The organism is Xylella taiwanensis, assembly GCF_013177435.1.
In the GTDB taxonomy this organism is placed as follows: Bacteria; Pseudomonadota; Gammaproteobacteria; order Xanthomonadales; family Xanthomonadaceae; genus Xylella; species Xylella taiwanensis.
The window spans coordinates 2,154,371-2,212,041 of the sequence record NZ_CP053627.1 but is presented as its reverse complement, the minus strand read 5'-3'; the positions used below and the strand labels follow the sequence as shown (position 1 = coordinate 2,212,041).

Genomic DNA, 57,671 nt, shown 5'->3' with positions numbered 1-57,671 from the left:
CGATCGCGGATGGTGCCGATTTTGTCCAACCTGATCTTGTTTCGAGTAAGGATGGTGTGCTGGTGGTACGTGACGAGAATGAGATAGGCGATACCACGGATGTTGCTGCGCATCTAGAGTTTGCTGCACGCGAGAAGGTGAAGACGATTGACGGTAAGCGTGGGCACGGTTGGTTTACTGAGGACTTTACCTTGGCCGAGCTGAGGACACTGCGCGCGTGTGAACCTCTGCTGCAGTGACGCGGCACGCACTGGGATGGTCAATTCCAGATCGTCATGCTGTATGAGATCATTGATGTTGTTGCCGCACAGGCAGCTATGCTCGGACGCACGATCGGTATCATCTCGGAAATCAAACATTCGAGCTATTTCCGAAGCTTGGGACTGGCGATGGAAGACCAAGGTGTTGGCTGCACTCCGATCGCACGCATACACCCGTACCGTGCCGGTGGTGATTCAGTCATTTGAGAGCAGTCATTTGCGCTATCTACGCGGGCGGATTGGACACAATAGCAACATCCTTTTGCTGCAGTTGCTTGACAAGCTGGATATGGCGCTACCTGACCTGGCAGAGCCGGACAAAGGGCGTCGTTACCGCGATTTGCTCACCCCAGCCGGGTTCCGTGAGGTGGCCCATTATGCGGACGTCATTGGCCCTGAAGTGCGGATGGTTGTGGCACGTGATGCGAATAACCGGTTGGCCCAGCCGACGGGACTTGTGCAGGCTGCGCATGCAGCCGGGTTACAAGTGCATGTAGATACGTTCCGTCCGGAGAATAGCTTTCTCCCATCCGATCTGAGCGATGGTGGTGCTTTAAATCAGCGTAATGAGGCTGAGGCGATTGCCGAGATACGACGCTATCTCGACCGCAGGTGTCTATGCCTGCTTCACGGACGATCCGGCATTGGGGCGGCGTGCGGTGGATGGACGGTAGCAGCAATGCGCTGCGTGCGTGAGGCGGATTTATGTTGAACGGGAGTGGCTTGCGAGTGTGTGCGCCATCTGATCGGATGACCGACATGAGATACCAGTTCAACGACTATTCTGGAGAGTGGCAGTGTGATCTCTTCCTCCAGTGGAGGAGATGAAGTTGTAGCGCAGGCCGCGATCGAACGTGCTTAGTATGAAAGCAGCAACCATGTCACCTGGACAGTGTCACACTGTGTTCCAGTACGCTCCAATAGCGATCATTCTATTGACCGTTCAGTCAATACCAGTGTCATGCAGTCACCCATCATCATCATGCCGTAAGCGATCGATTGGGCAACGAAGTCGCAGTGCGCTTGTGCAGTAGTCCGAGGATGAACCTCAAAGTCGTGAGAATATCCCTTGTGTTGTGGGAATGATGGCTGGGTGCATCAAGTCACCACGCAGCCAAGCTAGTCGTCCAGGGATTGCAGCGTGGCAAGCACCGCCGTGTGTGGATGTCTGCTACAGCCAAGTAGGCTGAGGGTCAGTAACACCGCTGTATTGGTGCCCAGATGTTGCAATGCACGGTGTGGCAACGATGTAGTGGGTGGTTTGCTCCGGTTGGTGTTTTCCAGCGGTGATATTCGTTAGTTCATGTGTTTGTATTGCAGGCGTACTGACTGAAGAAGATGGCTTGCTATCTGTTTACGTCCCCGGTTGTTTAGAGACTGCTTGTTGTGCGAACAAGTCAGAAGGGTGAGTACGTTGCTGAGTGATGCAGTACGGAAGCATGTCAAAGGAGGCGTGTTTGCCCAGATAGACGACTTGTGTCCAATGATCGTCAGTTACCGCTGCTGCTTTCGGGCGATGTGATCGATGGTCCGCGCAGAGCTTCGATGGTACGACGTGCCGATGGAATTCGGTTCCTGGCACATCGTGTACAGGCGTTTTCCCAGATGACATGCAACAATGTTGGGCCGCGTTTCGCCTTTAGGATGGTTGGCCAGAGAGAAGTCCAACATATGCTGATCAATTGAACGATCGTGCGTGCGCATCAGCGCATATAGCGTGTGCCTCAAAAACAGCAGGCCACAAGCATTCAGACGTTTCCGATGTGGTTGCAGTCCAAGGCTGTCTCTTGGTGGTGAATGTTTTGGACAAATCCTTGCTGTGGATTGTTACTTCAGGACTAGTCCAGGACATCTGCTCATACAAAGGAAAATGCGGTATCAGTGCTGCTTCAGTCGTATCAAGGATGTTCGTCCAGCTTTCACGCGAGACGAAAAATGCGTCAAGGCGATTTTGGGTGTGTCTCACTTGCGTGTGCGTTTGGAGCATGGGTGAAAATGCAAACACAGCCTAGTAGCACAACACCGCGTTTCGTTCGAAGTTGCATGTCTCCAGCACGTGTGACTGATGATGATGTTTGCTTTGTTGGGGGCAGACTGGAGAGAGCAGTATCGATCATGCCTAAGATTGTCCGATCGAAACATTGGCTTGGTTGCCAAGGGGGGTGGCCATACGGCTGAAACGCCCCGTTGACCGGAGCTGAGATCAGCGTTGTGTCGGCTTAGGCGGGTGTATCAAGCTCAGTGCGATAGTCATGGCTAGGATCGCTATGACTATCCCAAGCGAGCCCAGCACTGGAATCTTGTACAGGTCGATGATCACCATCTTGATACCGATAAACATTAGGATCACTGCTAACCCGTACGGTAATAGGTGGAAGCGATCGGCCATCCCAGCTAACAGGAAGAACATGGCACGCAGGCCCAACACGGCGAACACATTGGAGGTGAGCACAATGAATGGATCGGTGGTGATCGCGAAGATGGCCGGAATGCTGTCCACGGCGAAGATCACGTCGATCACTGCGATCAGCATCATGACTACGAACAATGGCGTGAACCAGCGTTTGCCGTCACGCATCACGCTCAGCGCATTGCCCGCATATTCCGGATGCAGGCGCAGGTGGCTGCGCATCCAGCGCAGTGCAGGATTGGTTTCCAGGTCCGGTTCTTTGCCGGCGGAAAACCACATTTTTATCCCGGTCAGCAGCAGAAATAGGCCGAACATGTACAACAGCCAGTGAAACTGAGTCAGCAGCAGCGAGCCTGCAAAAATCATCAGTGCACGCAGCACGATTGCGCCGAGCACACCGATGATCAGCACACGTTGGCGTTGTTCCTCCGGGACAGCGAAATAGGTCATTACCATCAAAAACACGAAAATATTGTCGACCGCTAGTGACTTCTCGACCAAATAGCCGGTGAGGAACTCAAGGCCAATTCGGTTGGCGATGGTTGGACCGGCAGTGCCTTGCAAGTACCACCACAGTCCGACATTGAACAGCAGTGCGAGCAACACCCAGCCGATGCTCCACCAAGTGGCTTCCTTGAAAGTGACTTTGTGTGCTCCGCCGTGGCGCATCAGAATCAGATCGACCAACAGAGCGGCGATCACAATGACTGCGAATCCGCTCCACAACCAGAGGTTGCCAATGGTTTGCATATAAGTGTCCGGTGAAATGAAAAAGGTCTTGAAGTCGCTAGGGCGCAGGACTTATATACAGGAGCTCGTTGTACTCCGGGTGCAGAGCTTCGCCTGCGCGGCGAAGCTCTTGCTCGCAGCTGGCTCGGCCAACTGCCGCTGCACTGGGGCCGTCGCTGATGGCAGGGGCCCGTACTGACGGTGACAACGTGTAGGAGCTACTCCCCTTCTAACCGCGATTCTGCGGGTCGAGCACAAGCACGTCAACCGAGCGGAATAACTACAATACGCCAATGTCTACTGATCTCCCTGTTATCCGTCTCAAGAATGCCTGGCGTTCCAGCCATCCGTGGCTCTTCCAAAAGCTGCTGGAAAAGCCTTCCGTCCGTCTGAAACCCGGCAGTATCGTCGACGTGGTCGGTGTTGATGGGGAATGGATTGGGCGTGGTTTCTACAATGGCCATTCGCGCATTGCGGTACGTATTTTGGAAACCCGTCAGGATGTGGTGGTAGATGAAGCCTGGTTCGTGCATAGGATTGCCGAGGCCGTTGGGCTACGCCGCGAGGTGCTGCAGCTAGAAGCGGTGTCCGATGCTTGGCGTGTGGTACACAGCGAGGGTGACGGTCTGTCCGGTTTAGTCGTGGACCGTTATGGTGACTTGTTGGTCGTGCAATTCTTCGCGGCTGGTATGTTCCGTCATCGGGAGTGGATCTACACAGCGTTACGCCAGCAGTTCCCAGGGGCCCACTTCCACAGCTTCGCTGACGAACACGTCCAGAAGCAGGAGAGCTTCGATCTTCACCACACTATTGATACTGAATCGGTGGTCATCACCGAGCATGGCGTGAAGTTCCGTGTTGACCCGATTGGTGCACATAAGACCGGCTTTTTTGCGGACCAGCGTGAAAACCGTCAGTGGTTGAGCCAGCATGTTGCAGGAAAGACGGTCTTGGACCTGTGCTGCAATACCGGAGGATTTGCGGTCTATGCTGCTTTACGCGGTGCTGCGGATGTAGTGGCGGTGGACATCGACCAGGACGTGATTCAGATCGCCAAGGGCAATGCTAGGCTCAACGGGGTCTGCCCGAAATTTTTGCAGGCCGACATCTTTCCGTACCTGCGTGATGCGGCGGTACGTGGAGACCAATACGACGTGGTGATCCTCGATCCAGCCAAGATGACTCGCGACCGTGATCAGATCATCAACGCACTGAAGAAATATCTGGACATGAATAAGTTGGCGCTGGGCGTGGTCAAAACGGGCGGCCTGTTTGCCACGTTTTCCTGCACTGGCTTGATTAGCGAAGAGCAGTTCTTGGACATGCTGCGCCGCGCGGCATTCTATTCCGGCCGTACCATCCAAATTCTCAAAGTGGCTGGCGCTGGTCCGGATCACCCGTTCATGGCGCATGTACAGGAATCGCGTTACCTCAAGGCGGTGTTCTGCCGCGTTCTGGATTGAAGAGCAACTCGAAAGGTTTTTCTGTGAAGATATTTCCTCCGGAAGCAGCACCAGCCAAGCCAGTATCATCCACAGCGCTTGCAGCTTCCTTCTTGCTTAGCGTCATGACGTCCACCATGAAGGAATCTAGGCGATTCGGCAGTACGCCCATACCCACCAACATCTTCAACCCTCGTGTGAGCGGCAGTGCTTGCATCCAGAAGGTGATGTGCTCATCCTGGTGAATGTTTGGTCACTGAGGCGTGTCGGCGCTTGCAGCTTTCGATAGGCGGCTGGCGTGGCGGCCATAGACCAGGTACAGGCACAGTCCCAGCACGTTCCAGAGCAGAAAAAGCGACCGGGTCATGTTCGGCAGACTCCAGAACAGGTACAAACAGCCAGCGATTGCGACGGGCCCGACGACCCAAGCCAGCGGTGTACGGAATGTGCGGGTGCGCTGTGGTTCACGTACCCGCAGCACAAGCATGCATGAAGCCACTGCGATGAACGCGGCCAGCGTGCCCGCGTTAGCCAGCGCGGCGATTTCGTCCAGACGCACCAGCCCTGCCAGCGTTGCCACGAGTGATGCGGTGAACAGCGTCGTTGCTATCGGCGTTCCTGTACGTGCATTCACTGTGGACAGTCCGTGTGGGAGCAACCCGTCGCGAGACATCACGAACAAGATGCGGCTTTGCCCGTATAAAAAGGCCAGCAGCACCGTTGGTAAGGCGATGATCGCAGCCGCTCCGATGAACTTGGCGGTGTTGCCCTGGTCAAGTTGCCGCAGGATCAGCGCCAATGGTTCAGGACTGGGGCCAAACACGGTGTAGTGCATTGCGCCGACTGCAGCCAGTGCGACTAATACGTAAATCAAAGTACAGCCGATCATCGAGCCGACGATGCCGATTGACAGGTCGCGGCTTGGGTTCTTGGTTTCCTCGGCTGCCGTGGAGATCGCGTCGAAACCATAGAAGGCAAAAAAAATGATGGCTGCAGCGGCCATGACCCCGCGTTCTACCCCTCCGGCGTCGCTTGACTTGGAAAAGCCATAGGGCATGAACGGTTGCAGATTGGCCGTATCGAAATGGGGTAGCGCGATCACGACGAACACAGCGAGCGCAATAATCTTCACCACCACCAGAACCGCGTTGAGTGTGGTGCTTTCTTTTGTGCCGACGATGAGCAGTCCAGCCACAATACAGGTGATCATCACCGCTGGAAGATTGATGATGCCGCCGGCATATGGTCCGGCGGTGAGCGCGAGTGGCATGTCGATGCCTATGCCCTTGAGGAAGCCAGTCAGGTAACCGGACCATCCCACGGCCACCGTGCTGACCACCAGTGAGTATTCCAATATGAGGCTCCACCCCACTACCCAGGCGATTCCTTCCCCGAGAGCCACATAGCTGTAGGTATAGGTGCTCCCTGCGGCTGGCATCATGGTTGCCATCTCGGCATATGCCAGTGCTGCGCAGGCGCAGATGATGCCAGCGATGACGAACGAGAGAAGTACGGCTGGCCCGGCTTTTTCGGCGCCTACCCCGATCAAGGTGTAGATGCCAGTGCCAACGATCGCACCAATGCCCAGTGCGATCAGATGTGGCCAGCTCAGTGTAGGGATCAGTCGCCGCCCTGCTTCATGCACGGTGATCAGATCGATGGGCTTGCGCTGTAGAAACGATGGCAACAATGACATGACGCGCCTCAGTGACTCTGTGAGTGAAGAGAAGCACACGCATCTGACGCATGTGGTGTCATCAAGTGTCTCATTAAATAAGGGTGAATCAGTTCAGCCTCAGCCTGTGAGTCCTGTTGCAAGCGTGGATGGTCACGATTCAATGCCCTTCTTGTCTCAGAACTTTGAATGAGTGGTTGTCCGCCCATCACGTTCTGATATCAACCCCTGAGTTGGGTCAGGGACAACGTGATTGTGTGAGGGTGAAGCGTGGATGCAATGACAGTCAACACGTTTCTTGTTTGCATGGAGGAGGGTGTGACTGCCCGTATGGAGTGCTTCAACATTGCTTGCCACATGGGCGATTGGGGGAGGGATGGACTCTTTGCATCAATCCTCTTGACGTACTTTGCGTGTTGGGCCTATTGTGCGCGGCATTTAAAATTCTCCGACGGCACTACTTCTAGTCTAGTCGATCTCGGTGCAGTGCCTGAGCCGACGGACTGCTTGATTCCACGTTGATGACGTCTGTTCCGGACCGAGGCTCCACGGACGGCGCAAGCAGCGGTTTCTCTTTTTCATTTTGCCTGTACTGATCGCTGGATCTCCTAAAGAAGCAAAGGTCTTGCCGATGTTGTTTTCGTCCTCGAAGATCGCGGATGTCACTCAAACTTCATACGCTATTGCGGCTGCTTTGAGGTGTTGTATCGGTTGCCGTACTTTGGGTTGAGGCTGCCTGCGTGCCGTTCTTCCCGTCCATGGAAATCAGGAGGTTCCGCATGGTGTTTGTTTCTCGAGACCGCCCTGTTCATCCTGCCGTAGCTTCGTTGCTGCGTGCGCAGTTGCTACCCAACGTCTATGACCTGGTGGCGCTGGCGTTGATGTTGGCCCTGGGGATTGCTCTAGTCCAGGGTGCCGAAGGCGCGCGCGCGCCGCTGAGCGCGTTGCCCATGGAAGCGGTGTCGTTGGATCCAGCACACCTGCCTGAGTATGGTTTGCGCACCACATTGCGCATGTTTGCAGCGATGGCGGCCTCACTGGTGTTTACCTTTGTGGTTGCAACGTTGGCCGCCAAGAGTCAGCGTGCTGAACGGATGATTGTGCCAGCCTTGGATGTGTTGCAGTCGGTGCCGGTGTTGGGGTTTCTGACATTTACCGTGACGTTCTTTCTCGGGCTATTTCCGGGCAGCCAACTGGGTGCCGAGTGTGCCTCGGTATTCGCGTTGTTTACCAGTCAGGCATGGAATATGGCGTTCTCGTTCTACCAGTCACTGCGCACCGTGCCACGCGATTTGCAGGAGGTCAGTCTTGGCTTTGGCTTCTCTGCCTGGTTGCGTTTCTGGAGGTTGGAGGTGCCGTTCGCGATGCCTGGGCTCATTTGGAACATGATGATGTCGATGTCGGGTGGTTGGTTCTTCGTGGTGGCGTCCGAAGCGATCACGGTGGGCGACACCACGGTGACGCTTCCAGGCATCGGTTCCTATTTAGCATTGGCGATCGCACACCAGCACTTTGGTGCAGTCGCTTGGGCGGTGGCGGCGATGGCGTTGCTCATCTTGCTTTACGACCAATTGCTATTTCGCCCGATTGTGGTTTGGGCCGATAAGTTTCGGGTTGAGCTGACGGCCGGTCGTCAGGTGCCAAGATCCTGGGTTTATGATCTGATTTGCCGTACCAGGCTGTTGAAGTGCCTGGCTGCACCCCTCACTCGGCTTTGGCAGCGTGTGCTGATGCTACGTTGGACGAAGCGCAATGGGGTGCCAGTGGTGTATGCGTCACCTCGGGTCGGTGGCGTGCGTACTGATCGATTGTGGTGTGTGGTCGTATTTGCTGTGGCCGCCGCTTGCATCTTTTTTGTATTCGATGAGATACGGCGTACCCTGGGTTGGGCTGATCTTGCGGCGGCATTGGGTGGCGGTTTAGCAACCTTGTTGAGAGTGGTCGTGTTGATCGCGTTGGCCTCGCTGATTTGGGTGCCGATTGGGGTGTGGATTGGATTGCGTCCGGTGCTCGCACAGCGGGTCCAGCCGCTGGTACAGTTTCTGGCGGCCTTTCCGGCCAACGTACTGTTCCCATTTGCGGTGGTCGCGATTGTGACCATGGGAGCGAATCCGAACATTTGGCTGTCGCCGCTGATGGTACTGGGCACCCAGTGGTACATCTTGTTCAACGTGATTGCTGGAGCGAGCGCGTTCCCGACCGACCTGCGTGAGGCTGCTCAGGTGTACCGGCTGCGTTCGTGGACTTGGTGGCGCCGGGTGATGTTGCCTGGGATCTTTCCTTATTACTTGACCGGGGCGCTGACGGCCTCAGGTGGGTCTTGGAACGCCAGTATCGTCGCCGAACTGGTTAGTTGGGGAGACCAGCATGTGAAAGCCTATGGTCTGGGTGCTTACATCGCAAGTGCAACGGCGGCTGGCGACTACCCACGCGTGCTCCTCGGCGTTGTGGTGATGTCGTTGTTCGTCACCGTTTTCAACCGCGTGTTGTGGCGTCGTTTGTTTGTCTTTGCGGAGCGCCGCCTGCGCTTGGATTGACTCTTTTTCTGCTTTCGACTGGAGTTCATCAATGAACTTGTCTGACACCCCTCAGAACAGCCCCCTGGTTAGCGTGCGCGGGGTTTGTAAGACTTACGACAAAGGCGCCGCCGCGTCGTTAGTGGTGTTAGAGAATGTCGACCTGAGCTTGCATTCGGGTGAAATTGTGGGTTTGCTTGGACGATCCGGTTCAGGTAAATCCACCTTGTTGCGAGCGATTGCTGGGCTGTTGCAGCCTACGACGGGTGAGATCGTCTACCGCGACGGTGGGCTGGATGGATTGGCGATGGTATTTCAGAGTTTTGCGTTGTTTCCATGGCTGACGGTACAGCAGAACGTGGAAGTGGGTCTTGAGGCACGCGGTGTGTTGCCGGAGGAGCGGCGCCGGCGTGCGTTGGCGGCGATTGACTTGATTGGCATGGACGGCTACGAAAACGCCTATCCGAAGGAGTTATCCGGTGGCATGCGTCAGCGTGTGGGCTTGGCGCGTGCATTGGTCGTGCATCCTAAAGTGTTGCTGATGGACGAGCCGTTCTCGGCGTTGGACGTACTGACTGCCGAGACGTTGCGTACTGATTTGCTCGACTTGTGGAGCGAGGGACGGATGCCGATTGAGTCGATCCTGATGGTGACCCATAACATCGAGGAGGCGGTGTTGATGTGTGACCGCATTATGATCTTCGGTTCCAATCCGGGGCGGGTGATTGGCGAGATTGCAGTGACTCTGCCACAGCCGCGTAACCGTCTGGATCCAGCGTTCCGTGTCCTGGTGGAGGACATCTATGCGCGTATGACAGTGCGTTCGTCCGCGCCCGCGCGTGAAGGCCATTTCCCAGGGACTGGTATCGGCATGGTGTTGCCGCAGGTGTCGTCGAACTTGTTAGCCGGTCTACTCGAAACAGTGGCAGCCGAGCCCTATCACGGTCAAGCCGACTTGCCGCCATTGGCGGCCAGTTTGCAATTGGAAATCGATGATTTGTTTCCGATCGCTGAGACTTTGCAGTTGCTGCGCTTCGCCGAGTTTGAGTCCGGTGATCTACGTCTGACTGTGGCTGGGCAACGTTTTGTTGACGGTACCACCGATGAGCGCAAGCGGTTGTTCTGTCAGCAGTTGGCGACTTATGTGCCACTTGCGGCTCACATTCGCCGTGTCCTTGATGACCGTGTCAGTCATCGAGCACCGTTGAGCCGTTTTACCGATGAGCTGGAGGATTACATGTCTGAAGGCAGTGCTACGCAGACGCTGAAGGCCGTGATCAGTTGGTCGCGTTATGCCGAATACTTTGCTTACGATGAGCAAGCAGGGTTGCTCACCCTGGAAAATCCGAGTTGAACCGAGAGAAGGTGCGGTAGTTGTAGGCGCACGTTCACCGCAATCTGTGCGTTGAGTGAGCCCGGCATCATGTGATGCATGATGTTCTGCTTGCTGTCAGAGAGTCGCCGCTAGCGTACACGCCATGTGATCTTGATGTGGCGCTACATATTGAGTGTATTGGATGCCGGTCGTTGATTGTGTCGCAGCAGATTCTGGTTACACCATGTCTTGGCTTGGATCGCTGTGATTGGTCCAGAAACCATCTGTTGAACCGGAGGAGGATGGTGCAGTCACGAGTACTTCACAGATGGAGCACTTGCTAGCTGATCGCTCCGGGACGCTGCGCTCTGTCGTCTTATGGTGAAACGACGCAGAGGTATACCGTTACACTGCCCACATGCAACCCGATTTTCTGATTCTTGGATGCCTTCTTTGTATTGTCCTGGTGCTGCAGATCTTTGTTTTGCTGCGGAGAACCGACCATGCTGCGCTCGATCATGTGTTGCGGGAGGAACAGCGCGTTGGTCGTGCTGAACTGCGTGAGCAGCTTGAGGCCCTGGATCGGCAACAGGAGGTGCGGCTGGCGAGTTTCGCACGTTCTCTCACGGACCTGTCCGCCCGTATCGATCAACGCCTGGATCAGTTGTGTGCCGCACTTGGTGACGACGCCCGTAAGGCGCGTCAAGAGGTTGGTGAGGGTCAGCAACGTTTTGCGGATGCGCTTGGCCAGCGCCTGACGGAGCTGACACAGCGCAACGCGCAGTCTATCAATGAGATGCGTACCACTTTAGAGCAGCAACTGGGTGTGCTGCGAGCTGACAATGCGCAGCAGCTCGAGCAGATACGCGTCATGGTTGATGAGAAGCTCCAGACGACTCTGAATACCCGCCTGGATTCATCGTTCAAGTTGGTTTCTGAGCGCCTGGAACAGGTGCAGCGTGGTCTTGGCGAGATGCAGCAATTGGCGACGGGTGTGGGTGATCTCAAGCGTGTGTTGACGAGCGTTAAGAGCCGTGGCACCTGGGGTGAGGTTCAGCTGGACAACATCCTCGAACAAACGCTCACTCAGGAGCAATACGCGCGTGGTGTGCGTGTGTGTCCGGATGCCAAAGAAATCGTCGATTTTGCAGTGCGCTTGCCCGGGCGTGGTCAATACGAAGCCCCGGTATGGTTGCCGGTCGATGTTAAATTCCCGCGCGAAGATTACGAACGTTTGCTCGATGCTCAGGAGCAGGGGGATCAGGAATTGGTGCGTACGATGGGGATGCAATTGGAGCGTGCGATTAAGATCCAGGCGAAGTCGATTCGTGAAAAGTACATCGTTCCACCGCACACCACCGATTTCGCGGTGATGTTCCTGCCCACCGAGGGGTTGTACGCTGAAACGATCCGCCGTCCTGGTTTGACCGATCTGTTACAACGTGAGCATCGTGTCGTGGTGGCTGGTCCGACCACGGTGACAGCGCTTCTCAACAGCTTGCAAATGGGGTTTCGCACGCTGGCGATTGAGCAGCGCTCTAGTGAGGTGTGGCGCTTACTGGGGGCGGTGAAAAGCGAGTTCGGAAAATTTGCTGGAATCCTTGAGAAAGCCGAAAAGCAAATCAGCACGGTTGGCAAGAGTCTGGGCGAGGCTGGTCGTAAGACCCGTACCATCGAGCGCCGCCTGCAGGGTGTGGAGTCGTTGTCACATGAGCAGACCCAGGTGCTGTTCGATGGCTTGGATGTGGACGAGGGTGAAAGCGACGCTGGCTCGGATGCTCCGTTCTGAATTTGTTTTCCAGTGTGGGCTGTCATGCTGCGCTTGGCGATGGTTTCGCGTGATGCTGTTGCCGGTCCTATCCATACGACATCTCATCTGACTTATTGCCATGCAACTGGCGGTCAGCTTGCGGTTCTTGGTGACGACACTGGCAAACGGTGATTGGTCTGCAACGTTGCTTCGAAGTGCGGTTTGATCTCGGAATACGGAGGTCCGTAAGCCTTGTATGGTGAAATGCGTGCGGTTGGCTTGAAGGTGCTCGGTTTCCGATTTAATGACTTTTATGAGCCGAGCAGCGAAGAAAATGAAATAGTTTTTCCGCTTGAATGACGATGTCACCTTTGCGATGTGCGAGAAAATGACTGTGGCTGGTAAGAAAACACATGCGTTGTGCAGTGTCACGATCCTGCTCTAGCCAGCCACTGGTGGAGGGAGCCGATACGCCAACATCTGGTTGCTTTGGGTGTCGCACGGCATCTGGCTGCCAAGGGTGTTGTGAAACTTAGAGAAATTCCCGATCAGTAAGGACGTTCAGGTGATCGGTCGCTATGCTCCGGATGTTTTGCCGATTCAGCTGCGTTTGCAAAGCGTAATCGACGTTGTGCTTTGCTGATGATCAGCAGGTTGACGGTGGACTCACCGCTTTTTGCTCGCAGTGGCTACCCTGCTTGATCAAGCTTGATCAGTCGCTGTGTTACAACCAGCATCTTGAGTTGTTAGGGTGTTGGGTGCGGTGCTCAGTGGCTCAAGCGTGGGATTGGCATCGCATCTGCCGGTACCGTGGAGTTGTATTCGTCGCGTAGGTAGTCGGGTAGTTCATGATTGTCTTGATGGTGCCTGCGCAGGGCACGTTGGATCTGGTAATTGCGGCGTTGCAACCAGGCATCGCGTGTTAGCGCGTACTCGTCTACGGCGTCGTCACGTATGCTGTCAAACGATAACAGCCGAGCACGGGTGTCCACGAGTTGCAAGCCTTGTAGGCCGTAGTGCCACGTGTTGTTATCGATCCGCCGCAATAGCGACAGTGGAAGGTCACCCGCCAAGCCGAAGGTGTCACGCACTGTGCGCGGTCCAAACAGCGGTAGTTCGAAGTAACGTGAGTTGTGCCAGCCCCACACTGCCAAAGTTTGCCCAAAGTTCTCGTTGCGGCGCGGAATTTTAGCGGCGCTGGCTGGATCAAGGACGCCACCCAGCCCTAGAGTGGAGTTCAGCAGAAACCGGCCCAGTGTCTGTAATGCGTAGACCGGGTGGTTTTGCAGCACTTGGTTGACCATGGTCAGTGGTGAGCTAAGGTTGTCGAAAAAGTTGGTCACACCCCGTTGCGCGTTGTTCGGCACTACACGTACGTAGGCGTTAGCTAGTGGCCGCGCGATATCACGGTCTACGACCATGTTGAATTGGTGCATGGCGCGGTTGTAGCGTTCCCAAGGATCGTAGGTAGCGTAAGTGTCGGTTGGGTTGCTCACGCTTGCATTGGAATGACCGACAGACGGTGAAACGGCTCCGTAAAGTGCGGCGTAGTCTTCTTCAGCTTGGGTCGGTGTATTTTCTGGGTTGTTGTCTGTTGCTGCTGCCGGAGTCACAGGGTTGGGGGCGCCCGGTGTGGCTGCCGTCGTTTGCGGCTTGGCAGGAGGGTAGGGCGTTACGGTCATGGTGGGCATTGATGTGTCCAAGGCAGTCACTGTTGGCGTGACGGACTTCGTTGCCTTGCTGGCACAGGCCGCCAGTAGCAATGAGGAGGCAATGAGGGTCAGGGCTTGGGGGTGATGCATGGCACGTCTTCGGGTCAGGACTGGAATTGCAGGTCGGAGGACATTCTGTAGGCGGCGAGAAGCTCGTCGAGACCGGGTGGGTGGCCCACTATGACCGGCAGGTTGCCTTGGACACGGATCTCCTCCAACAGTTCGGCAAGCAGCGCCACACCGGTGCTGTCCAAGCATTCGACGCCGGTCAGATCGAGTTGGCACACACCATTGCTTTTACTTTGTGCTTGGATCTTAGGCCATAACGTGATGGCCGCATCGCGGTTGAGGGGGCCGCTTAGCACAAGCGCTTTGCCGTCGCGATGTAGGGTAGTTTCACTTACCACTGGTCTTCCCGATCTGTAGGGCGCCATTACGCAGGTCTGCGGCAACTTGCGTAATCCCCTTTTGGCGCAGCGGCGCGTCGAACTGATTTCTGAAGGTTTGCACGTAAGAAATGCCTTCGATCATGACGTCGAAGATCTTCCATTGGCCGTTAACATTGCGTAGCAGGTAGTCGACTGCAATTGGGTCAGCTCCGGAACGGATCAGTTCTGTGGAGACTCTGACATTACGATTGCCTGGTAGGAGGGTCTCGGACTTGGCGCGGAAATTCGGTTTACCCTCGAAGGTAAGCAGAGTGTTACCGTAACGCTGTATGAGATTGTCGGCAATTGCGTCGGTAAACAGCTTTACGTCGGCGTCGGATGCGCCGCGGGCGTATTTCCCTAGAACCAAACGTGCGGCGTAATCACGATCGAGAATAGTGTTGAATTCAGTCTCCATGAACTGACGCAGCGCTGTTGGGTCCTGGCGAAATTGGGCACGCTGCTGTTCCAGTGTGGACAAGATGCGCATGCTGGAGTCAATCACCGTCTTGGTGGCTTGGCCTTGATTGGCGGTGGCGGTCGGTGATGCCTGTGCCAGCATCATGGCTGGAAATGCGATTGGTAGAGCATAGGCGAGCATGATGGAGAACAGTGTGGTCTTCATTTATGTGTTTCTTGAGTGTCTGTATGGGAGGAGGCAGTGTGATCAGTTTTGCTGGTGGTGCTGTTGGATGCGGATGTATCACCGCCACCGCTGAACATGTATTTGCCGACCAACTGGATCAAATCCACTGCTGGCTGGGTGAAGGCGATCTGGTCGCCGGGTTTGAGCACTTCCGGGTCACCGCCAGGCAGCAAGTTGATGTAGCTCTCGCCGAGGAGGCCACTAGTCAGAATGCTCGCTGAGGTGTCGGCCGGCAGATCTTTGTATTGGTTGTCTAGTGACAGCGTGACCACCGATTCAAAGGTCTTCGGATCCAGGGTGATGTTACTCACTTGGCCGATGTTGACTCCGCTGATACGTACTGGTGCCTGCTTGCGCAGTTGTCCAATTTGGGTGAAGTGAGCGGTTAGCGTGTATTGGCCGCTGCCCACACTCCAGCGTTGGTTGGTGGAAGCGACTGCCAGCACCAGTAGCGAGACGAGGGTCAGTAGCAGAAAGGCACCGACGGCGAATTCGAGTCTTGGTCCACGCATCACTAGGGTGATCTCACTGTTGATCCAACAAATGCTCCGACATGGATGGATTGGAGCAATTTTTCACTTGTATTTCTTACGTAGGAAAATACTGATTCTTGCATGTAGGGAAGCCGGATTAGGATTATCGGAATAACAGTGCCGATAGCACGAAGTTAAACATCAATACCAGCAGTGAGGCGTTGACGACTGCACGCGTGGTTGCTATCGAGGTGCCTTCGATGGTCGGTTCAGCATGAAAACCCACATAAGCTGCCACGAGTGCCGATGTGCCACCAAAGATCGCTGATTTGAGCATGGCTACGCCGAAATCATCCAAAAAGTCCACGCTGTTGCGCAGTCCTGACCAGAACAGACCATTGTCGATGCCTAACACATGCACCGCTTGGAAGTAGCCACCGCAGATGGCCAGTGAGCAGAAGACTCCTGTGAGTAGCGGCACGGTGAATACTGCCGCCCAAAAGCGCGGGGCCACTGCTTTGGCTACCGGGTCGATGGCCATCAGTTCCAGTGCCTTGATCTGATCAGTGGCGCGCATCAGGCTCAGTTCGGCGGCGACTGAGCTGCCAGCACGTCCGATGAAAAGCAGTGCGGTCAGTACCGGGGCTAGTTCGCGATACAGCGATAGGCCCAGGAGCGTGGACAGCGCGTCTGAGGCGCCGTAGAGGGTGAGTGTGCGGTAGCCTTGCAGTGTCAGTACCAAGCCGACGAATGCGCCTCCCACAGCGATGATCGGTAGTGAGCGCGCACCGACCTTATAGATCTCACGGGTCAGTTCGGCAAAGAAGTCGCGTGTGGGGAGCGAGCTGCGCAGTACAGTCAGCGCGAACAGACCAGAGCGGCCAAGCGCATGGATTGAGGACACCAGTGGCATCAGGCGGAACTCCCGTTGGATGTGCGTGGTGCTGCATCGAAGGGGATTGGTCCGTCCGGTTGCCCATGTAAAAACTGGCGCACCAGCGCATCGTTGCTCGTTTCCAGTTGCGCAGGTGTCCCGGTGAAGATGATGGTGTTATTAGCGATCACCACCGCTTGGTCGCAGATTGGCAGGGTCTCGTGTACGTGATGGCTGACGATGATCGTGGTCAAGCCGAGACTGTCGTTGAGGCGTTTGATCAGACTCACGATGACACCACTGGCAATTGGGTCCAAACCTGTCAGTGGCTCGTCGTAGATCATCAGGGGCGGATCCAGCGCCAGCGCGCGTGCGAGCGCCACACGCCGCGCCATGCCACCGGATAACTCGCGCGGCATGGCTTCGGCGGCGGCGCGCAGGCCAACGGCGTGTAGTTTCATCAGGACGAGCCGTTGCAGCAGTAGTTCTGGCATTCGGGTATGAGTGCGCAGTGGCAACGCGACGTTTTCAGCCACGTTCAGATCGGTCAACAAGCCGTTGCCCTGGAGTAATACACCCAAGTTGCGCCGCATTTCTAACAGTGCCCGGTTCCCCTGTGGGATATCACGCCCGAACAGCTGGATTTTCCCGGTGATCGGGCGAAGCTCGCCGGTCAGTGCGGCGAGCATGGTTGACTTGCCACTCCCGGATGGGCCTAACATCGTGGTAATGCTGCCGTGCGGCACCTGTAACGCAACATCGCGCAGAATCGTACGCCCGCCGCGGTCGATACGGACACCGGACAATTGAACGGCAGGAGTGGGAAGCATCATCGCTTGCAGATTAACATAAAAAATATGTTAATATCTCCTTCAATTAACTGAATACGATAGCCTTCGATCCGTTCAGGCATGAACGCCATCGCAGGCGGAAAATCGTTTGTGTCATTTGGGGGGGCATAATGTTAGGCCGCATTGCCTAATTGTGACGTTATAGCAATTTTCTTTAAAATGACGGAACGCCCCAAACGATTCAGCTTGCATGACGCGTTGCGCTGTGAGCCTGCTGCGGCAAGATGTTTCCGATGATGGTCACCACCGACTTTCGCCTATACCACTCTAATGCACTCGAAGTTCTGGCGGGACTGCTGGCCGAAACGTTGCAGACCCCGGTGCCAGGTCAGTCGCTGTTAGTCCCAGATACCGTATTGATTCCACAGGCGGCCGTGCGGCGTTGGTTGCAAGCCACGCTGGCTACCACGCATGGAGTGGTGGCTAATCTGGAATTTCTCACCCCGGGCGAGTTCGTTGCCCGTGCTTTGGAAGCCAACCTAGGTGCGTTGCCGAACACTTTGGATGCAGCCGCGTTACGTTGGCGGCTGTATGCGGCGTTGTGTGATCCAGCATTGCTGGCGCAGCCGGCACTGGCTGAATTACGCGCTTACCTGGCTGATGGCGACGCCTTCAAACCTTGGACATTGGCTGAAGAATTGAGTGGGGTATTCGAAAAATACCAGGCTTGGCGTTGTGACTGGCTGCTGCGCTGGGAGGCGGGCGCAGATCCCGACGATCCGCAGGCCATCCTATGGAGGCACATAGTGAGCGGTACGACATACCGGGCACACCGCATCCAGGAGTACCTGAATCGTTATGGCCCAGGTACAGCGCAAAGGCCACAAGGATTGCCTGCGCGACTGTTTATTTTCGCCACGATCAACATCTCCCCGGATGTATTACGCGTCCTGGCGACCCAGGCACAGGTTGGCACACTTCACTTTTACCTACCGACGCCGACGCAAGAATATTGTGGTGATGTGCAGACGTGGGGCCAACGCTTGCACCAGACTGCCCCCTTCCTCAGCCAGACCGGAGAGAACCGCCTGCTACATGCCTGGGGTGCCGCAGGGCGTGATTTCATGGCCATGTTGGGGAGCTACGAAGTCGTCCATCCCTCCGGTGAAATCACGGCATACGACGATCCGGAACAACGTCCAGGTGCCACATTGGACGAGGGCGGCCTGCGCGATAGCCTGCTGCAGCGTCTGCACGCGGATCTATTCCACAACCGTTCGGTCCCTGTTCCCGCCCCCTTGCCAGCACCGCGTCTGGAGGACCCCAGTCTGCAGTTTCACGCCTGCCATACCCGGCTCCGCGAACTCCAAGTACTGCACGACCGGCTTCGCGCCTTACTGGAGCCAACCTCGCCGGAAGGACAGCGTTGCCACCCGCCCTTGCAACCGCGTGACATTGCCGTGTTGGCGCCGGATATCGATCTCTACATCCCCTATCTGGAAGCGGTATTCGGTGGTCATGGCCATCCCGACCCACTGCCATATGCACTGGCCGATGCCAGCCCACTCATTGAAGAACCGCTGGCCGAGGTGTTCCTGCGTCTGCTTGATTTGCCAGTCTCACGCTTCGGTCTGCACGAAGTGCTGGATCTGTTCGCCAGCCTGCCTGCCGGCTTTGACACGTATACCTTGGAGCGCCTGCGAAGTTGGCTGACTGCCGCCGGCGCGCGCTGGGCGCTGGATGCCGCCCACCGCGCCCAGCATCAGGCCCCGGCTGACGACGCCTACACCTGGCGCTTTGCACTGGACCGCCTGTTGCTGGGTCACGCCAGCGGCGAGGATGCCGACATCGTCGGCGTTGCCACCTGGCCGGATCTGGAAGGTGGCATGCTGACCGCATTGGACACACTGATCCGATTGCTGCGCGTCCTGGCGCAGACCCGGCAACGCCTGGGTGAGGCCCTCTTACCGGCGCAATGGCGGGAGCGCTTGCTCGGCCTGCTTGATGCATTGCTGCCGGACATGCCGATTGCACCCGACAAGCAGCGTATCTTAGAGCGCCTACGCAGGCTGATCGACACCTTTGCCAGTGATGCTGCACGTGCCGGAGTGGCGTTGCCTGTGCCTGCCGAAGTAGTGCGTATGCACTTCACCGCGCTACTGGCCGCAGTCGATACCCGTGCGCCCTTACTCACCGGTGGCATCAGCATTGGCCGGATGGTTCCCATGCGACTACTTCCGTTCCGGGTGATTTGCCTGTTAGGCATGAACGATGGCGACTTCCCGCGTCGTGATCCGGCAGCGGGGCTCAATCGTCTGACTGCCGAACTTGGCACGTCGCAGCGTCGCCCCGGTGATCGTTCCCGGCGTGACGACGACTGCTTTCTGTTTCTTCAATTGTTCACCGCGGCGCAGGACGTGTTCTACGTGAGCTACCTCGGCGCCGATCCCCGTGACGGCAACGTACGCGAGCCTTCCCCATTAGTTACAGAGTTGCTCGGCACCGCAGCGGCGTACCATGCCGACCCGAGTGCGGCGGCCAAAACACTCCTACTGCGACATTCACTACAGCCATTCGCCCCCATTGCGTTTGGCGCCGGCGGCGATCCCCGCCGCTTCAGCTACCACCCCTTGTGGCACGCTGCCGCGGCGAGTATCGGGGGACACCGACAGCCTTTAGAACCATGGAGTCACACCCGACTGCCGGCGCTTCCAGAGCCGGAATCCTCCCTGCCACTAGACATGTTGCGGCGCTTCTTCAGCGCACCTACAGAACAGTTCCTGCAGCAGCGCCTGGGGCTGCGCTTGCCCGAACCGCCTCAAGCGACCGAGGAGTGCGAACCCTTATGGCTGCCCAGCCACGGACTGGACCGCCATCGACTCGACACCCTGGTGTTTGCCTACCTGCTTGATGGTGCGGAGAGCACCTTGTACCTACGGTTGCGCGCGCGCGCGCTGCTGCCCTCTGGTCCCTTGGGCGAACGGCAACTGCGGGAGCGCATCGAATCCGTGCGCCCTTATGCCCAAGCATTCGCACAGTGGCGTGGTACAGCACCGTCGCAGTCACAGTGGCTGGAGGTGACGATCGACGGCGTGCGTCTGCACGGACGGATTCAGGACGTCTACCCGCAGGGAATGGCACGGCTGCGCCTGGGCACCCGCAACGGTCCGGCGGCATTGCGTCAGGGATTGGATTGGCTGTTGGCCAGCGCCGCCGGCCAAACGGGGTCGCTGGTCCGCTTCGAGGATGCCGGTGTTGCTGGCTTGGGCCCGCATATACAACCGCTCCTGCCGAGTTCGCAGGCCCATGCGGCACTGACGCTTCTGCTCCGCCTGCGGGCCGTTGGCCTACGCCAACCGCTGGCCTTCGGCCCGCATAGTGGCTGGGAGTACTACACACTTCGCCAGACGCCCGAGCGGGCATGGACGGCCGCGCGTGAACGCTGGCGTGGTAACGAACATCAATGGGGCGAAGGGAGCACTGCGGCGGTGCAATTAGCACTGCGCGGGCGCGATCCGTTCGCCACCCCGGAAGATGCGGCACGCTTTGCACAGTTGGCAACCGTAGTGTTTGACGCACTCACGACCGGTCATGCCGATCCGGATACGTTGACTTGGCTGGATCTACAGCCATGAGCGCCGCGCCTGACCCCTATCTGACCTTGCCGTTGCAAGGCGTGCGTCTCATCGAAGCCTCCGCGGGGACCGGCAAAACCTTCACGATGGCGACCCTGGTGACCCGGCTGATTGTCGAGCGTGGCTTACGCATCGGCCACATTCTGGCGGTGACCTTCACGGATGCGGCGACCCAGGAGTTACGCACCCGGATCCGCGAACGCCTGGTCCTGGCCGCCCGCCTGGTGCCGCACGCCGCTGCGGGGCTGGTGACCGTTGCGTCCCAACAGCCGCAGGTGCCGGATGGCAGAGTGGATGCCCCAGCGCAGCATGTGACCCGCGTGACTCCTGTGGTCGCTGGTCTCGCGTCACCTGAAGCGCCGGATGTGGCGTTGAGCCTGCATATCCTGCGTACCTACCTGGCGGCCAGTGATGAGACGCCAGAGACCTTACGCTGGCGTTTGCAACAGGCGGCCGACGAAATCGACCTGGCTGCGATTTTCACCATTCATGGCTTTTGCGCACGGGTGCTGTGTGAGCATGCGCTGGAGGCCGGGCAAAGCTTCACCCCACCCACGTTGTTGGCCAGTGACCGTGATCTACTGCACGAGCTGGCCACCGATCTGTGGCGTCAAGGGATGGCTGATGCGGAGGCCGTCGATGACCTGATACACCTGTGGCCCGGTGGGGCGGAGATGCTGGCTCAGGACCTAGGTGACCTGCTGTACCAGCCGCGCTTGTACCCGGTGCCATCACAGGAGAATGCGGTGGGGATGGGCGATGCTGCGCTTGCCACCGCTGAAGCCACGTTGCGCCATGTCTGGCAGGCACATGGCGCGGCGTTACGCATCGCACTGCACACGGCTTTGGAAGATGGCGTCCTCAGCAAGACCAGCTACAAACCTGATGCGCTGAACGAGCTGTCCGACTGGCTGGAGCGCTGGACCGTGGCACCAGAGACGTGTCCTGTGCCACATCCGAAGCTGGAGACATTGACGGCGGCAGCATTGCAGGCCGGCACCCGTAAGCATAGCGCCGGACGTCTGCCCATCTCCCCGGTGAGCGGGGCGGTGGAGCGTTACCTGGATGCTTTGGTGTCTGTCGACGTGGCTCGCGCACAGCGTCGCTTACGTCGTCTGCATCTGTTGCGTGCAGAGGCCCGGGTGCGCCTGACGGCGCTCAAACGCCAACGTCGCGTCCAGACCTATGACGATTTGATCGAAGGTGTAGCCCAGGCGCTGGACGGCGTGTATGGCCTGACCCTGGTGCGGCGCCTGCGCGAACAGTACCGGATCGCACTTGTCGATGAGTTTCAAGATACCGACATCACCCAATGGCGCATCTTTCATCACGTGTTTGGTGATGCGGCGCTGGTGCATACCGCCGGACTGACCCCGGCATTGTTTCTGATTGGAGATCCCAAGCAGGCCATCTATGGCTTTCGCGGCGGGGATGTACATACCTATCTTGCCGCGGCGGCCCGTGCTGAGCGCGCCCCGCCGTTGGAGCGTAATTTCCGCTCGCGTCCGGTATTACTGCGTGCCATCCAGGCGCTGTATGCACAAGGGGGTGAAGATGCGTTCCTGACCCCAGGTATCGCCTTCCATCCGGTGCAGCCGGGAACACAATGTAGCGCTGCCGACCTGAGTCACGCCGGTGTTGATGCGCCAGCCCTGGTGGTGTGGCAGGCCCCGCCGCCGCTGGACAGCACCGCCCGGGGCAAGCCGAAACCCTGGAGTGCGGAGGCCGCGCGCACCCTGTGTACCGATGCATGCGTGCATGCGATTTACCGATGGCTTGCCGACGCCCAGACGGGACGTGCCATGTTGGAGGGCCGCCCCGTGTGCGCCGGCGACATCGCCGTGCTGGTGCGCAATCACCGTGAGGCAGCGTTACTGCAGCAGGCGCTGGCGCGTGCCGGGATTCCTGCCGTCGCTGCCGGGAAACACAGCCTGTTTACCACGGACGAAGCCAATGAAACGCTGGCCGTATTGCTGGCCGTCCTGCACAGTGCTGACGAAGGCCGGCTGCGTGCGGCGCTCTCCACCGTGCTGCTTGGGCTGACCGCCACGACAATCGCGGCATTCGATCATGACAGCGTTGCCTACCGCCACTGGCAACTTCAGGCGTTGCGCTGGCGTGAACGTGTGCAGAGCGCTGGCCCGCTGGGGCTGCTGAGTGACTTGTGTGCAGCGCATGCCGAACGCCTACTTGGTCTGTTCGATGGCGAGCGCCGTCTAAGCAACTATCTGCAACTGGGCGAACTGCTACAGCAAGCCCACCGGCGCGCCCTGGGCTTGCACGGCTTGGTCGATTGGCTGCGGCGGCGGATCGCTGCGGCCAAGGACGATGATGAAGCACAGTTACTGCGTCTGGAGTCAGATGCGCGGCGGGTGCAGATTGTCACCCTGCATAAGAGCAAGGGCTTGGAGTACCCATTGGTGTTTCTGCCTTACGTTGGCATTGGTCGTTCCCATGCTGGCCCAGGCCGTTACTGCGTCGTGCACGATGCCGAGCAAGGGCGCGGCCTGTATTGGTGTATTGATAAGCAGGCCCCAGATTGGGAGCAGGCCGAGGCCGCTTGGAAACATGAACAGCGCGCTGAAGAGGCACGCTTACTGTACGTGGGGCTGACCCGTGCCAAGCATGCCCTCTGGATCGCGACCGGCAGCTTTTATCACACTGAACGCACCGCGTTATGGCCGCTGCTGCGTGACCCGCAGGCGTTGACGGCGCACCCTGGCATCGTGTTTGACGCTGCGGTGCCACCGTCCACGGTGCCCCGGTTGACGCCTGAACACGCTCACAGTGTGCCGCCCGCGCGGCCGGCGCAACGTGTACTGGTCTCGGAGTGGTGGGTGTACAGCTTTACCCAGTTGGCGCATGCCAACGCGGGGACTGATTCCGAGGCCAGCCGCCGTGTCACTGAGCTCCCCAGTGGCGGTCAGGACGAACCCGCACTGGCGCTGGATGTGATCGAGCAGGGCGTCTCCGGGACCGAGGTCCTAGCCGACTCACGTTTTATCGGCACCCGCTTTGGTGTCGCACTGCACGAGGTGTTTGAGCGCACCGACTTTGTGGCGTGGTGTGCGTGGCGTGCCGATGCCCCCGTGCCTGTTACTGAACGTGCTGTGTTGGTTGAGGCGCTACGCGGCAGTGGCTACGTGGCCGAGGACGTGGACGCCGGAGTGGCGCTGCTGACTCCATTGGTCGGCCATACCTTGACCAGCGTCCTCCCCGAGGGGGTACGTCTATGCGACGTGCCGGTCACGGAGCGGCGCCCGGAGATCGAGTTTCAATTTGTCATGCGTCCGACGGTGGTTGATGCGTTACTTACATTGCTGCATGAGCACGGCTTGGTACGGCAGCGTCAGGGCTTCGGGATGCGGCGTCGGTTGGAAGGACTGATGACCGGCATGATCGACCTGATTTATCGCCACGCCGGACGTTGGTACGTGCTTGATTACAAGAGCAATCGCTTGCCTGGCTACACGCCAGCGCATCTAGCCGCGGCGATGGCTGACAGTGAGTACGACTTGCAGGCGCTTATCTACACAGTGGCATTGCACCGCTGGCTGCGCTTCCGTTTGGGGGATGGCTACAACTATGCGCGTGATATGGGCGGCATCCGTTATCTGTTCTGCCGTGGTGTGGACGCAGCGCGTACCGATGCAGTCGGCGTGCATGCGCAGTCCTTTGCTCCTGCGTTGATTGCTGCGGTCGACGCGATGTTCAGCGGAGCGTGTCCATGAGCTTGCTCGCTGCGCTATACCAGGCTGGCGTGCTGCGTACGGTGGACGATGCGTTGGCACAGAGCCTGTGTCGCCTCGATCCGGAGACCCCGGATATGGTGGCTGCCGCCGCTGCTCTGGCCTCGCTGGCGGTGGCGCATGGTCATGCGGGCGTGGAGCTGGCACACCCGGGGGGGCTTGCTGGAGAGAGGTGCGCCTGGCCCTCCGGAGCGGACTGGGCACAGATGCTGCGCGCCAGCCCCTGGGTGGCCGAGCCGTCCGGGGGGCATGTGCCGACGCTGCCAGATTGTCCGTTAGTGCTTGAACACGGTGTGCTGTATCTGCGCCGCTATCGGGAGTATGAGCGGCGCCTCGCCAGCGGGGTGCTCCGGGTGGCTGCCGCACGCTTGCTGCCGATCGAACCCGCAGCACTGGCGCCCGTGTTTGCTGTGCTGTTTCCACAGGGACACGCTGGGCAGGATCGGCAGGCGCGCGCCGCGGCGTTAGCTTTGCAGCGTGCGTTATTACTGATCACGGGTGGGCCTGGGACCGGCAAGACCACGACGATTGCGCGCTTGCTCGTGCTGCGCATCGCTCAAGCGCGGCAACAAGGTGTGCCGCCGCCACGTATTGCGCTGGCCGCACCGACGGGCCGCGCGGCGGAGCGCATGGCTGAAAGTCTGCGTGCAGCGGCGGCGCGGGTGCGTGCCGCGGGCCTGGATGCGGCGTTGCTGGCGGCGTTGCCGTCGGGAGCGAGCACGGTGCATCGTTTGCTCGGTGTTGTTCCCGATACGCCGCGCTTCCGCCACCATGCCGACAATCCCTTGCCGTATGACCTGATCGTGATTGATGAGGCATCCATGGTGGATTTACCGTTGATGTGTAAGCTGGTCGATGCTGTGGCGGACGGCACGCAGTTGATTTTGCTGGGTGATCCGGATCAGTTGCCGTCCGTGGAGGCGGGCGATGTGCTGGCGGCGATTCTGGCCGCTGCTGGTGCCGGTGACGTGTTGGACGCGGCTGATGCGCAGGCATTGGTGCCCTTGTTAGGCAAGCCGTCTCCAGCGGTGGCTTCAGAACGTTCCTGTGTTCGCGGCAGTCTGCATGGGCATCGTGTGCATCTGCAAAACAGTCACCGCCAGGGTGCGGATTTCGATTTGGCACCGCTGGCCGCGGCGGTGCGCCTGGGGGATGCCGGGGCCGTGCTGGGGTTGCTGCGCGGCGGCACACTCCGTGGGGTGCAATTTCATGCAGGGGTGTTGGATCCGTGTGGCGATGCTGGTCAGATGTTGCTGGCGCATTGGCGTGCATTGGCTGCGCTGTCTGATCCGGTACAGGCATTGGCCGCGGCGGCGCGGGTGCGCCTGCTGACTGCGCTGCGTGACGGGCCACAGGGGGCTTCTGGGCTCAATGCGCGGATCGAGCATCTGCTTGGTGGGCGTCGCGGCGGTGCGGATGAGTATTTTCATGGCCGGCTGGTGTTAATCACTGAGAACAGCAGCCGTCACCGCCTGTTCAATGGTGATATCGGCGTCTGTCTGCGCGAGCCCGATGGGACGGTGTGGGCTTGGTTTTCCGGTGAAGGGGCCGCGGGTGTCCGCGCATTCGCACCGGCGGCATTGCCGGCGCATGAGAGTGCGTTTGCGATGACGGTGCATAAGGCGCAGGGGTCGGAATGCGACACCGTTTGGCTGCAATTGCCGCGTCAAGACAGCCGGGTGCTGTCGCGCGAGCTGATCTACACGGGATTGACCCGGGCGCGTCATACGCTCCATCTGGCCGGTGGTGAAGCGGTGCTGTGCGCGGCGTTGGCACGGCATGCGGTGCGGGTGTCCGGGCTAGCTTGGCGGCTCGGTGCCGATCCCACTGGCTGGAATGCGGTGCCCACAGCGGCGCTTGGGGGGCACGCTGATACATCCGGGATGTTGGTGCAAGGTGAGTTGTTCTGAACGTGCAGGGTTCAGACCCATTGAGCAGGTGTCGATACGGATGCGGACCTATGTTTCCAGACAGATATTCCGTCAGTGACTTTTAGTGGAATTGACTGTGCCAAGTGGGGCTGTGGGTCACCGCTGCGGTGTAGATATCCAGCAGGTGTGACAAGTCCAGGGTGCTGTCTGGTACTTCGTTGTTGCATTTATTGCAGAGGATGGGTTCACGTTGGTATGGATGCTGATGCGCGGGATTGATCAGCGATCGCTTGGCGAGGTAGCAAAAAGCCCGCAGACGCTTTGGATGTGGTGACCAGTGTGGCATCGGGTCAGGTGTGGGGCATGAGCGAGCATCGATCTTTGCGTGGATGTTTGTCTTGCTTCTGGGGTTTCATGGTTGGCGTGATGTCATCGAGCGGTTTGGCGAGCGCGCTTCATCGGGTGTTTTACGTCATGTCTGGGGTCTGATGGATCGATGCATTTCTACACGATGCAAAGCTTGGTAACGCTTGTGTTGTTCCCATATTTGACCTTTCCGACATCAGCCATTGAATGTTGACCATTTGATCCTCGTCTTCGATGTTGACTGCATTGGGGACAAGATGGGTGTATTCGGGCGTTGAGAGTGGGTGCGTTGTGAGGCTGGACACGGGGAAGTCGGAGTTCTGGTATTGCCTGGTTCTGGGAAGCGGTTGTTTCCGGTGGTGCTCTGCATAGCGCGCGTTAGACTTTGGAGCCGTATTTCCGATTGGGCATTCCATGAGTATCCGTGTTCTGACTGGTATCACCACTTCCGGGACGCCCCATTTGGGGAATTATGTTGGTGCGATTCGCCCGGCGATCCGTGCGGCTGGTGCGCCTGGAACTGAAAGTTTTTATTTCTTGGCCGATCTGCACAGCTTGATCAAAGCGCAGGATCCAGAGCGTACGCAGCGTTCGACGCTGGAAATTGCAGCGAGTTGGCTGGCGTGTGGTCTGGATCCGGAGAAAGTGTGGCTGTATCGGCAGAGTGATGTGCCGGAAACTACAGAGTTGCTGTGGTTGCTGACGTGTGTTGCAGCCAAGGGCATTCTCAACCGTGCGCATGCCTATAAGGCGGTGGTGGATAAGAACCGTAGTGAGGGTGAGGATGATGATGCTGGGGTCACTGCCGGTCTGTTTATGTATCCGGTGTTGATGGCGGCGGACATCCTTCTGTTCAATGCGCATCAGGTCCCGGTGGGGCGCGATCAGATTCAGCATATTGAGATGGCGCGTGATTTCGCGCAGCGTTTTAACCATGTGTACGCGGGGGAGTATTTTGTGCTCCCAGAGGCGGTGATCGATATGCAGGTGGCGACCTTGCCGGGTTTGGATGGGCGCAAGATGAGTAAAAGCTATGGCAATACAATCCCGCTTTTCTCCACGCGTGAAGGTTTGCAGAAGCAGGTGTTCTCGATCGTCACCGATTCCCGTGCGCCAGGGGAGCCCAAGGAGGCGGCTGGTGCGGCTGTGTTTCAGTTGTATCAGGCGTTTGCTGGTGTTGCAGAGAGTGCGGGGTTCGCGCAGGCATTGGCTGATGGTATGGGGTGGGGGGAGGCGAAGCAGTGTTTGTTCGAGCGTATCGATGCCGAGATTGCGCCGCTGCGGGAACGTTATGCAGATTTCATGAGGCGTCCGGCGGATATCGAAGCGATGTTGCGTGACAGCGCGGTGCGTTTGCGGGAGCGCGATGCGATACCGCTGGTGGCGCGCTTGCGTGAGGCGGTGGGCTTGCGCACGTTGTCGCATCACACTGCCGCGGCCGCGCCGGTGCCGCGAGAGAAAGCAGCGTTGCCGGCATTTAAGCAATACCGCGCGCAGGATGGGCGTTTCTACTTCAAGTTGATCGATGGACAGGGGGGGGTGCTGGTGCAGAGCACGGGATTTTCTTCACCGCAAGAGGCCGGTCAGTGGATGTCGATGCTGAAGCAGGCGGTGTTGGTCGAGACGCTGGTCTCTCCGATGTTGGAACCGGTGGCTGATCCTGTTGCTGTGCTCGCTGCGCTGCGCACGCTGCGTGAGGTTGGTTGAATGGGAGAGAGGTCTGTGTAGACGTCTGTGGATGGTGGTATGGGATTGCTGAGCGTGTGTCCAGATTCGGTGTGAGCGTAGCAGTGGAGCAGGTGTTTGGTGTTCCAGGATGGATCGCTGATTTCCAGGAGAAGAGCCGGCGTTTCTGATCCCATTGTCGAAGTGGAAAAGGTGCCTGCGGTGCGGTGTTTTTGATGGGTGTATTGCTGAGCGGCGGCACGCTTAGGTGCGTTATGACGGTACGTCATGGTCAAGTGGCGTGCAAGGTGCGCGATGTCATGCACCTGGTAGCCGTCTGAATGGTTGGTCGTTCTATGATCCAGGGGTTGGTAGCAATGCGGCGAGGGTGGAGAGGGTATTGCAAAGGGTGAATGGATGCGGTGCATGTCTCTGCTGAGCGCCTCACCGCATGGTGTGGCATTGGGATGGTGGACGCTGGGGTGTTTTCAATGCGGCCACGGTGGTGTGATGTTGGTGGCGGAGCGGCTGTTCGAGTGGCTTCGATCAGGCGTTGTAGAGATCGAGATGATGGGTTGAGATCGGGAGGTTGCTTTTCCTGATTGGTGATGAGGGTGGTTCTATCACATGGGTTTGGCAATCGGTTTAGTGTTGTTGCACGCGGATGCAATACGGTTGTGGGGTGTTTCACCGCAGCGTGGCGCGCGCTTTCAGAAGTTCACGCAGTTCGTACTTATCAGTTTCGTCCAGGCGCTGGGTGCGTTGTTTGGCTTGTAGCTCGTCCAGGCGTTGCTGAAGGAGTTGTTTCTCCATTTGTGTGATCGCGCCGTGTAACTCCTGGGTCCAGGTGCTGGCGTCGCCTGGTATGGCTTGTGTGGCCAGGGTGCGCAGTAGGACGTGTTCTTCGCGTTCTGTGAAGTGTTCCAGTAGTGTGCCTGTGGTGATTTCCGGGCGTTGCCGCACTAGGTCGAGTAATTCCAGGAGTAGGTCGATGCCCGGCTGCCGCAGGCCGGTAATGGCAAGCGGGGATTGGTTGTCCAGGGTCATCACTAGCGAGGGTTGCTGTAGAACGATTGCGATTGTTGCGTGGACCAGGTTGCGTTTCTGTGTGGGGATGTGTGCCGGTGGCCGTGATGTGGCGGTTGGTGCTGATACGGGGTGTGCGACATTGACACCGGTGAGGTGTGCCAGGTGTTGTCGCATCAGATCGTTGAATGCGCCGTCGGGGATCTGCATTAATAGTGGGCGGGCGCGTTCGGCCAGGCGTGCTTTGCCGTCCAGAGTGCTGAGAGTGATGTCGCGGGACAGGGCGTCGAAGAAGAATTGCGACAGTGGTATGGCCTGTTTCAGCCGTTCGTTGAACGCATCTTTGCCTTCTTTACGTACGATTGTGTCTGGATCCTCGCCATCGGGCAGGAACAGGAAGAAGGCTTGTCGTCCTTCCTTCATGCGTGGCAGCACCGATTCGAGTGCACGCCAACCGGCTTTCCGCCCGGCGTTGTCGCCGTCGAAGCAGAAGTACACGTCCGGGGCGTTGCGAAAGAGCAGTTCCGCGTGTTCCACAGTGGTTGCCGTGCCGAGTGTGGCGACGGCTTGGGTGACGCCAAACTGGAACAGTGAGATCACGTCCATGTAGCCTTCGACAACGATTAACCGCTCGATGTTCTGGTGTGCCTGACGGACCTGCCACAGGCCGTACAGTTCGCGGCCTTTGTGAAACAAGGCAGTTTCCGGCGAGTTGAGGTATTTCGGACTTTTGTCCTTGTCGAGCACCCGGCCGCCAAAGGCAATGACCCGGCCGCGCCGGTCAAAGATCGGGAACATCACCCGGTCGCGGAATTTGTCGTAGACGTGGTCACGGTCGTTTTTGGAGAACATGCCTGCGCGGTCTAATAGTGCGATGCGCCGCTGGTCGGTCCCCAAGGTGTCTTTGAGTGCGCTATAACCGTCTGGTGCGTAACCAATCTGGAAGCGCGTGCGGGTGCTGCTATCGACGCCGCGTTCGTTTAGGTATGCCTGGACTTTGGGGCTGCTTTCCAGGTGTTTTTGGAAGAAGTGCGATGCGGCTTCCAGTGCGGCGTACAGGGCGCGGCTGTCGTCTTGCTGTGCTTGGTTCGGCTGGGTTTCGCGCGGGACTTCCATCCCGGCGTGTTTGGCGAGTTCGTCGACGGCGTCGAGGAATTCGAGGCGGTCGTAGTTCATTAAAAAACTGATTGCGGTGCCATGTGCGCCACAACCGAAGCAGTGGTAGAACTGTTTGGCCGGGGAGACATAGAACGAGGCGGAGCGCTCGTCGTGGAATGGGCAGCGCGATGCATATTCCTTGCCTTGACGTTTAAGCGGTAAGCGGCTGCCTACCACCTCGACGATATCGGTGCGAGCGAGCAGTTCATCAATGAATGCATCAGGGATGCGGGCCATTTCAGTAGTGTAGGCCGTCTGTCAAGTACTGGGGTTGTATTGGGATCGCCATGAGGCGTGCAAGGTGGGTGATGTGACTGAGAGGCATTTGTTAGACGAAGCGACGGATGTGCTTCTGGTATTTCTTCAGTCTGATGTTTGGTTCAGGAACGCGGTCCGTGATGTTTGTTGGCATCGCAGGTGCGGGGGCTGTGCAAAGAGTGTGATACGGGGTGATTTAGGTGTCCGATGAGGTCCGGCGGCGAGTGTGACGCTTGGAGGTGCGTATGCTGTGGTGGTCGCGCAATCGCTCGTCGATGACGGCAGTCAGCAGTGCGCCGATGAAGAACACGACGGATGTGTAGTACATCCATACCAGCATAATGACCAATGCACCCATTGAGCCGTAGGCGCTTCCCGGTGCGGCGGTGCTAATGTACAGTCCGATGGCATAGCGGCCCAGAGTAAATAAGCAAGCGGTGATCGCACCGCCAATGCAGGCTTGGCGCCAGTTGACGACCCGGTCGGGTAGATAGCGGTACAAAAACGCAAAGGCCAACGTGTATAACACCAACGTGGTCAGGTAGCCTATCGTTGGCAGCATGGAAGGCAAGTGTGCAAACACGACTTGCAGTGCGGTTGTGGCGATCATGGAGATGATCAGCAGGAAGCCCAGTGCCAACACAACACCGAACGAAAATACCCGCTTTTTCAGCCATGCTTGCATCCCGTCCATGCGTTGTTGATCGGTGTGGAAGATGAGGTTCAGCGCGTTTTGTAATTGTGCGAATACCGCTGTCGCCCCGATGAGTAATAGCAAGGTGCTCCACAGTCCTGCCAGCGTGCCGAAAGTAGGTTGTGCGGTGGCGTTCTGTAAGATCGTTTTGGCAACGGTGGCTGCACTGTTGCCGGCTAACTGGTCAATCTGTGTGATCAGCGCTTCTTGTGCGGTTGGATACAGCGAGGCGGTCAGCCACAGTAGCAGTACCAGTAGTGGTGCCAGCGATAACAGTGCGTAGAACGACAGTGAGGCGGCTTGAGTCAGTACGTCGATCTCGGTGAAACGGTTGACCAGCGCCATCGGTAGGCTCTGTTGCAAGCGTTGCAGGTGTTTATTTAGTCGTTTGGGTGAAAGGAGATGCTCCGCCATAGTGTTGTTCGCTTTCATTACATACTGTGCTGCCAGCGTCGTTCGCACGATGGGGTTGGGTATGGGGGGTGCTGTGCGTGCGCCATCGGTGGCGTTGCGTTTCTAGCAGATGGGATGGCAAAGGCAGGTGAATGGCGGCATGATGGATGCCTGATGGGCGGATGATTTGGAATGGATGCTGGGCTAGATAATGGCTGGCAACGTGATCCACCCAGCAGCATAGAAGCGACCGTTTGTGGGCTTGAAGCGTGTTTGCCAGCAGCTTGTAGGGCTTAGTGAGACAGGTGTTTTTTCACCAGTGCAGAGATTTGTCCCATGTCGGCTTGGCCGGCCAACTTAGATTTGAGCGCTCCCATCAGTTTTCCCATATCGGCTGAACTTGAGGCGCCAGTTTCTGCAATCGTTGTTTGGATTGCAGTAACAATCTCTGCTTCGCTGAGTCTGGCTGGTAGGTAGCGTTCGATCACTATGATTTCGTCGCGTTCTATCTGAGCAAGGTCCTCGCGGCCGGCATCGCTGTATTGTTTTAGTGAATCCCTGCGTTGCTTGACCATTTTGTGCAACACCGTGAGTACACTTTCATCATCCAACGTGATGCGTTCGTCGATTTCTTTCTGCTTGATAGCGGCGTTGATGAGTCGGATCACCCCTAGGCTGTGTTTGTCGCCGCTCTTCATGGCGACCTTCATGTCATCGGTGATGTGTTGTTTGAGGCTCATGTGTGTCTCCGTGAATGAGGAAACTGGCCGGGAGTAGGGAAGTCTGCTGGATTTAAATGAGGTGTGAGGAGGGGGCAACACAAAAAAACCGGTCACGATTGCGCGTGCCGGCTATCGCGGAACGCCCCGAGATGGTCGCGCTGCTTGCGCGGACCAAAACACAGACCGAGAGGCGTGTCGTACGTGTACCAGAATTCAGTACAGGCGTTTGCGCTTGGTGACGTCCCGCGAGGTACGGCGCATCTGGCGCTTCACAGCAGCAGCAGCCTTCCGCTTACGTTCTTGGGTTGGCTTTTCGTAGAACTCGCGCTTTCGGGTCTCGGCTAAGATGCCCGCTTTCTCGCAAGTGCGCTTAAAACGACGCAGCGCAAATTCGAAAGGCTCGTTTTCGCGGACTTTAACGCTTGGCATGCATTCTCCATAGATGGACTGACGGCTAGGGGCGTGGGTTTTGCGAGCAGGCTCGCACAAACGTGGATCTGCGGCCCCAGAAAACAGGGCATTATAAAGGCTTAGAATGCGTGTGCAAGCCTTATGCGAATTGGCGTGTAGGCCGATGCAAGCGAAAATAACAGGTTATGTGTGAAAATCCTCGGTATTGAATCGTCCTGCGACGAGACTGGCGTTGCAGTGTATGACACGGCGTTAAGTGGTGCTGCTGCCTTGCGTGCTCATCATGTGTATAGCCAGGTTGCTTTGCATGCTGAGTACGGTGGTGTGGTCCCGGAATTGGCAAGCCGTGATCATGTGCGCAAGTTGCTGCCGTTGCTGCGCCAGACGCTGGCTGAGGCCAGGCTTTCGGTTGAGGACTTGGATGGAGTGGCCTACACGGCCGGGCCTGGTCTCGTCGGTGCGCTGCTGGTGGGTGCTGGGGTAGCGCGTGCGTTGGCTTGGGCACTTGAGGTGCCGGCGATTGGGGTGCATCACATGGAAGGCCATCTGTTGTCACCGTTGATGGAGGATGATCCCCCTGAGGTGCCGTTTTTAGCGCTGCTGGTCTCTGGGGGGCATACCCAGTTGGTTGCAGTCGAGGCGATCGGCCATTACCGGTTGCTTGGTGAAACGCTGGACGATGCTGCTGGCGAGGCTTTTGACAAGGTTGCCAAGCTAATGGGCCTGTCGTACCCGGGAGGGCCGCAGTTGGCTGCGTTGGCCGAACAGGGGATTCCTGGTCGATTCTGTTTCGCTCGTCCAATGGTTGATCGTCCAGGGTTGGATTTTAGCTTTTCCGGATTAAAGACTCAGGTATTGCTGGCTTGGCGCAACAGTGATCAGTCCGAAGCAACCCGTGTTGACGTCGCACGTGGTTTTGAGGATGCGGTGGTGGATACCTTGGCGATCAAGTGCGAGCGTGCCTTGGATACGGTTGCTTGCCAGACGCTGGTGGTGGCTGGGGGGGTTGGTGCCAACAAGCGCCTGCGTGCACGATTACAAGCAATGTGCCTACAGCGCGGCGGGCGTGCTTGTTTCCCGCGTCCAGCATTGTGTACTGACAATGGTGCGATGATTGCTTTTGCTGGGGCGTTGCGTTTGCAAGCAGGTCAGCAGAGCGATGCTGCTGTGCGTGTAACGCCGCGTTGGGATATGGCGACATTGCCGCCATTGACATCTGTCGTTGTGCCGCCGATGAGTGCGTAATTCCATCTTGCGGTGTCCGCGTGAAACCGTTTTCTGCACTCTGAGTGTTTTATTTTTCCTAACAAAACTTCCTATGGACAAAGTGTTTATCGAAGGTCTCGAGGTCGACGCATTGATCGGTATTTACGACTGGGAGCGGCGGGTTCGTCAGATGCTGTGTTTTGATCTTGAAATGGGGTTCGACAATCGCCCTCCGGCAGCCAGCGACGATATCGTTGACGCATTAGACTATAAGGCGATCAGCAAGCGTTTGATCGAAGTGGTGCAGCAGTCTGACTACGGTTTGGTCGAGACGTTGGCCGAGCATTGTGCCGCGGTATTGCTTACTGAATTCGACATGCAGTGGCTGCGTCTGAAACTGAGCAAACCGGGCGCGGTGCATGGTGCGCAGGCAGTGGGCGTGATCATTGAGCGCCACCGTACCAAGGCCGCTTAAGTGTGGTGAGCATCTTGGATGCTGACGTTGCTGCAATCCAGTGCAGTGGTCCGTCGTGAAATATGAGAGGCGATATCCTCGTCTTCGCAGGCGTGCCCCAGTCTGGATAGTGTGTGGTGGTAAGACAAGTGGATGCCGCCATTGAGGGTTTTCGTGTCTTGGCTCACTTCAAAAGCCGGGATGCACGGGTGGGCCATGCTGTACATTGATGATGCTGTGATTTTGGAGTGACGATGTTCAATGCCACCATTACTGTTGCCTGGGTCCATTTGCAGGATGCTTTGGCACCGTATCCCTGGATCTACCGTGTATTGGTGACAATCATATTGTTGCTGGCTGCTTGGTTTGCTAATTGGGTGACGAAGCGGGTCTTGCTGCGTGGCCTGCGGCGTGTGCTGCGCAGTAGTGTGCTTGCTGGTGAGGAGGGTGGTTACGGCATGCGTTTGGGTGTCATCCCGCGCTTGGCTAATGTGGTCCCGGCGTTGGTGCTGGCTCTGGGTGTGGCTGCGGTGCCGGATGTGCCACAGGTGGCGGTTGCAGTGGTGCGTAACATTTGTACGGCCTTTATTGTTTTGACCGTGGCACTGGCACTGGCTCGCCTGCTGGATTTGGCGAATCAAGTGTATGAGCGCGGTCCCGATGCGCAGCACAAGCCGATCAAGGGTTATGTACAGTTGCTGAAAATTGTACTTGGTCTGTTTACAGCCGTGCTGATGATTTCAGTATTGGTTGACAAGTCACCGTTGATCCTTCTTTCTGGTCTGGGTGCGATGATGGCCGTGCTGATTTTGGTATTTCAGGACACTCTGTTGTCGTTGGTCGCCAGTGTGACGATTAATTCCAACGATATGGTGCGGGTGGGCGATTGGATCGAAATGCCGCAGCAGGGCACCGATGGGACTGTGGTCGATATTGCCTTGCATACGGTCAAAATCCAGAACTGGGACAAGACCATCAGTGCGATTCCGATCAAGCGATTGATCAGCGATTCGTTCAAGAACTGGCGTGGAATGGAGGAGAGTGGTGGGCGCCGCATCAAGCGCTCGTTGTTGTTGGATCAGCACAGTGTGCGCTTTCTTAACGAGCCAGAGATTGCACGGATGCGCGAGTTCAACGTATTGCGTGATTACATTGATGCGAAGTGCGTCACTTTGGCTGAGTGGAACATAGCGCTGTCACGCCAGGGTGTGCCTGCAGTCAATGCGCGTCGTATTACCAACCTCGGGACATTTCGCGCCTATGTGGAGCATTACTTGCGTGCTAGTCCGCATGTGCATCAGGACATGACGCTGTTGGTACGGCAATTGCAGCCCACTGCCCTTGGATTGCCTTTGGAGATCTACTGTTTTGCAAACGACACGGGTTGGGCGGCGTACGAGCAAATTCAGTCGGACATATTTGATCATCTGTTGGCGTTGTTGCCGCACTTTGGATTGAGGGTTTTTCAGAGTTCCAGCGACACGATGCTGCTGGAAACTGCTCAACGTGGCAGTGTTATATCCTCTGTGTTAGTGGAGTCTGAGGTTTGACGCCTGCTGTTGCGTTCGTTTGTATGTGCACGACATGCAGTAAGGAGCATGTCACGATGGATGACAGAGCGGCTCGATGATCGTGATCTATAACGCGCCGATGTAGTGCAACGGTGTGTCGAAGTCTCCCTGTCCAATCCAGGGATGACCTGACGTTGGGATGTGATCGGCATACATGTCCGCCCGATTTAATTTTCTTACTTATCGATATTCAGCAAGGCGATCCTTGCCGAGCCCAGAGTGCAGCGAGACATACAGGTGTTTGATCTGTTTATCTTTGTTAGTGATGTGTGTAATGCACATTACATTGTTATCTAGGAAGCTCTATTCATTGTGTGGGTCATCGACGGTGTGTCGTGTGTTGGTCTTATCATCTTGTTGGAGCACTGTGTGTAGGCAGTTGATCTTCATGATTTTTCTGCGGTGTGGTTGGTTATAAGTATGTAGATGAGCACTTTTTTCTATGTCTGTGGCAGGCAGTGTGTTTTCAGGTACACGTGTCAAGTGGCCCCGATGACTAAATTCCACGGCTAAATAAACGTTTTATCAAGGACTTCATGATTGCTTCCGATCGCATCGAATCCCTGCTTGCCTGTATGACCGTAGAGGAAAAAGTGGGTCAGTTAGGTGTTTTTGCTGACATGGTGCGGCCATTCGCGCCGGATGTGAATCCTGAGGCCAATGTGCGTAACGCTGAAGAGCTGTTGGCTCAGGTGCGTGCGGGCCGGGTTGGCTCGTTGTTCAATGGCGTTGGGGTTGAACTGGGTCTTAGGATTCAACAGGTTGCGGTAGAGGAGAGTCGCCTCGGAATTCCGGTGATTTTGGCTGCGGATGTGATTCATGGGATGCGTACTGTGTTCCCGATTCCGTTGGGTGAAGCGGCCACCTTCGAGCCCGAGCTCGCCGAACGTACCGCGCGGGCGACTGCAATTGAGGCCACGGCGACGGGTATTCATTGGACTTACGCGCCGGCAGTGGATATTGCTCGCGACCAGCGCTGGGGCCGTGTTGCTGAGGGGGCGGGTGAGGATACAGTGCTGGGTTGTGCGTTTGCAGCAGCCCGTGTGCGTGGTTTTCAGGGTCCTGACTTGAAGGCGCCCGATGCATTGATGGCCACACCAAAGCACTTTGCTGCTTACGGTGCGGTGGCTGCTGGGATGGATTATGGGAATGTGGAGATTGCGTTGCAGACGCTGCGGGATGTGCATTTACCACCGTTTCAAGCGGCGTTTGCTGGCGGTGCATTGACGGTGATGACGGCATTCAACGACATCAATGGGGTACCGGCCAGCGCAAATCGCGAGCTGCTCACCGATATTCTGCGTGGTGAATGGTGTTTCCCTGGTCTGGTGATTTCCGATTACACCGCTGATATGGAGTTGATCGCACATGGCTATGCTGCTGATGCACGTGACGCGACTAAGAAAGCGTTCCTGGCTGGGATGGATTTGAGTATGCAGAGCGGTTTTTATGCCGAGCATTTGCCTGCGTTAGTGGCGAGTGGCGAGGTGCCGATGGCGATGCTTGATGCGAGTGTGCGGCGTATGTTGCAGATCAAGGAAGTCATTGGTTTGTTCGACAACCCGTACCGGTCTTTGGATCCAGTGCGCGAAGCCGATGTCTCGTACATTCCGGTGCATGATGCGCTGTCGCGTGATGCGGCCCGGCGTTCTATCGTATTACTGAAAAACGAGGGGCCGTTATTGCCGTTGTGCAAGCAAGGGCAACGTATCGCGCTGATTGGTCCGTTTGTGCGGGATCGTGACAACATTGAGGGATGCTGGACTCTGTTCGGTGATAGGCACCGTTATGTGAGTTTGGAGCAGGGCGTGCGTGCAGTGGTCGACACGCAGATGCTTACGGTGGTCCCAGGTTGCACTATGGAGGAACCGATTTCTGGTGGTATCTCCGATGCGGTGCAGGCCGCACAAGCGGCGGACGTGGTGGTGCTGGCGTTGGGTGAGCCGCAGCGTTACAGCGGTGAAGCGCAGTCGCGTACCGACATCGTGTTGCCTGCGGTGCAGCAGGCACTGGCTGAGGCAGTGGCTGCGACGGGTAAGCCAATTGTGGTGTTGTTACGTAACGGTCGCGCGCTGGCGCTCAGGGGAGCGGTGCGTGACGCGCAGGCAATCCTGGTCACTTGGTTTCTTGGGACGCAGACGGGCACGGCTGTGGCTGACGTGCTGTTTGGGGACTACAACCCGTCTGGGCGCTTGCCGGTGAGTTTCCCTTATATGACGGGACAGCAGCCGTATTTTTATAATCATCCACGTACTGGCCGCCCTGAGTTGCCGACCATGTCTGAGTTCAAGGCGCGCTGGCGTGAGGTTCCGAATGCGCCGCTGTATGCGTTCGGTCATGGGTTGAGCTATACCTGTTTCGCCTATTCTGCGCCGCGATTAAGTACGGTGTGTCTGGCATGGGATCAGACGTTGCTGGTGACTACCTGTGTCACTAACACTGGCATGGTTGCTGGTGAGGAGGTGGTGCAGTTGTACGTGCATGATCGTGTTGCCAGTCGCGTGCGACCGATACGTGAGCTGAAGGCTTTTCGTAAGGTCTACATCGCACCAGGGGAAAGTGTGGAGGTGTGTTTTACTTTGGACCGCCATGCGTTGGCTTTTACCAATCCGCAAGGTGTGTATGGTACTGAGCCTGGTTGCTTCGATCTATGGGTGTGTGCAAACGCGCAAAGCGGCGAGGCGATGCAGTTTGAATTGCTTGCACCTGCTTGATCGGCAATGCAACCAAACGGTTGAAGTTACGAGCACGCTATGTTGGATTGATGCCTAGGTTCTAGGGGAGGGCCTGATTTACTGTATGGCTAAATAACATTTCAATAAATTGCTGCCCCTTGTATTTTGCGGGATTTTGAAATACCGAGACGATTTTGGCCATGAAGTAATTGGGTGGGGGAGAGCGTTGTAAAGTGCACACTTTAGCGCGAGTTTTTCAATCCGAGGATGCGCTTGGCACTGTGCCCGCTCTGGTGGTGTTTCTGTTTGAGGATGACGTAGTGTTATCTGCCATGCACATCATGGAAGATGCTGTGCATCCATTGTGTATGGCAGTGGTTCAAGTTGATGTCGGCTGCGGCGAGTTGCCTGTTCATACGTGTGGTGTGGTGGTCGATATCACACTGATCGCTGTGCTGAGTGAGGAGAATAATGCCAGCAGACAGGGTGATTTTTAGATATACCACGGAATAAAAGTGCAGTCGTGGTCTTTCGGCATGAAAGTGCCTGCCGGTGTGGGCGCTTGCTCCGGACGGTTACATATTCTGTTTTGTACAAACGCCGACGTGGTCGAGGCAGGGAATCTGCAGCATGCTCAGGAAATTCAAGTGTGGAGTGGTATTGGCTCATCACGGGAATGATGAGCGATTCGATGTCAATGCTGGTTCTATATTTGTAGTATTGCGATATCAACTGGAAAACGTAACAAGCGGGGCAAGATCAGGGTGCCCTGATGACTTTCGATTCACCAGGATGCATCAAGACTAGTATTTTGGCTTAGGCCGAGGCGCATTCGGGAATGACTGAGCGCTAGTTTGGGTATCTCAAGGTGTGCAAGCTGAGTTCGTTAAAGCACGCCATATGTCTGTACAGGTTGTTCCTGTCCGTGAAGTCGTGGCTGGTACAAGGCAACGTGCTGGAGACCAGGTATGGGTGTGTCTGAGATCGGTTTAGTCCTGTGGAAATGACGCTGAAAAATGGCCTATCTCATATCCAATGCAGTCGCTTTTACCATTGAGGGATCGTATGTGGTGTGTAGCCATCCAATCCCATTGGCCGAAGTCACGATTCTATTTGGTAGTAACAACGTAATGATAGGGATGCTGTCCGGGTGGTGGTCGCAGATGTATGTCGTAGGTGAATTGAGGAGTGCCGACACGAAGATTGCAGCCAAGAATGGATGGCAGAGGGTACTGGCTTGGTTTCCCATCCGTGTATCGATCGGAACGTCTATGCTGGCCAGCGGAGGGGGGGGGCTGTGCTGTGCCGATGACGACAAGGCTACAGGTGCCGTCTATGTGGTCGTTGTGGCCAACGACAGTACCCGTACAGGGAGTGCGACCTGTCAGCATCGGTCGAGTTGGGTGATTGCTTGAGAGACGGCGAGATTAATAGGGCGTCCTGATCATGATCTCTGAGTCCCATTTTTGTTTGAGACATAGGAAGAACGATGCGGTGTAGACTTTTTCTGGGCAAGCGATAGGAGACGTAATGCTTGAGTTCCGATGGCTGTTACATCTGTCGAACAGTTCATTTGACAGGATTCTCGAACATTTTATGTGTGTCATCTTGGGTGGTTTGGAGTGTCAGTGCCGCGTAGTTCCATGTGTTTATTGCGGATAACACAGGTTGAAGTGTGCCGCACGTTTTGTCCTTAGTACTGTTTTGCAGGCTGAGTTGTGCTGTGCTTATTCGTATTTAGTTTGATAGTGCGGTAGCAATGGAAATAGCAACCATTTGGCCTGACAGGTTATGTGATGCGATATGAATCGGATTATTTTGAATGACAGGCCGTTGCGCTGAATCGAGCAGTCACTCAATAACCATTAATGTGGCTAGGGTCTTTCGGTGTTTGCATGATGGTGTCTGATGGTGTCTGATGGTGTCTGATGGTGTCTGATGGTGTCTGATGGTGTCTGATGGTGTCTGATGGTGTTCGCGGTGTTTAGGGAATTTTGAGCGGAATATTCAATGCTACATAGCAGGCTTGCGTTCATTTCAGTGATGGTGATGTAGGTGGGGTAGTGCAATGTGTTGAAAATGAACCAGTTGATGACTGCTTAAGTATGATTGCTGGTGCCTAGTGCTGCACGTTGTGCAACTGGCGTGGAGATGGTCTATGCAGGGTTTCTCACCGTATTATTTTTTTCGCACAGTGGCGGGACATGCATGTCGTAGTATGTGGTCCTAGTTGTTGCTTTAAACCTGCCTGCTTGCAGTGGACCTTGAACGTTGGTTGTAGAAGCATGTGCGCAGGCTGGATATTTGCATGGCAATATGAGTGTTATTGCAATATTGGGGTTAGACGCGGATCCCTGGTGAATGTATGCAATGATGGCTGTCCCGTATCTCGGGATATCGGTATTTGCTGTTCGCCCGTGCGTTTGGTATTCGGTTAGCCAGTGGTGGTCATTTGGAGTTCTATCGGATAGCAGGCGCGAGTTTTTGTGCCTTTTCGACGCAGAGCATCCCGGTAGTCTCACTTGGGGTGGTGGAGCCTAAGGTGGGAAGCTGTCATCGGGATTAGATCCTCTCCAGTGCGGCATTAAACACAGCGTTGCAATGAATGTGGCTTTCAGAAATTCGACGTGATGCGATTCATGGGAATTCCATGCCCATGACTAAAGCGTCTTCGTGTCCGTTGTGTGCGGGGTAGTAGTGTGGATGGCGGTCAATCTCATTGAACCCTTCGGAGTGGTATAGCGCAATTGCTGCGGTGTTAGACGGGCGCACTTCGAGAAACATGCGTTGTGCACCGCGGTTGCGTGATAGTTTCACTAATGTGCGTAGCAGGGTGCGCCCGAGGCCGTGTGATTGTTGTTCCGGAGCGATACAGACGTTGAGTAGGTGTGCCTCTTTTCCAGTGATGCTTACTATGCCGTACCCGACCATGTTGCGGCCTTGCTTCATCAGTAGAGAAAGATACCCGGATTGCAGGCAGTTGCAAAAGATGGTGCGTGTCCATGGGAATCGGTAGACACGGTGTTCGATGTCCATCACTTTGTCCAAGTTCGATTCGCGCAGTGTGCAGAACCGTACCGGTAATGGTGAGGTCTTTAGCGTGTTCATTTACTTGCTTGCCCGACGGCGTATGGCGCGCAGTTGCGGCCACAGTGCGCGCTTAGCATCCGGGTCGGCGCGTAGCTGTGCCAGCGGCCAGGTTGCCATTATTTGTTGTACCTGTGGATCTGATGGGTTGCCGGTACAGGCGCGTAGCAGTGCGATTTGGAGTCTGTCGGGTATACCGATATGCCCCCGGCGTTGTGGTACAGGTATGGCGTCTGTCCTACTGTGTGCCATAGTCAATGTTTCCAGCGGATGCGTAGTGTCTTGTCGTTCATGCATTGAGCCGTTTTCAGGCATGGTGCATGGCGTTTTGTCCGTGCTCGCTGGCTTGGGAAACGTTTTACGATCCAGATAGACGGTATAACCCATCGCTTGCAACCAGGATAGCTGCTGGGCTGACCATGGTGTTGAGGTCATCGTGCCGATCATTTCGTTTCGGCTCTCTTCTTGTATCGGCGTCGCCACAGCCACAGTATTGGCCCGGACAGTGTGTATAGCACAACGATTGTCAGTAACACCCGTTGTGGGTCGATCATCATCAATGCCAGTAAGATGGGGGCCAGTGCCAGGAACGGGATATTGTTTGATCGCGGATCACTTGCATTCCCCTTGAAGCTCCAAAACAGGATTCGACTGACCATCAGTAGTGCTGCGACGATAGTCACGCTGAGTGTGATGTAGCGCAGATCCTCTCCGCTCCAGCCCAACTTGCCGTCGGAAAATGCAAAGATAAAGGACATCATCAATCCAGCCGCAGCTGGGCTGGCGAGGCCGACGAACCAACGCTTGTCGACCATTTCGACCTGGGTATTGAAGCGTGCTAAACGTAGTGCCGCGCAGGCTGTATACAGAAATGCGGCTGCCCAACCAACCCGGCCCATCACGTTGCTGTCGAGTTTCAGTGTTGATAGCGACCAGTGGTACATCACCAGTGCAGGTGCTATGCCGAAGCTGACCAGGTCGGCGAGAGAGTCGTACTGCACGCCGAATTCGCTGCTTGTGCCAGTCATGCGTGCGACGCGGCCGTCCAAGCCGTCCATTAATGCCGCAATAAATACGGCGATGCTGGCGTCGGCGAACTGGCCGTTGGTTGCAGCAATGATTGCGTAAAATCCGGAAAATAAACCGACGGTGGTAAGTAGGTTAGGTAGCAGGTAGATCGTGCGTGAACCCGCTATAGATCGTATCTTGTTCATATGCACAGTGTAGGGCGTGTGTCATCCTGAGGGTAAGCTGTCGGTACGCCGTACTTTTCTCGTAAACATTTGACAGATCACGGCGCTCCACGGCGATGACTTGCCAGCCATGCTTGCAAGTGCTGCAATCCCACCCTAGATGTTTATGGAGACCAAGGTAATGAAACGACTTGCCGTCTGCTGTCTGTTACTCGTCAGTATAAGTGTCAGTGCTGGCACATTGTATAAATGGAAGGACCGCAATGGGGTTTCCCATTATTCGGGGACTCCCCCGCAACAGGGGCAGTCTTTCGAAACCATGCATGTTAGTAATCGTGGCGACACAGCTCTCACCAGCCAAGCGGCTTCAGTTGAGAGTTCGGCCTGCATTAACGCACGTAAGAATCTGGAATTGCTCAGTGGTAGTGGTAAGTTGATGCTGGATTCAAACGGTGATGGCAAGCCAGATACTCCGCTGGACGATACTCAGCGTGCGGCTCAGAAGGCTGTGGCCGAGGCTGCGATTAAGGCTAATTGCACGGCTGTGTTGTAGCACTGAGTACTCCCTATTATGTGACTTGGTTTGCCTGCTGCTTAGGAAGGGCTGGCAGAATATGGGATTTCTGCTTCTTGGGAAGCTTTTCGATGCGTTTGTCTGAGTTTCATCTGCATACCACAAGGGAAATCCCCGCTGATGCTGAGTTGGTCAGTCACCGGCTGATGCTGCGTGCCGGTATGATTCGCAAGCTGGCTTCTGGTCTATATACATGGTCGCCGTTGGGGTTGCGTGTTCTACGTAAAGTGGAAGCAATCGTGCGTGAGGAGATGGATCGTGCCGGGGCGGTAGAAATGTTATTACCGACAATCCAGCCCCGCGAATTGTGGGAAGAATCCGGACGCTGGGAGAAGTTCGGTGGCCAGTTGCTCAAGATCAAGGATCGTAAACAGGCCGACTACTGTTACAGCCCCACGGCAGAAGAGGCAGTGACTGATTACGTACGACAGGAATTGACCAGTTATAAACAGCTACCCGTCAATCTTTACCAAATCCAGACTAAATTCCGTGATGAGATTAGGCCCCGCTTCGGTGTGATGCGTGCGCGCGAATTTGTGATGAAAGATGCCTATTCATTCCATCTGCACGATGTCGATTTGGTACACGAGTACGAAAATATGAAGGCCGCTTATACACGTATTTTTACCCGTTTGGGTCTGGAGTTCCGTGCAGTACAGGCCGATTCTGGTTCGATTGGCGGTGATGCCTCGCAGGAGTTTCACGTGATTGCCGATTCTGGAGAAGATATACTGGCCTTCTCCACAGGATCGGATTATGCAGCCAATGTTGAGGCTGCAATCGCTGCTGCGCCTGGTCCGCGCTTGGCCGCAAAGGAAACGTTGCACAAAGTCAGCACTCCGACTCAGAAACGTTGCGAGGATGTGGCTGCACTATTGGAGCTTCCACTGCAGCGTATGGTGAAGTCAATCGCGGTGATGACCGAGAGCGGTTTTGTGTTGGTCTTGTTGCGTGGTGATCATACGCTCAACGATATCAAGCTGAGCAAGCTACCAGGTCTGCTCAATTTTCGTTTGGCTAATGAGGTCGAGATTGCCATGCATCTGGGCAGTGAGCCCGGGTTTCTTGGTCCGGTTGACCCCTGCATGCCGATCCGCATCATTGCCGATTGTGAGGTCGCAGTGATGGTCGATTTCGTGGTCGGTGCTAACGAGGCTGGCTTTCATTTGGTTGGGGTTAATTGGGGCCGAGACTTACCTGAGCCGGAGACTGTGGCTGACATTCGCAATGTCATCGAAGGGGATCGTGCTGTCGATGGTGGGAAGATCTGTATTGCTCGTGGTATCGAAGTTGGTCACGTGTTCCAGCTTGGCCGTAAGTATGCTGAAGCAATGAACGCGACTGTGTTGGATGAACATGGTAAAGCTGCAACCATGACGATGGGTTGTTATGGCATCGGTGTGTCACGGATCGTTGCTGCCGCAATCGAACAGAACCATGATGTCTCTGGCATCATTTGGCCAGTTCCGATGGCACCATGGCAGGTGGCGATCTGTGTGATTAATCCGAAAAAAGATCCGGTGATCGCCACTGCCGCAGAGGCGCTCCTTACCGAGTTGCAGTTTGCCGATGTTGATACAGTATTGGATGATCGTGGTTTGCGTCCTGGCGTGATGTTCGCGGACATTGAATTAATCGGTATTCCTCACCGCATCGTGGTTTCTGAGCGTGGATTGGCTGCTGGGACTTATGAATATCGCGCACGCCGCGCTGCAATGGTTGAGAATTTAGACAAGGCGACATTGTTGGCGCGAATAAAACCCTGATTGATTTGTGTTATTGAAATATGAACGTTCCATTGTAAGTTTTGTTGTGTGTTTGTCAGTTTCAAACCGAGTGATTATAATGACCTGGATGTTAAGCACATAAATTTTTTTGCTTAAAAAAATCCTATATTATTTTTTCGGAGTCGAGATGTCCATTGATCTTACTGACCTATCGGCCAAACAATTGAGCATTTTGATTAAAGCTGCTCAGAAACAGCACAGTGTTGTTACTAAACGCGCTTCAATTGATAAGGTTCGTACAGCGCTGATCAAGGCTGCTAAGGTCAACGGTTATACCATTGAGGAGTTGTTTGCTAAGGCGCCGAGTGGCCGTAGCCGGAAGGTGAGCACCACTAAGAAGTTGCCGAAGACGGAAGAACGTAAGCTTGCCAAAGTTTCAGCAAAGTATCGTAATCCATCAAATAAAAATGAGATTTGGGTTGGGCGTGGTAAGCGGCCGCGTTGGTTGACGGAGTTGGTTGCTTCCGGAAAAAAGGTTGAGGATTTCTTAATCAAAAAAAGGTGATGGTTTCTCAGGTTTTTAATGCTTTTTGGATAAATCAAAGATTCTTTGCCAAATGCTGGAGATAGTAATTACTTTTGTTAGGTGTGCGTACAAGCAGAAATTCAGTAGAGATATTATCGATTTCATATCCTCATAGGTCTTTTGCTTCCTCCTTTGGCGATCCATAGGGGTCACCTTGGAGACCATTCGGAGTGTCTTCTATAGTTCATGTGATGTGTTAACGGATATGAGAGAACTGTTGATACGTATCGGCGATTAGCCAGCTTCATTAATGGGGAGATTTTCCCATATACCATTAAAAAAACATTGATTTAAGATTCTTTCGAATCAAGCACGTTCTGTGGTATTCAGTGTTTCTTTCGCGTATTTGATAATTGGATCTACATTCTTTCTTTGTTTGGTGTGTATTGAATGCCATTGTTCTCAGGTGAAGTACTTGATTTTCTATGTATACAATGCTGCATTCGGTTTAGTTTTTGAGCCCGATGTCCAAGCTTCATAATCGTCATTATGTAATGGAGTTGTCAGGTTATGCTTCGACGTTGTAATTGCTTGGTTCATGTGATTCCACTGTAAAAATTCTATGAAAGGGTGGGTGCTGCCAAGATCTTCGCTTTGCTTATATTTTCATCGTGATGCTTGTTTGGGGTGTGGTGGTGGATGCGGGACGTTGTTTTTCTATCGGGGATATTCCGGTGTGCTCCGTTTAGTTGCGTTCATGGGTAGTCTTTGCCAACTATCTCCGAAACAGATTCAGTCATGTAAATTGCTGTTGTGTTATCGGATGCATACATCGAGTATCCATAGGCAAGTGTGTTATTTAGCTACTAGGTATGTTGATCTCTTTATTTTTATCTCTTGGTGCAGCTTGTTTTCAGAGTTTTTCGAAGATCATGAATTGGTTTTTTTAAGGTCATTATCCAAACATGCGAAATGGCCTATGATTACCATGAGAAAAACGGTTGTGTGGGATCGGATGCCCTGTTGATCATATTTTCTTAGATGGCTTCAGGTTGTCGCAGAACTGATGTTCAGATGCTCTTCCAGGTAAGGTGATTTGGTTGATATGTTTTCATGGCCACAATGATTTGCAGGTCCATTGAGATTTTTCAGGCTCGATGGTTGTCCTGAGTGGAGTGTTTTAAATATTTGAGTGACTCATTGGTATGATGCTGTTCCAGAAACGTTGAACGTGCTTTCAGAGCATGTCCTACTTTGTGTACTTTAACTTTGCATCTTTATATGTCATGTTGACTCCCTTCACTGTTTATCTATATCCAGTGCTATTGTTGATCGCTAGTAACGTCTTTATGACTTTCGCTTGGTATGGTCATCTCAAGTACAAGAGCGTTTCGTTGGTTACCGTAATTTTTGTGAGTTGGGGTATCGCTTTCTTTGAATACTGTCTTCAGGTGCCGGGTAACCGCCTTGGCAGTGCTGTTTATTCGCCCGCACAGCTGAAGGGTATGCAGGAGGTGATTACTCTATTGGTATTTGCTGGTTTCTCGACGTTTTATTTGGGTCAACCGCTGCGTTGGAATCACTGGGCTGCCTTTAGCCTTATTCTGATTGCGGCCCTGTTGATGTTCAGAGAGTGATGTTGTGATGCCGCTTGGCGGTTTGTTGTTCTTGCATCGAATTGCTGTACAGTCTCCCTAGGTATTTGTATAGGGTAGCCTGGGTTATCCATCGCGTCTGTCAGTACCTTGAGTATTGGACTCGCGAACGCCTATATTGGCTCATGCACGAAGTTGCTTGTGTCATGGTCGAAAGCAGCATTCGTGATTTTCGCTATGCTAAGTTTAATGTTGCGAACAGGATTGATATTCCGATGATGCTTCGTTGCCGTGATGTTGAGGGCGCATAGCGTGCGTGTCAGCGAGTGTCGAGAATTTACGTTGGGGCAACGAAGCTCGCTTCCTGCGATGGAATTGTTTGAGATATTCCAGCTATGTTTGACTGGTTCGGTGGTCGATAGCCTTGCTGACATTAATATTTCTGTATATGTGAACTTGCACAGTGATGATCCGGAAGCGGTCTAGTGCTTTATGGAAGATGACTAGAGTAGTAGAGCCGTGTGAATCGCACCCGGCCCGTGTGCCTGGATTGTGATCGTAGCGATGAGTTTTTGGGGTGGTTGTGACGTGCTTATATTGCGTTAGGTCATGTTGCAGCAGGCAACGTTCTCTCAGGTGGATGATCGACCAATGTTCTGGTGTCCCGTGTTTTTGAGAGTCGCAGTCATGGTGTTGTGATTGCACATGACAATGGGCCGTTCGTTGAAGCGGTGCTGGCATCCTCTGAGGTGATTTTCCAGAGCATTTAGGCAAATGATTCTCGTGCTGGAATTTCTCTGGCGTATAGAAATTGATCAGATGTTGCATCAAGAGTTAGATCATACGGATGCGATGATTGATTTGCCCATCTGTCCGGGCGGATACGCATAGTGATTAAGGGGGTCCTGCCGCTTATCAGACCCAACTTTAGGGTGGATTTGAGTATTAGGATTCATGCAACGGCCGTTGTTGCTGAGTTTCCAGTGTGAGATTCCACTTCGCAGCTGGATAGCCCAAAGGCTGGAGAGAGGCTGAGCGTTATGCGCGGGCTTCGCTCACTCTACGATGTGATGTGGGATTGCGCCTGTAACGCTTTCGAAAACTTTAGAGGCATTGGTCGTTATGATTTTGCATGTAGTGGGGTTTGTTTCTATAAAATGGGCTGAACTGATCCGGGGTAGGACCATTCATTACGTTTGTCGTGTGATTAATTCCATTAAGTTTCTCATCCTGTTTTAGTCACATTGGCGCTGGCTCATAAACTCAGTCGCGCTACCTGAGGCTAAGGTATGACAGAAAAATTCTTTAGTTGTCGACGGGAGGCAGAGGATAGCCACAATTATGCTGCTGGTCCTGTTTTTAGTCATGCTTGTTGCCTTACTCGGTAGCTTTTGCTTTCTGTTGGCTGAATATCCTTTCCATTACTTCTAGCAATTCGTTCTCTGAGAAAGGCTTAGTGATGTAGGCTCGCGCGCCTTGGCGTATGCCCCATAGCCGATCAGTGTCTTGGTCCTTGGTGGTCACGAGGACCACTGGTACATGTTGGGTTGTCGGCTCGCGCTTGAGTGTACGTGTGGCTTGAAACCCATTAATTTTAGGCATGACCACGTCCATCAGTACCAGATCTGGTAAGTGCGCTTTAGCGGCCTCTACCCCGGTGGTGCCATCGGTTGCGGTAATGGTCTCGTGTCCTAGCTTTTCGACGATTCTTTGAATGCTGAGTAGTTGTGACGGTGAATCGTCGACGATCAAAATGCGTGCCATACTTTTCCCCATGTCTGCCTCAGCAGTGTAGTGCGTACATAGGGGTACCTGGAAGGGTGGCGCATACTGGCGGGCACATGGCAAGGATTATCCTATTCGATACGTACCACAGTACGTCCGAACGATCCGCCTGCCAGCATCGTCTCGAACACCTGTGTCAACCCATCCAGCCCAACTTCCTGTGTGCAGATCTGCTCAAGGTGACGTGGGCGCCATATGCCGGCTAACCTTCCCCAGATTTGCTCGCGGATATTGCGTGCGGTGCCTGACGCTCCGATTCCTAGTAGAGATACACCGCGTAGGATAAAGGGCATTACTGTCGTGTTTAGCGTTGGGCTTGCTGCGAGCCCAACCGTAGCGATGTTGCCGTACGGTACGGTTTGCGCCAGTAATCCGGCGAGTAGTGGCCCGCCAACGTTGTCTAGACCGCCGCCATAGTGCGCTGAGGCTAGCGGTTTGTCGGTCAATAGTACTTCTCGGGGAAGTACTTGCGTGGCGCCGATTTCGCGCAGGAATGCTGCGTGCTTGACCTTGCTACTGACTGCGTACACCTCAAAACCAGCACCACTGAAGATGTCCAAAGCCAACATGCCAACCCCGCCGGTGGCTCCGGTGACCACGAGAGGACCTAATGCTGGTGTCTGATGGTTTTCAGTGAGGCGTAGAAGTACCAGTGCTGCGGTGAAGCCGGCAGTACCTATCACCATTGCTTCACGTAGGCTCAGCCCGGCTGGGAGTGGAAGTAATGTCTGTGATTTCAATCGTACGTACTGGCTGTAGCCACCATCCAGGGTCTCGCTCAGGCCACAGCCGGTGGCGATCACAGCGTCGCCTTCATTGAAGGTTGGGTCGGTGGATGCGATCACATATCCAGCCACGTCAATCCCCCCAGTGAGCGGAAATCGGTGTAGGATCCTACTTCGCCCGGTACCAGCTAGGGCGTCTTTATAATTGACAGAAGACCATAACGCGCGAACTACCACTTCGCCTGGAGTTAACAGATCCAAGGCCGTTGCTTCCAATCCAGCACGATGGCCGGCATCGTCTTGGTGGATCCGGAAGGCGGTGAACTTGGCGGGGATGGATATTGCGGCGATTGGCATAAACCGGACCGTACCACGATAGACCTTTTAAAACTGTCGATCTACCCCATACGTTTGTACAATTCTAGAATTCATTCATTATGGCGGCAATGTGGGAGTACCCGCTCCGCCCTTCCATCATGGAGTATGCATGTCTTGGAACATACCTGGCAGCAAGGGTAAAGATGCTTCGGAGTCGCAACATCGCGGCTCAGGGCCATTACGTGGCGGCGGCAATGGCGGTGTTTTTGGGAAGATACCTGGGCCACTTAAGGATTTACTTGAGGTGGGTATCCTGAGTTGGGTGCTGATTGGGGTGGTTTTAATCGTGCTCTTCTCTAGTGTCCAGTTAATTGGCGAGCAGCAGCGTGGTGTGGTGTTACGCTTTGGTCAGTTTGTGAGGGTGTTGCAGCCGGGATTGAGCCTCAAGTGGCCGTGGCCTTTGGAGTCGGTGCATAAGGTCAACGCCACCGAAATTAAGACCTTCGGTAAGCAGGTGCCGGTGTTGACTCGTGACGAGAACATTGTGAACGTCACGCTCAATGTGCAGTACCAGATCAGTGACCCGCACTTATACTTGTATGGTTCGCGTAATGCTAACGAAGTGCTGGTGCAGGCTGCCCAAAGCGCGGTCCGTGAACAAGTGGGCCGATCCGATCTCAACTCGGTACTCAATAATCGTGGTCCCTTGTCTACTGCCTCCAAAGAGCGTCTGCAGGCATCACTGGATGCTTACCGTACTGGTCTGTTGGTCACTGGTTTGACCTTGCCAGACGCACGCCCACCGGAGGAAGTGAAGTCGGCTTTCGATGAGGTTAATGGTGCTCAGCAGGTGCGTGAGCGCCTTATTGATGAGGCTCAGGCCTATGCCGCCAAGGTTGTGCCTGAGGCCCGTGGCCGCGCAGCCAGTACTCGCACGGCGGCTGATGGATATAAGCAGGCTGTGATTGCACGTGCACAGGGAGATGCTGACCGTTTCACTCTTCTGCAGGCTCAGTACAAGAACGCCCCTGAGGTTACCCGTAAACGTCTGTGGCTGGAGACAGTGCAACAGGTGCTGACACAGAATCGTAAGGTGATCGGTGCCGATGGCCGTCAGTTGATTTATGTGCCGATATCGCCGGATCTGCCGCGCTTACCGGCTGCCACGCTTCAGGGGGGCGGGGGCAATACGCCGCCGGTTTCGCAGGATGTACTGATCCCCGACTCTCTTAACAAGCCGTCTAATGAGAACATCCGTAATCCGCAGCGCATTGCGCGTCCTGCAGGCCGTGAAGGAGCTGCCCTATGAAGAATTCCTTATGGATTGTTGTTACGGTTGTGTTCTTTCTTGGTTTGTTCAGCTCGACCTTTGTGGTGCGCGAGGATCAGACTGCGATGGTCATCAATCTCGGTCGTGTGGTGCGTTATGACTTGGAGCCAGGTTTACATTTCAAAATCCCGCTGGTTGAGTCGGTGCGCGTGTTTGATCGTCGTTTCAAGGTGATGGCCACTGAGCCCGCACGTTACTTCACCGCTGAACAGAAGGATGTCAGTGTCGATTTCTTCGCGATTGGCTACATTGATGATGTGCGTTCCTTTTACCGTGCGACCGGTGGCGACGAGTCTCAGGCGACCGCCCGTTTGGCACCTATCATCACTGACTCACTGCGTAACCAAATTAACTCGCGCACCTTGCAGGAGTTGGTTTCTGGCGATCGTAGCGAGTTGATTGCTGGTCAATTGAAAAGCATTAATGCAGCCACTAAAGGTTTAGGTGTGCATATTGTTGACCTCCGCATCAAGCAGATTGAGTTGCCAGTTGACAGTCAGGTGATCAGCGACGTCTACGAACGTATGCGTGCCCAGCGTAAGCAAGAGGCTGCCAAGCTGCGTGCTGAGGGTGAGGAGCGGTCATTGAGCATTCGTGCCCAGGCCGATCGGGAGTCCACTGTGTTGATCGCTGATGCCGAGCGCGATGCCCAGAAGTTGCGCGGTGAAGGTGATGCCGAGGCTGCGCGTGTCTACGGTCACGCTGGTGCTGCTGACCCTGCATTCTACGGGTTTTACCGCAGTCTGGAGGCTTACCGAAACGGTATGGCTGATGGCAATGGTGTCATCGTACTCGACAAGAACGATCCGTTCTTGCAGTACTTCAAGAACGATCATTGAGTGGCAGGTGTTCCGTTGCTCTTATGCCTTCGCGTATGTGAGAGACAGACTGCCAAGCTATGACAGGCAGCGGTTTCATCTTCTTTCTGTTTTGCGTGAGAGTAGGAGCAACCAAGAACGTTGCATCCCATGGTTTCTAACCACATCCGTGTTTTTATGTACGACCTGTTTGTTGCCTTGAGTCTTGTTGCTGTTTTGGAAGGTTTGTTCTTGTTTGCCGCGCCCGGTTTGTGGAAACGTCTGGCCACGCAGTTGTTGGATCTCCCTTTGGTTCAGTTGCGACTGTCCGGCGTGTTCGTACTTAGTATCGGATTACTTGTGTTGTGGTGGTTACGTCACTAAAGGGTGGTGTCAGTCGGGTTTCTTAGGAGCCAGAGTGTGCCCCTGGGTCACCCGAAACCCGGATAATGCATCAGGTATGGCTAATGTTACTTCCCAGACATCGCGATCATCGCGGTGTCTGAGGTGTTTTGATGATGCTTCCCCCAAAGGCGACTAACAGATACGTGTATGTTCTATTCTGTGGTCCTGATCGGTGCCAGAAAAATCTGAGGAGTTACCCGTCATGGGTCAGTCAGTTGTCGTGCTCGGTGCCCAGTGGGGCGATGAAGGTAAGGGCAAGATCGTCGACCTTCTCACCGAGGAAATTGGCGCGGTTGTGCGCTTTCAGGGAGGTCACAATGCTGGTCACACTTTAGTTATCAACGGTAAGAAGACTGTTTTGCATCTTATTCCATCTGGAATCCTGCGAGAGGGTGTGCTATGCCTGATTGGTAACGGTGTAGTCATCTCGCCAGCCGCATTGCGAGAGGAGATCGAGGGGCTGGAAGAGACCGGTTTGGAGGTATGCTCCCGTTTGAAGATTTCGCCCGCTGCGCCGTTGATCATGGAATATCACATTGCCCTGGATCAAGCACGTGAGAAGGCTGCTGGTGGCAGGGCGATTGGTACTACCGGTCGCGGTATTGGGCCGGCGTACGAGGACAAGATCGGTCGCCGTGGTATTCGTGTGGCTGATCTTCATTACCCAGATCAATTGGAGCAGAAGCTACGTGCTGCGCTGGACTATCACAATTTTGTGTTGACTAAATATTTCGGTGTGGATGCGGTGGACTTTCAGCGGATCTATGACGAGGTGTTATTGTTTGGGGAATACGTCGAGCCGATGAAGTCGGATGTTGCGGGCATCCTCCATGACCTGCGCAAGCAAGGCAAGCGTGTGCTTTTTGAGGGTGCTCAGGGCACATTGCTGGACATTGATCACGGCACCTATCCGTACGTGACCAGCTCCAACACGACGGTTGGTGGTGCCCTCAATGGCGCTGGTGTTGGTGTGCAGGGTATTGACTATGTGTTGGGCATTGCTAAGGCTTATGCCACTCGTGTCGGTGGGGGGCCATTTCCTACCGAGTTGGATGATGAGATCGGCCAGGGTATCCGAGATCGTGGGGTCGAGTACGGTGCTTCTACCGGTCGTCCGCGCCGCTGTGGTTGGATGGACATTGTTGCACTCAAGCGTGCGGTTGCCATCAATGGTATTACCGGTTTGTGTATCACCAAACTGGATGTTCTGGATGGAATGGATAAGCTTAAGGTCTGTATTGCCTATGAGTACCACGATAAACGTAGTGAATACGCTCCGTTAGATGTACAGGGTTGGGAGGAATGCACCCCGGTGTACTTGGAATTCCCAGGCTGGAACGAGAACACTCATGGCATTACTGCGTGGGACAAACTTCCTCCAGCGGCCCGTGCTTACCTGCGTGCATTGGAAGAGCTCGCTGGTTGTCCGATTGGTATTGTGAGCACCGGCCCGGATCGTGAGCATACGATTATGTTGCAAGATCCTTTTGCTTGATTTTTAGGGATTTAAGATCCTGGGGTTCACTTGAGAGCGTGTTTGGCTCGATATCGATGATGGGGCATATGTTTACGGCGGGTTTGAGGGGCTTGTTCGGGGAATGTTTAATGATTTTCTGAACAAGCCGAACAGTGATTCCATAGCGAATGGGTGGGTATATTCAGATCGGTTTTGCGTGCCGTATATGCTTGCCTGCGCTGTAAGGGAACATTGGGGACTGCAACTAAAATACATCCTTCTGGGATAATTTGCCGAAGAATCTTCTCTGCCATCTCCAAACGATGGATTGTGGCTTGCGTATCATGTTTATCATTTCACTTCATGATGGTAGCTGTTCTTCGTCAAGCTGCAGCAGTGCAGCTTTTGAGATTAAATAGGTATTTGTCGCTTAAGACGGATGTCTCGAACACGTTTGTACTGTAAACGCAAGTGCGGCGATTTTTCTGCAACTGATTGCCGCTACAAAAACTCGACTAAGCTGCCTGTGTTGATCAATGCGCGAGTATTCCCTGGCAGCCAGAATAGCGGGAGGATCCCCATCCCTGGATGGCTGGTTATTTTAATTAAATCGGGAGGTGGTTTGGTTCCTTCGGATTGTGTCCGGAAACTACCCAGGAAAGCGCTGCAAGCACATGGTATATAGCCAGGTAGGTATGTTTCAGGTGAATATAAGGATTTCTAGATTAAAGTGTATATAAGAATTTCGTGTTGCAAGATTGAAACCCTGCTTACGCTTTAGAAAAAAACGGGCAATAGAAAGTTGGTAGCAATTTAATGAGGAGGATTTCAAGTAGCAATGCCACAGTATCCCGATGGTTGGAGTAAACGGGCAAACCATATCGGTTTATTTGATTTCCAGTGTTCTTGGTTGAGATTTCCAACTTATTTAGCCGCAATGACCTTGGCGATTTCCAAGCATTTGTTTGAGTAACCCCATTCGTTGTCGTACCAAGCGATGAGTTTGACAAAGGTCGGATCTAGTGCAATCCCAGCTTCGGCATCGAATACACAGGTACAGGTTTCACCACGGAAGTCGGTGGCAACCACTTTGTGTTCGGTATAGCTCAGGATGCCTTTCAGCGGACCCTCACTTTGCTCCTTCACCTCTGTACAGATTGCTTCGTAGGTAGCTGGGTTGTCTAACTGGACAGTCAAGTCCACCACAGAAACATCTGAGGTTGGTACGCGGAAACTCATGCCGGTTAGTTTTCCGTTGAGTGACGGTATCACTTTTCCAACAGCCTTTGCTGCGCCAGTCGAAGATGGGATGATGTTCTCAAGAATACCGCGGCCACCGCGCCAGTCTTTATTGGACGGCCCGTCGACTGTCTTTTGTGTAGCAGTGGCGGCATGTACGGTGGTCATTAAACCGCGCTTAATGCCCCATTTATCGTGGATCACTTTTGCTAATGGCGCTAAGCAGTTGGTAGTGCATGAAGCATTCGATATAATTTGCTCGCCATTGTAGCTGTTGTGATTGACGCCGTACACGAACATAGGCGTGTCGTCCTTGGAAGGTGCTGACATAATGACTTTCTTGGCACCAGCGGCCACATGCTTTCCGGCACTTTCCTGGGTTAGGAATAGTCCGGTGGATTCGATAACTATTTCGGCACCAACATCAGCCCATTTAAGATTGGCCGGGTCACGTTCGGCAGTCAGGCGTATCTTTCTGCCGTTGAGGATGAGGTCATTGCCCTCAATTGCGATCTCTCCTTTGAAGCGTCCATGCACCGAGTCGTATTGCAGCATGTATGCCAAATAATCTGGCTCGAGCAGATCATTGATGGCCACGATATCGATGTTGCTACCGAAGTTTTGCACTGCCGAGCGCAATATGTTGCGTCCAATACGACCGAAACCATTGATACCGACCTTGATTGCCATGTTCACGAATTCCTGACGGCCCCGGCGGGGCAGTGAGTGGAGAAGAACCGCTATTCTAGCAGCGCCTGCGATGAGGCATCGACCTGTTGCCATACGGTGGTTGTGTACTAGGTTGGATGCTCCGCTGGTCAAATGTAGGATCGAAGTGCGTAAATATGTTGTTAATGATGAGCGTTGCAGTAAAGAAAGCTGCGCATGTTTTCCCTTTTACTTCATTGCGGTGCTAGCGATGTGTTGTATCAGCGAACACACGCGGGTGCGTTCCTACGCATAGGTGGATCTGACTTGCCCGGCTAACAGAGGTTGGCTGCCTATCCATAGTTATCTTTCCTTGGTTTCTTTTTTGCTTCCTTATCTACCATCGTTGGTCTGTGCACTGCACTCTGTAAACCTGCACTGAAACCTCTGATTATCCAGAATTATTGTATTGGGCTGCTCTTGCTTTTTGCTGAGGGTGAGTATGAATAGAGATCTTGCCCCTTATTTCGACACGATCACCTTGCAACCAACGTTAGGGTTACTCCGCCTTATGGATATATGGCTTGCAGAGATTGCTTATCCATCAAGATTGCTTAGAGTGCGGTAAAGCTGATTTTTTATCGAAAATAGCGATCGAAGAAAGGTTGCTGGAAGTTGTTCGCCTACAACCAATACGATTGGATTTTGGAGGGGCATTATTATTTTAGTGAGTTGAAGTGTGTGCTGTCAGTTTCGGAACCTGATCGCTGTATGGGGCAGCGGTTTCACCGTGTTGCTTAGCTGCCGACTGGGTCGTGTTTAAATTTAAATTCAAACACATGGCTTTGAATGCAAGGTCAGTGAGATGAACACAAGAGTGTTGCTGGTGAATGTATCGTCACGCATGGACACTCAACGAACCGTGCTTGCTGGACGCCCTGGGCTTGTGTTGAGATTAGGATCAATTACAGGAAGCACCCACTGCTAGAGATAGTTTGGCATTGAAACCGTGTTGGGAAGGCTCGAGTCCTTGGGATCGATTATTTTTGAGGCCCCTTCGGCATGCTAGTGTGCGCCTTCACAGGATATGTTCGACCTCAATCTGGCTTACCATCGTAAATTTGTGGGCTTCCAGACACCGTTTCGTCGCGATCCGGAAACGTGCATGTACACGGTTGCCAGGGGCGCAATTTTTTCTGTAAGTCATGTCCCGTGTAGTCTGTACGAGCGATGCAGCTTACTGTGTTGAGTCACTGCTGTGATTGACTGCTTTTTAATTTTTGTCGTTTGCCTTGACCTTCACACTCCCTTCTCTGGGTTTCCATACTTCATCCAGCAGCGTAACGACTATTCTGATTTGTTCGCGTAAAAGCGCTTAAAAAGCAGGTATG

The 57,671-nt window shown here is 55.0% G+C and carries 42 protein-coding genes and 2 pseudogenes (1 of these 44 cut by a window edge); 24 read left to right on the top strand and 20 right to left on the bottom strand.

All coding sequences use genetic code 11. From position 1 onward, the window contains the following. Positions 1-934, top strand: a pseudogene (locus PLS229_RS09465) (glycerophosphodiester phosphodiesterase family protein) (it extends 154 nt beyond the left edge of the window). A 1,529-nt stretch (positions 935-2,463) separates the two neighbouring features. On the opposite strand, the gene PLS229_RS09460 reads toward PLS229_RS09465, so the two are convergent. Continuing rightward, on the bottom strand, positions 2,464-3,420 hold the full coding sequence (locus tag PLS229_RS09460) for a TerC family protein (protein WP_038270555.1): 957 nt from the start codon (positions 3,418-3,420) through the stop codon (positions 2,464-2,466). A 272-nt stretch (positions 3,421-3,692) separates the two neighbouring features. Between PLS229_RS09460 and PLS229_RS09455 the strand changes: the two genes are divergently transcribed. Beyond that, entirely contained in the window at positions 3,693-4,862 is a 1,170-nt protein-coding gene (locus tag PLS229_RS09455) for a class I SAM-dependent rRNA methyltransferase (protein WP_038270556.1), read from the top strand. On the opposite strand, the gene PLS229_RS09450 is transcribed toward PLS229_RS09455, so the two are convergent. The 3 genes from PLS229_RS09450 to PLS229_RS09440 form a co-directional block, all read right to left on the bottom strand. Beyond that, entirely contained in the window at positions 4,831-5,025 is a 195-nt protein-coding gene (locus PLS229_RS09450) for a hypothetical protein (protein ID WP_152536581.1), read from the bottom strand. The genes PLS229_RS09455 and PLS229_RS09450 overlap by 32 nt on opposite strands. Before the next feature lie 69 nt (positions 5,026-5,094). Next, positions 5,095-6,528: an amino acid permease gene (locus PLS229_RS09445; RefSeq protein ID WP_038270582.1), complete on the bottom strand. Its 1,434-nt coding sequence runs from the start codon at positions 6,526-6,528 to the stop codon at positions 5,095-5,097. A gap of 456 nt (positions 6,529-6,984) precedes the next feature. After that, positions 6,985-7,182, bottom strand: coding sequence for a hypothetical protein (locus PLS229_RS09440; protein ID WP_160165136.1), 198 nt, complete (start codon positions 7,180-7,182; stop codon positions 6,985-6,987). A gap of 113 nt (positions 7,183-7,295) precedes the next feature. On the opposite strand from PLS229_RS09440, the gene PLS229_RS09435 reads away from it, so the two are divergent. From PLS229_RS09435 to PLS229_RS09425, 3 genes are all read left to right on the top strand, one after another. Beyond that, positions 7,296-9,053, top strand: coding sequence for an ABC transporter permease (locus tag PLS229_RS09435; protein WP_038270558.1), 1,758 nt, complete (start codon positions 7,296-7,298; stop codon positions 9,051-9,053). A gap of 31 nt (positions 9,054-9,084) precedes the next feature. Then, entirely contained in the window at positions 9,085-10,386 is a 1,302-nt protein-coding gene (locus PLS229_RS09430; protein ID WP_038270559.1) for an ABC transporter ATP-binding protein, read from the top strand. A gap of 379 nt (positions 10,387-10,765) precedes the next feature. Beyond that, positions 10,766-12,136, top strand: coding sequence for a DNA recombination protein RmuC (locus PLS229_RS09425; protein WP_038270560.1), 1,371 nt, complete (start codon positions 10,766-10,768; stop codon positions 12,134-12,136). A gap of 728 nt (positions 12,137-12,864) precedes the next feature. Here PLS229_RS09425 and PLS229_RS09420 read toward each other — a convergent pair. The 6 genes from PLS229_RS09420 to PLS229_RS09395 form a co-directional block, all read right to left on the bottom strand. Further along, positions 12,865-13,899 (bottom strand): MlaA family lipoprotein, encoded by a 1,035-nt coding sequence (locus PLS229_RS09420; RefSeq protein ID WP_038270561.1) that lies wholly within the window; start codon positions 13,897-13,899, stop codon positions 12,865-12,867. 14 nt (positions 13,900-13,913) lie between these two features. Then, a complete protein-coding gene (locus PLS229_RS09415; protein WP_201745722.1) occupies positions 13,914-14,243 on the bottom strand; it encodes an STAS domain-containing protein in 330 nt (109 codons plus the stop codon). Further along, positions 14,206-14,862: an MlaC/ttg2D family ABC transporter substrate-binding protein gene (locus PLS229_RS09410; RefSeq protein ID WP_038270563.1), complete on the bottom strand. Its 657-nt coding sequence runs from the start codon at positions 14,860-14,862 to the stop codon at positions 14,206-14,208. The genes PLS229_RS09415 and PLS229_RS09410 overlap by 38 nt, the downstream gene beginning before the upstream one ends. Beyond that, positions 14,859-15,395 (bottom strand): outer membrane lipid asymmetry maintenance protein MlaD, encoded by a 537-nt coding sequence (gene mlaD, locus PLS229_RS09405; RefSeq protein ID WP_038270564.1) that lies wholly within the window; start codon positions 15,393-15,395, stop codon positions 14,859-14,861. The genes PLS229_RS09410 and mlaD overlap by 4 nt, the downstream gene beginning before the upstream one ends. Positions 15,396-15,519: 124 nt before the next feature. Continuing rightward, the gene (locus PLS229_RS09400; protein ID WP_038270565.1) at positions 15,520-16,269 is read right to left on the bottom strand and encodes an MlaE family lipid ABC transporter permease subunit; all 750 of its coding nucleotides are present in this window, start codon (positions 16,267-16,269) and stop codon (positions 15,520-15,522) included. Continuing rightward, on the bottom strand, positions 16,269-17,063 hold the full coding sequence (locus PLS229_RS09395) for an ABC transporter ATP-binding protein (RefSeq protein ID WP_038270567.1): 795 nt from the start codon (positions 17,061-17,063) through the stop codon (positions 16,269-16,271). The genes PLS229_RS09400 and PLS229_RS09395 overlap by 1 nt, the downstream gene beginning before the upstream one ends. Positions 17,064-17,305: 242 nt before the next feature. On the opposite strand from PLS229_RS09395, the gene recC reads away from it, so the two are divergent. From recC to PLS229_RS09370, 5 genes are all read left to right on the top strand, one after another. Next, a complete protein-coding gene (gene recC / locus PLS229_RS09390) occupies positions 17,306-20,656 on the top strand; it encodes an exodeoxyribonuclease V subunit gamma (RefSeq protein WP_038270568.1) in 3,351 nt (1,116 codons plus the stop codon). Beyond that, entirely contained in the window at positions 20,653-24,387 is a 3,735-nt protein-coding gene (locus PLS229_RS09385) for a UvrD-helicase domain-containing protein (RefSeq protein ID WP_160199304.1), read from the top strand. The genes recC and PLS229_RS09385 overlap by 4 nt, the downstream gene beginning before the upstream one ends. Further along, the gene (gene recD / locus PLS229_RS09380; RefSeq protein ID WP_038270331.1) at positions 24,384-26,315 is read left to right on the top strand and encodes an exodeoxyribonuclease V subunit alpha; all 1,932 of its coding nucleotides are present in this window, start codon (positions 24,384-24,386) and stop codon (positions 26,313-26,315) included. The genes PLS229_RS09385 and recD overlap by 4 nt, the downstream gene beginning before the upstream one ends. Before the next feature lie 741 nt (positions 26,316-27,056). Next, on the top strand, positions 27,057-28,349 hold the full coding sequence (locus tag PLS229_RS09375; protein ID WP_038270333.1) for a tryptophan--tRNA ligase: 1,293 nt from the start codon (positions 27,057-27,059) through the stop codon (positions 28,347-28,349). A gap of 384 nt (positions 28,350-28,733) precedes the next feature. After that, positions 28,734-28,886: a hypothetical protein gene (locus PLS229_RS09370; RefSeq protein WP_160165119.1), complete on the top strand. Its 153-nt coding sequence runs from the start codon at positions 28,734-28,736 to the stop codon at positions 28,884-28,886. Positions 28,887-28,994: 108 nt separating this feature from the next. Here PLS229_RS09370 and dnaG read toward each other — a convergent pair whose 3' ends face one another. The 4 genes from dnaG to rpsU form a co-directional block, all read right to left on the bottom strand. Then, entirely contained in the window at positions 28,995-30,728 is a 1,734-nt protein-coding gene (dnaG, locus tag PLS229_RS09365; protein ID WP_038270334.1) for a DNA primase, read from the bottom strand. 217 nt (positions 30,729-30,945) lie between these two features. Beyond that, the gene (locus PLS229_RS09360; RefSeq protein WP_051482246.1) at positions 30,946-31,857 is read right to left on the bottom strand and encodes a YihY/virulence factor BrkB family protein; all 912 of its coding nucleotides are present in this window, start codon (positions 31,855-31,857) and stop codon (positions 30,946-30,948) included. A gap of 272 nt (positions 31,858-32,129) precedes the next feature. Further along, positions 32,130-32,576, bottom strand: coding sequence for a GatB/YqeY domain-containing protein (locus PLS229_RS09355; protein WP_038270335.1), 447 nt, complete (start codon positions 32,574-32,576; stop codon positions 32,130-32,132). Positions 32,577-32,771: 195 nt separating this feature from the next. Beyond that, positions 32,772-32,987 (bottom strand): 30S ribosomal protein S21, encoded by a 216-nt coding sequence (gene rpsU / locus PLS229_RS09350; protein WP_038270336.1) that lies wholly within the window; start codon positions 32,985-32,987, stop codon positions 32,772-32,774. Positions 32,988-33,158: 171 nt separating this feature from the next. Between rpsU and tsaD the strand changes: the two genes are divergently transcribed. The 6 genes from tsaD (at position 33,159) to PLS229_RS09320 (ending at position 40,290) form a co-directional block, all read left to right on the top strand. After that, entirely contained in the window at positions 33,159-34,214 is a 1,056-nt protein-coding gene (tsaD, locus tag PLS229_RS09345) for a tRNA (adenosine(37)-N6)-threonylcarbamoyltransferase complex transferase subunit TsaD (protein ID WP_038270337.1), read from the top strand. 73 nt (positions 34,215-34,287) lie between these two features. Then, entirely contained in the window at positions 34,288-34,650 is a 363-nt protein-coding gene (gene folB / locus PLS229_RS09340; protein WP_038270338.1) for a dihydroneopterin aldolase, read from the top strand. A 233-nt stretch (positions 34,651-34,883) separates the two neighbouring features. Next, entirely contained in the window at positions 34,884-36,179 is a 1,296-nt protein-coding gene (locus tag PLS229_RS09335; RefSeq protein WP_051482247.1) for a mechanosensitive ion channel family protein, read from the top strand. 560 nt (positions 36,180-36,739) lie between these two features. Then, positions 36,740-38,914, top strand: a complete 2,175-nt coding sequence (locus PLS229_RS09330) for a glycoside hydrolase family 3 N-terminal domain-containing protein (RefSeq protein ID WP_038270448.1) — start codon at positions 36,740-36,742, stop codon at positions 38,912-38,914. 242 nt (positions 38,915-39,156) lie between these two features. Then, a complete protein-coding gene (locus PLS229_RS09325) occupies positions 39,157-39,372 on the top strand; it encodes a hypothetical protein (RefSeq protein WP_152536570.1) in 216 nt (71 codons plus the stop codon). 519 nt (positions 39,373-39,891) lie between these two features. Next, positions 39,892-40,290 carry a hypothetical protein gene (locus tag PLS229_RS09320; protein WP_038270340.1) on the top strand — a complete coding sequence of 133 codons (399 nt, stop codon included), beginning with the start codon at positions 39,892-39,894 and terminating at the stop codon, positions 40,288-40,290. Between the two features lie 1,222 nt (positions 40,291-41,512). On the opposite strand, the gene rimI is transcribed toward PLS229_RS09320, so the two are convergent. The 3 genes from rimI to pssA are packed head-to-tail and all read right to left on the bottom strand — an operon-like array spanning position 41,513 to position 43,176. Further along, a complete protein-coding gene (gene rimI, locus PLS229_RS09315) occupies positions 41,513-41,983 on the bottom strand; it encodes a ribosomal protein S18-alanine N-acetyltransferase (RefSeq protein WP_038270341.1) in 471 nt (156 codons plus the stop codon). Then, the gene (locus tag PLS229_RS09310) at positions 41,984-42,409 is read right to left on the bottom strand and encodes a hypothetical protein (protein ID WP_038270342.1); all 426 of its coding nucleotides are present in this window, start codon (positions 42,407-42,409) and stop codon (positions 41,984-41,986) included. Then, the gene (gene pssA / locus PLS229_RS09305) at positions 42,406-43,176 is read right to left on the bottom strand and encodes a CDP-diacylglycerol--serine O-phosphatidyltransferase (protein ID WP_038270343.1); all 771 of its coding nucleotides are present in this window, start codon (positions 43,174-43,176) and stop codon (positions 42,406-42,408) included. The genes PLS229_RS09310 and pssA overlap by 4 nt, the downstream gene beginning before the upstream one ends. 160 nt (positions 43,177-43,336) lie before the next feature. On the opposite strand from pssA, the gene PLS229_RS09300 reads away from it, so the two are divergent. The 4 genes and pseudogenes from PLS229_RS09300 (at position 43,337) to PLS229_RS09285 (ending at position 47,619) form a co-directional block, all read left to right on the top strand. Then, positions 43,337-43,708 carry a DUF4124 domain-containing protein gene (locus tag PLS229_RS09300; RefSeq protein ID WP_038270345.1) on the top strand — a complete coding sequence of 124 codons (372 nt, stop codon included), beginning with the start codon at positions 43,337-43,339 and terminating at the stop codon, positions 43,706-43,708. A 92-nt stretch (positions 43,709-43,800) separates the two neighbouring features. Continuing rightward, a complete protein-coding gene (locus PLS229_RS09295) occupies positions 43,801-45,495 on the top strand; it encodes a proline--tRNA ligase (RefSeq protein WP_038270346.1) in 1,695 nt (564 codons plus the stop codon). A 148-nt stretch (positions 45,496-45,643) separates the two neighbouring features. Continuing rightward, positions 45,644-46,015: pseudogene (locus tag PLS229_RS09290) on the top strand (H-NS histone family protein); the annotation flags it as partial. 1,253 nt (positions 46,016-47,268) lie between these two features. Then, a complete protein-coding gene (locus PLS229_RS09285) occupies positions 47,269-47,619 on the top strand; it encodes a DMT family protein (RefSeq protein ID WP_038270449.1) in 351 nt (116 codons plus the stop codon). Positions 47,620-48,954: 1,335 nt separating this feature from the next. Here the strand turns inward: PLS229_RS09285 and pilH are convergent. Together pilH and PLS229_RS09275 are read right to left on the bottom strand one after the other, a co-directional pair. Next, positions 48,955-49,341, bottom strand: a complete 387-nt coding sequence (pilH, locus tag PLS229_RS09280) for a twitching motility response regulator PilH (RefSeq protein ID WP_038270450.1) — start codon at positions 49,339-49,341, stop codon at positions 48,955-48,957. A gap of 92 nt (positions 49,342-49,433) precedes the next feature. Further along, positions 49,434-50,444, bottom strand: a complete 1,011-nt coding sequence (locus PLS229_RS09275; protein ID WP_038270348.1) for an acrylyl-CoA reductase family protein — start codon at positions 50,442-50,444, stop codon at positions 49,434-49,436. Between the two features lie 130 nt (positions 50,445-50,574). Here PLS229_RS09275 and hflK point away from each other — a divergent pair, with 130 nt between their 5' ends. The 4 genes from hflK to PLS229_RS09255 all read left to right on the top strand — a co-directional run bounded on the left by hflK (position 50,575) and on the right by PLS229_RS09255 (position 54,432). Further along, positions 50,575-51,714 (top strand): FtsH protease activity modulator HflK, encoded by a 1,140-nt coding sequence (gene hflK / locus PLS229_RS09270; protein WP_038270349.1) that lies wholly within the window; start codon positions 50,575-50,577, stop codon positions 51,712-51,714. Next, complete coding sequence (gene hflC / locus PLS229_RS09265) at positions 51,711-52,574, top strand: protease modulator HflC (protein ID WP_038270350.1); 864 nt, start codon at positions 51,711-51,713, stop codon at positions 52,572-52,574. Before hflK ends, hflC begins: the two co-directional genes overlap by 4 nt. 129 nt (positions 52,575-52,703) lie before the next feature. Next, positions 52,704-52,916, top strand: a complete 213-nt coding sequence (locus tag PLS229_RS09260) for a DUF2065 domain-containing protein (RefSeq protein ID WP_425511062.1) — start codon at positions 52,704-52,706, stop codon at positions 52,914-52,916. A gap of 223 nt (positions 52,917-53,139) precedes the next feature. Continuing rightward, complete coding sequence (locus PLS229_RS09255) at positions 53,140-54,432, top strand: adenylosuccinate synthase (RefSeq protein ID WP_038270352.1); 1,293 nt, start codon at positions 53,140-53,142, stop codon at positions 54,430-54,432. An 885-nt stretch (positions 54,433-55,317) separates the two neighbouring features. Here the strand turns inward: PLS229_RS09255 and gap are convergent. Next, positions 55,318-56,322 carry a type I glyceraldehyde-3-phosphate dehydrogenase gene (gene gap, locus PLS229_RS09250; protein WP_038270354.1) on the bottom strand — a complete coding sequence of 335 codons (1,005 nt, stop codon included), beginning with the start codon at positions 56,320-56,322 and terminating at the stop codon, positions 55,318-55,320. Positions 56,323-57,671: the final 1,349 nt, after the last annotated feature.

Excerpts from the sequence above, each read along its gene's own strand:
- PLS229_RS09460 (WP_038270555.1), bottom strand. The coding sequence starts at position 3,420 with ATGCAAACCATTGGCAACCTCTGGTTGTGGAGCGGATTCGCAGTCATT.
- PLS229_RS09455 (WP_038270556.1), top strand. The coding sequence starts at position 3,693 with ATGTCTACTGATCTCCCTGTTATCCGTCTCAAGAATGCCTGGCGTTCC.
- PLS229_RS09450 (WP_152536581.1), bottom strand. The coding sequence starts at position 5,025 with ATGTTGGTGGGTATGGGCGTACTGCCGAATCGCCTAGATTCCTTCATG.
- PLS229_RS09435 (WP_038270558.1), top strand. The coding sequence starts at position 7,296 with ATGGTGTTTGTTTCTCGAGACCGCCCTGTTCATCCTGCCGTAGCTTCG.
- PLS229_RS09430 (WP_038270559.1), top strand. The coding sequence starts at position 9,085 with ATGAACTTGTCTGACACCCCTCAGAACAGCCCCCTGGTTAGCGTGCGC.
- PLS229_RS09425 (WP_038270560.1), top strand. The coding sequence starts at position 10,766 with ATGCAACCCGATTTTCTGATTCTTGGATGCCTTCTTTGTATTGTCCTG.
- PLS229_RS09420 (WP_038270561.1), bottom strand. The coding sequence starts at position 13,899 with ATGCATCACCCCCAAGCCCTGACCCTCATTGCCTCCTCATTGCTACTG.
- PLS229_RS09415 (WP_201745722.1), bottom strand. The coding sequence starts at position 14,243 with ATGGCGCCCTACAGATCGGGAAGACCAGTGGTAAGTGAAACTACCCTA.
- PLS229_RS09410 (WP_038270563.1), bottom strand. The coding sequence starts at position 14,862 with ATGAAGACCACACTGTTCTCCATCATGCTCGCCTATGCTCTACCAATC.
- mlaD (WP_038270564.1), bottom strand. The coding sequence starts at position 15,395 with ATGCGTGGACCAAGACTCGAATTCGCCGTCGGTGCCTTTCTGCTACTG.
- PLS229_RS09400 (WP_038270565.1), bottom strand. The coding sequence starts at position 16,269 with ATGCCACTGGTGTCCTCAATCCATGCGCTTGGCCGCTCTGGTCTGTTC.
- PLS229_RS09395 (WP_038270567.1), bottom strand. The coding sequence starts at position 17,063 with ATGATGCTTCCCACTCCTGCCGTTCAATTGTCCGGTGTCCGTATCGAC.
- recC (WP_038270568.1), top strand. The coding sequence starts at position 17,306 with ATGTTTCCGATGATGGTCACCACCGACTTTCGCCTATACCACTCTAAT.
- PLS229_RS09385 (WP_160199304.1), top strand. The coding sequence starts at position 20,653 with ATGAGCGCCGCGCCTGACCCCTATCTGACCTTGCCGTTGCAAGGCGTG.
- recD (WP_038270331.1), top strand. The coding sequence starts at position 24,384 with ATGAGCTTGCTCGCTGCGCTATACCAGGCTGGCGTGCTGCGTACGGTG.
- PLS229_RS09375 (WP_038270333.1), top strand. The coding sequence starts at position 27,057 with ATGAGTATCCGTGTTCTGACTGGTATCACCACTTCCGGGACGCCCCAT.
- PLS229_RS09370 (WP_160165119.1), top strand. The coding sequence starts at position 28,734 with ATGTCTCTGCTGAGCGCCTCACCGCATGGTGTGGCATTGGGATGGTGG.
- dnaG (WP_038270334.1), bottom strand. The coding sequence starts at position 30,728 with ATGGCCCGCATCCCTGATGCATTCATTGATGAACTGCTCGCTCGCACC.
- PLS229_RS09360 (WP_051482246.1), bottom strand. The coding sequence starts at position 31,857 with ATGGCGGAGCATCTCCTTTCACCCAAACGACTAAATAAACACCTGCAA.
- PLS229_RS09355 (WP_038270335.1), bottom strand. The coding sequence starts at position 32,576 with ATGAGCCTCAAACAACACATCACCGATGACATGAAGGTCGCCATGAAG.
- rpsU (WP_038270336.1), bottom strand. The coding sequence starts at position 32,987 with ATGCCAAGCGTTAAAGTCCGCGAAAACGAGCCTTTCGAATTTGCGCTG.
- folB (WP_038270338.1), top strand. The coding sequence starts at position 34,288 with ATGGACAAAGTGTTTATCGAAGGTCTCGAGGTCGACGCATTGATCGGT.
- PLS229_RS09335 (WP_051482247.1), top strand. The coding sequence starts at position 34,884 with ATGTTCAATGCCACCATTACTGTTGCCTGGGTCCATTTGCAGGATGCT.
- PLS229_RS09320 (WP_038270340.1), top strand. The coding sequence starts at position 39,892 with ATGGCCTATCTCATATCCAATGCAGTCGCTTTTACCATTGAGGGATCG.
- rimI (WP_038270341.1), bottom strand. The coding sequence starts at position 41,983 with ATGAACACGCTAAAGACCTCACCATTACCGGTACGGTTCTGCACACTG.
- PLS229_RS09310 (WP_038270342.1), bottom strand. The coding sequence starts at position 42,409 with ATGATCGGCACGATGACCTCAACACCATGGTCAGCCCAGCAGCTATCC.
- pssA (WP_038270343.1), bottom strand. The coding sequence starts at position 43,176 with ATGAACAAGATACGATCTATAGCGGGTTCACGCACGATCTACCTGCTA.
- PLS229_RS09300 (WP_038270345.1), top strand. The coding sequence starts at position 43,337 with ATGAAACGACTTGCCGTCTGCTGTCTGTTACTCGTCAGTATAAGTGTC.
- PLS229_RS09295 (WP_038270346.1), top strand. The coding sequence starts at position 43,801 with ATGCGTTTGTCTGAGTTTCATCTGCATACCACAAGGGAAATCCCCGCT.
- PLS229_RS09285 (WP_038270449.1), top strand. The coding sequence starts at position 47,269 with ATGTTGACTCCCTTCACTGTTTATCTATATCCAGTGCTATTGTTGATC.
- pilH (WP_038270450.1), bottom strand. The coding sequence starts at position 49,341 with ATGGCACGCATTTTGATCGTCGACGATTCACCGTCACAACTACTCAGC.
- PLS229_RS09275 (WP_038270348.1), bottom strand. The coding sequence starts at position 50,444 with ATGCCAATCGCCGCAATATCCATCCCCGCCAAGTTCACCGCCTTCCGG.
- hflK (WP_038270349.1), top strand. The coding sequence starts at position 50,575 with ATGTCTTGGAACATACCTGGCAGCAAGGGTAAAGATGCTTCGGAGTCG.
- hflC (WP_038270350.1), top strand. The coding sequence starts at position 51,711 with ATGAAGAATTCCTTATGGATTGTTGTTACGGTTGTGTTCTTTCTTGGT.
- PLS229_RS09260 (WP_425511062.1), top strand. The coding sequence starts at position 52,704 with ATGGTTTCTAACCACATCCGTGTTTTTATGTACGACCTGTTTGTTGCC.
- PLS229_RS09255 (WP_038270352.1), top strand. The coding sequence starts at position 53,140 with ATGGGTCAGTCAGTTGTCGTGCTCGGTGCCCAGTGGGGCGATGAAGGT.
- gap (WP_038270354.1), bottom strand. The coding sequence starts at position 56,322 with ATGGCAATCAAGGTCGGTATCAATGGTTTCGGTCGTATTGGACGCAAC.